56 protein-coding genes and 1 other RNA gene (2 of these 57 cut by a window edge) are annotated in these 54,563 nt (G+C 62.1%); 38 read left to right on the top strand and 19 right to left on the bottom strand.

Annotated features, from left to right (window positions below; translation table 11 throughout):
• The 3 genes in view from ACQ4WO_RS22070 to ACQ4WO_RS22060 are tightly spaced (at most 33 nt apart) and all read left to right on the top strand, a layout consistent with a single transcriptional unit that may run on beyond the window.
• On the top strand, positions 1-3,462 hold the 3' portion of the coding sequence (locus ACQ4WO_RS22070) for a tubulin-like doman-containing protein (protein ID WP_436483260.1). The gene continues 237 nt to the left of window position 1, outside the view; only the last 3,462 of its 3,699 coding nucleotides appear in the window; its start codon lies off the left edge, out of view; the stop codon is at positions 3,460-3,462.
• A 33-nt stretch (positions 3,463-3,495) separates the two neighbouring features.
• The gene (locus tag ACQ4WO_RS22065; RefSeq protein ID WP_436483259.1) at positions 3,496-4,737 is read left to right on the top strand and encodes a hypothetical protein; all 1,242 of its coding nucleotides are present in this window, start codon (positions 3,496-3,498) and stop codon (positions 4,735-4,737) included.
• Positions 4,738-4,754: 17 nt separating this feature from the next.
• Positions 4,755-5,501, top strand: a complete 747-nt coding sequence (locus ACQ4WO_RS22060; RefSeq protein WP_436483258.1) for a hypothetical protein — start codon at positions 4,755-4,757, stop codon at positions 5,499-5,501.
• Positions 5,502-5,643: 142 nt separating this feature from the next.
• On the opposite strand, the gene trmL is transcribed toward ACQ4WO_RS22060, so the two are convergent.
• Both trmL and ACQ4WO_RS22050 read right to left on the bottom strand, forming a co-directional pair.
• Positions 5,644-6,114: a tRNA (uridine(34)/cytosine(34)/5-carboxymethylaminomethyluridine(34)-2'-O)-methyltransferase TrmL gene (gene trmL, locus ACQ4WO_RS22055; protein WP_436483257.1), complete on the bottom strand. Its 471-nt coding sequence runs from the start codon at positions 6,112-6,114 to the stop codon at positions 5,644-5,646.
• Between the two features lie 24 nt (positions 6,115-6,138).
• The gene (locus ACQ4WO_RS22050) at positions 6,139-6,888 is read right to left on the bottom strand and encodes a phosphoribosyltransferase family protein (RefSeq protein WP_436483256.1); all 750 of its coding nucleotides are present in this window, start codon (positions 6,886-6,888) and stop codon (positions 6,139-6,141) included.
• Positions 6,889-6,972: 84 nt separating this feature from the next.
• Between ACQ4WO_RS22050 and ACQ4WO_RS22045 the strand changes: the two genes are divergently transcribed.
• On the top strand, positions 6,973-7,869 hold the full coding sequence (locus tag ACQ4WO_RS22045) for a methyltransferase domain-containing protein (protein ID WP_436483255.1): 897 nt from the start codon (positions 6,973-6,975) through the stop codon (positions 7,867-7,869).
• A 149-nt stretch (positions 7,870-8,018) separates the two neighbouring features.
• Here the strand turns inward: ACQ4WO_RS22045 and ACQ4WO_RS22040 are convergent, their stop codons facing one another.
• Positions 8,019-8,246 (bottom strand): hypothetical protein, encoded by a 228-nt coding sequence (locus ACQ4WO_RS22040; protein WP_128141319.1) that lies wholly within the window; start codon positions 8,244-8,246, stop codon positions 8,019-8,021.
• A gap of 79 nt (positions 8,247-8,325) precedes the next feature.
• Here ACQ4WO_RS22040 and coxB point away from each other — a divergent pair, with 79 nt between their 5' ends.
• The 6 genes from coxB to ACQ4WO_RS22010 are packed head-to-tail and all read left to right on the top strand — an operon-like array spanning position 8,326 to position 12,998.
• Positions 8,326-9,534 (top strand): cytochrome c oxidase subunit II, encoded by a 1,209-nt coding sequence (gene coxB, locus ACQ4WO_RS22035; RefSeq protein WP_436483254.1) that lies wholly within the window; start codon positions 8,326-8,328, stop codon positions 9,532-9,534.
• Positions 9,535-9,547: 13 nt separating this feature from the next.
• The gene (gene ctaD / locus ACQ4WO_RS22030) at positions 9,548-11,152 is read left to right on the top strand and encodes a cytochrome c oxidase subunit I (RefSeq protein WP_128141321.1); all 1,605 of its coding nucleotides are present in this window, start codon (positions 9,548-9,550) and stop codon (positions 11,150-11,152) included.
• A gap of 51 nt (positions 11,153-11,203) precedes the next feature.
• Positions 11,204-11,308 carry a cytochrome oxidase small assembly protein gene (locus ACQ4WO_RS22025; RefSeq protein WP_223278996.1) on the top strand — a complete coding sequence of 35 codons (105 nt, stop codon included), beginning with the start codon at positions 11,204-11,206 and terminating at the stop codon, positions 11,306-11,308.
• Position 11,309: 1 nt separating this feature from the next.
• Positions 11,310-11,882, top strand: coding sequence for a cytochrome c oxidase assembly protein (locus ACQ4WO_RS22020; protein ID WP_436483253.1), 573 nt, complete (start codon positions 11,310-11,312; stop codon positions 11,880-11,882).
• A 9-nt stretch (positions 11,883-11,891) separates the two neighbouring features.
• A complete protein-coding gene (locus ACQ4WO_RS22015) occupies positions 11,892-12,098 on the top strand; it encodes a DUF2970 domain-containing protein (protein ID WP_034749002.1) in 207 nt (68 codons plus the stop codon).
• 39 nt (positions 12,099-12,137) lie between these two features.
• The gene (locus tag ACQ4WO_RS22010; RefSeq protein ID WP_436483252.1) at positions 12,138-12,998 is read left to right on the top strand and encodes a cytochrome c oxidase subunit 3; all 861 of its coding nucleotides are present in this window, start codon (positions 12,138-12,140) and stop codon (positions 12,996-12,998) included.
• A 199-nt stretch (positions 12,999-13,197) separates the two neighbouring features.
• Here the strand turns inward: ACQ4WO_RS22010 and ACQ4WO_RS22005 are convergent, their stop codons facing one another.
• The gene (locus ACQ4WO_RS22005; protein WP_034748996.1) at positions 13,198-13,398 is read right to left on the bottom strand and encodes a twin transmembrane helix small protein; all 201 of its coding nucleotides are present in this window, start codon (positions 13,396-13,398) and stop codon (positions 13,198-13,200) included.
• 78 nt (positions 13,399-13,476) lie between these two features.
• Here ACQ4WO_RS22005 and ACQ4WO_RS22000 point away from each other — a divergent pair, with 78 nt between their 5' ends.
• From ACQ4WO_RS22000 to ACQ4WO_RS21975, 6 genes are read left to right on the top strand one after another with little or no spacing between them, the layout of a single operon-like run.
• Entirely contained in the window at positions 13,477-14,181 is a 705-nt protein-coding gene (locus ACQ4WO_RS22000; protein WP_436483251.1) for an SURF1 family protein, read from the top strand.
• Positions 14,162-14,791, top strand: coding sequence for an SCO family protein (locus ACQ4WO_RS21995; protein WP_072456869.1), 630 nt, complete (start codon positions 14,162-14,164; stop codon positions 14,789-14,791). Before ACQ4WO_RS22000 ends, ACQ4WO_RS21995 begins: the two co-directional genes overlap by 20 nt.
• Before the next feature lie 18 nt (positions 14,792-14,809).
• Positions 14,810-15,979: a COX15/CtaA family protein gene (locus ACQ4WO_RS21990; protein ID WP_436483364.1), complete on the top strand. Its 1,170-nt coding sequence runs from the start codon at positions 14,810-14,812 to the stop codon at positions 15,977-15,979.
• Positions 15,980-16,879: a heme o synthase gene (gene cyoE, locus ACQ4WO_RS21985; RefSeq protein ID WP_436483250.1), complete on the top strand. Its 900-nt coding sequence runs from the start codon at positions 15,980-15,982 to the stop codon at positions 16,877-16,879. It begins immediately after the preceding gene.
• Positions 16,876-17,469 carry an SCO family protein gene (locus tag ACQ4WO_RS21980; RefSeq protein WP_436483249.1) on the top strand — a complete coding sequence of 198 codons (594 nt, stop codon included), beginning with the start codon at positions 16,876-16,878 and terminating at the stop codon, positions 17,467-17,469. Before cyoE ends, ACQ4WO_RS21980 begins: the two co-directional genes overlap by 4 nt.
• Before the next feature lie 42 nt (positions 17,470-17,511).
• Positions 17,512-18,588 (top strand): AI-2E family transporter, encoded by a 1,077-nt coding sequence (locus ACQ4WO_RS21975; RefSeq protein ID WP_436483248.1) that lies wholly within the window; start codon positions 17,512-17,514, stop codon positions 18,586-18,588.
• Here ACQ4WO_RS21975 and ACQ4WO_RS21970 read toward each other — a convergent pair whose 3' ends face one another.
• The 4 genes from ACQ4WO_RS21970 to nhaR all read right to left on the bottom strand — a co-directional run bounded on the left by ACQ4WO_RS21970 (position 18,589) and on the right by nhaR (position 23,163).
• On the bottom strand, positions 18,589-19,929 hold the full coding sequence (locus ACQ4WO_RS21970; RefSeq protein WP_034749482.1) for a hemolysin family protein: 1,341 nt from the start codon (positions 19,927-19,929) through the stop codon (positions 18,589-18,591).
• A gap of 87 nt (positions 19,930-20,016) precedes the next feature.
• Entirely contained in the window at positions 20,017-20,694 is a 678-nt protein-coding gene (locus ACQ4WO_RS21965) for a suppressor of fused domain protein (RefSeq protein ID WP_436483247.1), read from the bottom strand.
• A gap of 86 nt (positions 20,695-20,780) precedes the next feature.
• Positions 20,781-22,124, bottom strand: coding sequence for an MFS transporter (locus ACQ4WO_RS21960; protein WP_436483246.1), 1,344 nt, complete (start codon positions 22,122-22,124; stop codon positions 20,781-20,783).
• A gap of 124 nt (positions 22,125-22,248) precedes the next feature.
• Entirely contained in the window at positions 22,249-23,163 is a 915-nt protein-coding gene (gene nhaR / locus ACQ4WO_RS21955) for a transcriptional activator NhaR (RefSeq protein WP_128141330.1), read from the bottom strand.
• 117 nt (positions 23,164-23,280) lie between these two features.
• On the opposite strand from nhaR, the gene ACQ4WO_RS21950 reads away from it, so the two are divergent.
• From ACQ4WO_RS21950 to ACQ4WO_RS21930, 5 genes are all read left to right on the top strand, one after another.
• Entirely contained in the window at positions 23,281-24,363 is a 1,083-nt protein-coding gene (locus ACQ4WO_RS21950; RefSeq protein WP_436483245.1) for a DUF475 domain-containing protein, read from the top strand.
• A gap of 148 nt (positions 24,364-24,511) precedes the next feature.
• The gene (locus ACQ4WO_RS21945; RefSeq protein WP_034748966.1) at positions 24,512-25,087 is read left to right on the top strand and encodes a TerD family protein; all 576 of its coding nucleotides are present in this window, start codon (positions 24,512-24,514) and stop codon (positions 25,085-25,087) included.
• A 191-nt stretch (positions 25,088-25,278) separates the two neighbouring features.
• Positions 25,279-25,974 carry a TIGR00266 family protein gene (locus tag ACQ4WO_RS21940; RefSeq protein ID WP_338680854.1) on the top strand — a complete coding sequence of 232 codons (696 nt, stop codon included), beginning with the start codon at positions 25,279-25,281 and terminating at the stop codon, positions 25,972-25,974.
• 34 nt (positions 25,975-26,008) lie between these two features.
• The gene (locus ACQ4WO_RS21935; RefSeq protein ID WP_034748960.1) at positions 26,009-26,590 is read left to right on the top strand and encodes a TerD family protein; all 582 of its coding nucleotides are present in this window, start codon (positions 26,009-26,011) and stop codon (positions 26,588-26,590) included.
• Between the two features lie 203 nt (positions 26,591-26,793).
• Positions 26,794-27,012 (top strand): hypothetical protein, encoded by a 219-nt coding sequence (locus ACQ4WO_RS21930; protein WP_034748958.1) that lies wholly within the window; start codon positions 26,794-26,796, stop codon positions 27,010-27,012.
• A gap of 70 nt (positions 27,013-27,082) precedes the next feature.
• Here the strand turns inward: ACQ4WO_RS21930 and ACQ4WO_RS21925 are convergent, their stop codons facing one another.
• The 4 genes from ACQ4WO_RS21925 to ACQ4WO_RS21910 all read right to left on the bottom strand — a co-directional run bounded on the left by ACQ4WO_RS21925 (position 27,083) and on the right by ACQ4WO_RS21910 (position 32,519).
• The gene (locus ACQ4WO_RS21925) at positions 27,083-28,735 is read right to left on the bottom strand and encodes a patatin-like phospholipase family protein (protein ID WP_436483244.1); all 1,653 of its coding nucleotides are present in this window, start codon (positions 28,733-28,735) and stop codon (positions 27,083-27,085) included.
• A 79-nt stretch (positions 28,736-28,814) separates the two neighbouring features.
• Positions 28,815-31,091, bottom strand: a complete 2,277-nt coding sequence (locus ACQ4WO_RS21920; RefSeq protein ID WP_436483243.1) for a CPBP family intramembrane glutamic endopeptidase — start codon at positions 31,089-31,091, stop codon at positions 28,815-28,817.
• Positions 31,088-31,819 carry an ABC transporter ATP-binding protein gene (locus ACQ4WO_RS21915; protein WP_436483242.1) on the bottom strand — a complete coding sequence of 244 codons (732 nt, stop codon included), beginning with the start codon at positions 31,817-31,819 and terminating at the stop codon, positions 31,088-31,090. The genes ACQ4WO_RS21920 and ACQ4WO_RS21915 overlap by 4 nt, the downstream gene beginning before the upstream one ends.
• Before the next feature lie 10 nt (positions 31,820-31,829).
• Positions 31,830-32,519, bottom strand: a complete 690-nt coding sequence (locus ACQ4WO_RS21910) for an ArsR/SmtB family transcription factor (protein WP_436483241.1) — start codon at positions 32,517-32,519, stop codon at positions 31,830-31,832.
• Between the two features lie 76 nt (positions 32,520-32,595).
• Between ACQ4WO_RS21910 and ACQ4WO_RS21905 the strand changes: the two genes are divergently transcribed.
• Positions 32,596-33,699 (top strand): cytochrome P450 family protein, encoded by a 1,104-nt coding sequence (locus tag ACQ4WO_RS21905; protein ID WP_436483240.1) that lies wholly within the window; start codon positions 32,596-32,598, stop codon positions 33,697-33,699.
• A complete protein-coding gene (locus ACQ4WO_RS21900; RefSeq protein ID WP_436483239.1) occupies positions 33,696-34,043 on the top strand; it encodes an antibiotic biosynthesis monooxygenase family protein in 348 nt (115 codons plus the stop codon). Before ACQ4WO_RS21905 ends, ACQ4WO_RS21900 begins: the two co-directional genes overlap by 4 nt.
• Positions 34,044-34,046: 3 nt before the next feature.
• On the opposite strand, the gene ACQ4WO_RS21895 is transcribed toward ACQ4WO_RS21900, so the two are convergent.
• Complete coding sequence (locus ACQ4WO_RS21895) at positions 34,047-34,499, bottom strand: hypothetical protein (RefSeq protein ID WP_436483238.1); 453 nt, start codon at positions 34,497-34,499, stop codon at positions 34,047-34,049.
• A gap of 178 nt (positions 34,500-34,677) precedes the next feature.
• On the opposite strand from ACQ4WO_RS21895, the gene ACQ4WO_RS21890 reads away from it, so the two are divergent.
• Positions 34,678-34,944, top strand: coding sequence for a hypothetical protein (locus ACQ4WO_RS21890; protein WP_034748940.1), 267 nt, complete (start codon positions 34,678-34,680; stop codon positions 34,942-34,944).
• A 90-nt stretch (positions 34,945-35,034) separates the two neighbouring features.
• Here the strand turns inward: ACQ4WO_RS21890 and rpoH are convergent, their stop codons facing one another.
• The 5 genes from rpoH to ACQ4WO_RS21865 all read right to left on the bottom strand — a co-directional run bounded on the left by rpoH (position 35,035) and on the right by ACQ4WO_RS21865 (position 40,156).
• The gene (rpoH, locus tag ACQ4WO_RS21885; RefSeq protein ID WP_034748938.1) at positions 35,035-35,928 is read right to left on the bottom strand and encodes an RNA polymerase sigma factor RpoH; all 894 of its coding nucleotides are present in this window, start codon (positions 35,926-35,928) and stop codon (positions 35,035-35,037) included.
• A 392-nt stretch (positions 35,929-36,320) separates the two neighbouring features.
• Entirely contained in the window at positions 36,321-37,241 is a 921-nt protein-coding gene (gene ftsX, locus ACQ4WO_RS21880) for a permease-like cell division protein FtsX (RefSeq protein WP_070222518.1), read from the bottom strand.
• Positions 37,238-37,981, bottom strand: a complete 744-nt coding sequence (locus ACQ4WO_RS21875) for a cell division ATP-binding protein FtsE (RefSeq protein WP_338680861.1) — start codon at positions 37,979-37,981, stop codon at positions 37,238-37,240. The genes ftsX and ACQ4WO_RS21875 overlap by 4 nt, the downstream gene beginning before the upstream one ends.
• A gap of 10 nt (positions 37,982-37,991) precedes the next feature.
• A complete protein-coding gene (gene ftsY, locus ACQ4WO_RS21870) occupies positions 37,992-39,050 on the bottom strand; it encodes a signal recognition particle-docking protein FtsY (RefSeq protein ID WP_436483237.1) in 1,059 nt (352 codons plus the stop codon).
• A gap of 164 nt (positions 39,051-39,214) precedes the next feature.
• Positions 39,215-40,156, bottom strand: coding sequence for a MerR family transcriptional regulator (locus ACQ4WO_RS21865; RefSeq protein ID WP_436483236.1), 942 nt, complete (start codon positions 40,154-40,156; stop codon positions 39,215-39,217).
• A gap of 203 nt (positions 40,157-40,359) precedes the next feature.
• Here ACQ4WO_RS21865 and ACQ4WO_RS21860 point away from each other — a divergent pair, with 203 nt between their 5' ends.
• The 10 genes from ACQ4WO_RS21860 to ACQ4WO_RS21815 all read left to right on the top strand — a co-directional run bounded on the left by ACQ4WO_RS21860 (position 40,360) and on the right by ACQ4WO_RS21815 (position 50,047).
• Positions 40,360-41,682 carry an NAD(P)/FAD-dependent oxidoreductase gene (locus tag ACQ4WO_RS21860; protein WP_436483235.1) on the top strand — a complete coding sequence of 441 codons (1,323 nt, stop codon included), beginning with the start codon at positions 40,360-40,362 and terminating at the stop codon, positions 41,680-41,682.
• Complete coding sequence (locus ACQ4WO_RS21855; protein WP_436483234.1) at positions 41,672-42,469, top strand: DUF1365 domain-containing protein; 798 nt, start codon at positions 41,672-41,674, stop codon at positions 42,467-42,469. The genes ACQ4WO_RS21860 and ACQ4WO_RS21855 overlap by 11 nt, the downstream gene beginning before the upstream one ends.
• Positions 42,466-43,713, top strand: coding sequence for a class I SAM-dependent methyltransferase (locus ACQ4WO_RS21850; RefSeq protein ID WP_436483233.1), 1,248 nt, complete (start codon positions 42,466-42,468; stop codon positions 43,711-43,713). The genes ACQ4WO_RS21855 and ACQ4WO_RS21850 overlap by 4 nt, the downstream gene beginning before the upstream one ends.
• A 2-nt stretch (positions 43,714-43,715) precedes the next feature.
• Entirely contained in the window at positions 43,716-44,264 is a 549-nt protein-coding gene (locus ACQ4WO_RS21845) for a chalcone isomerase family protein (RefSeq protein WP_436483232.1), read from the top strand.
• On the top strand, positions 44,261-45,541 hold the full coding sequence (locus ACQ4WO_RS21840; protein ID WP_436483231.1) for an MFS transporter: 1,281 nt from the start codon (positions 44,261-44,263) through the stop codon (positions 45,539-45,541). The genes ACQ4WO_RS21845 and ACQ4WO_RS21840 overlap by 4 nt, the downstream gene beginning before the upstream one ends.
• Positions 45,532-46,092: a DUF3833 domain-containing protein gene (locus ACQ4WO_RS21835; protein WP_436483230.1), complete on the top strand. Its 561-nt coding sequence runs from the start codon at positions 45,532-45,534 to the stop codon at positions 46,090-46,092. The genes ACQ4WO_RS21840 and ACQ4WO_RS21835 overlap by 10 nt, the downstream gene beginning before the upstream one ends.
• Positions 46,089-46,856, top strand: a complete 768-nt coding sequence (locus ACQ4WO_RS21830; RefSeq protein WP_436483229.1) for an SDR family NAD(P)-dependent oxidoreductase — start codon at positions 46,089-46,091, stop codon at positions 46,854-46,856. The genes ACQ4WO_RS21835 and ACQ4WO_RS21830 overlap by 4 nt, the downstream gene beginning before the upstream one ends.
• On the top strand, positions 46,853-47,314 hold the full coding sequence (locus ACQ4WO_RS21825; RefSeq protein WP_436483228.1) for a nuclear transport factor 2 family protein: 462 nt from the start codon (positions 46,853-46,855) through the stop codon (positions 47,312-47,314). Before ACQ4WO_RS21830 ends, ACQ4WO_RS21825 begins: the two co-directional genes overlap by 4 nt.
• 974 nt (positions 47,315-48,288) lie before the next feature.
• Complete coding sequence (locus tag ACQ4WO_RS21820; RefSeq protein ID WP_128141348.1) at positions 48,289-49,353, top strand: porin; 1,065 nt, start codon at positions 48,289-48,291, stop codon at positions 49,351-49,353.
• A gap of 151 nt (positions 49,354-49,504) precedes the next feature.
• Positions 49,505-50,047: a hypothetical protein gene (locus tag ACQ4WO_RS21815; RefSeq protein ID WP_436483227.1), complete on the top strand. Its 543-nt coding sequence runs from the start codon at positions 49,505-49,507 to the stop codon at positions 50,045-50,047.
• A 73-nt stretch (positions 50,048-50,120) separates the two neighbouring features.
• Here ACQ4WO_RS21815 and ACQ4WO_RS21810 read toward each other — a convergent pair whose 3' ends face one another.
• The gene (locus tag ACQ4WO_RS21810) at positions 50,121-51,824 is read right to left on the bottom strand and encodes a thiamine pyrophosphate-binding protein (protein ID WP_436483226.1); all 1,704 of its coding nucleotides are present in this window, start codon (positions 51,822-51,824) and stop codon (positions 50,121-50,123) included.
• 198 nt (positions 51,825-52,022) lie between these two features.
• Here ACQ4WO_RS21810 and rnpB point away from each other — a divergent pair.
• From rnpB to ftsL, 4 genes are all read left to right on the top strand, one after another.
• An RNA gene (gene rnpB, locus ACQ4WO_RS21805) (RNase P RNA component class A) lies at positions 52,023-52,362 on the top strand.
• Positions 52,363-53,024: 662 nt separating this feature from the next.
• Positions 53,025-53,453 carry a division/cell wall cluster transcriptional repressor MraZ gene (gene mraZ / locus ACQ4WO_RS21800; protein WP_034748899.1) on the top strand — a complete coding sequence of 143 codons (429 nt, stop codon included), beginning with the start codon at positions 53,025-53,027 and terminating at the stop codon, positions 53,451-53,453.
• A gap of 9 nt (positions 53,454-53,462) precedes the next feature.
• Positions 53,463-54,434, top strand: a complete 972-nt coding sequence (rsmH, locus tag ACQ4WO_RS21795; RefSeq protein ID WP_436483225.1) for a 16S rRNA (cytosine(1402)-N(4))-methyltransferase RsmH — start codon at positions 53,463-53,465, stop codon at positions 54,432-54,434.
• On the top strand, positions 54,431-54,563 hold the beginning of the coding sequence (gene ftsL / locus ACQ4WO_RS21790) for a cell division protein FtsL (RefSeq protein ID WP_034748894.1). 137 nt of this gene lie beyond the right edge of the window; 133 of the gene's 270 nt are visible here — the first part of the coding sequence; it begins with the start codon at positions 54,431-54,433; its stop codon lies off the right edge, out of view. The genes rsmH and ftsL overlap by 4 nt, the downstream gene beginning before the upstream one ends.

The following is a 54,563-nucleotide window of genomic DNA, read 5'->3' as shown; positions in this document are numbered from 1 at the left end:
GGCGCCGTGATCGAAAGCGGCGAGTCGCAGGCGAAGGACTTGCAATTCGACCAGGTGAAGTTCACGGACGATGACAAGGTGGTCGAATCGTTCGACATGGACAAGTACAGCCGTGATGAAGATTCCCTGGAAAAATATCCGCACATCAAGGAATGGCTGCCGTTGACGCCGCAGCGTATCCGCGAATTGCGTTTCGACATGAGCAGCGGTGCCGGCCAGATCCGCGCCGTGTCGCGCCTGTATTTCTTCGACAAGTACGCGAAGATCCGCGACAAGATCCGTTTAAAGTTGAAAGCCCTGAAGGCGGGCCTGTCGCACGAGCGCCAGCTGGCCGAGCTGGGCTTGCGCATGGAGACGAACCGTTTCCGTATCGTCATCGTCGGCTCCGTGGCGGGCGGCACGGGTTCCGGCTCCTTCCTCGACATGGGCTTGCTGGCGCGCTGGCTGGCGCGCAGCGAAGTGGGCGCGGCCGACGTCGAGCTGATGCTGTTCTTGCCGACCGGCTACACCAAGGCCAACAAGGACCGGGTCGAGGCCAACGGCTACGCGGCGCTGATGGAGCTGGAATCGGCCATGATGGGCAACAAGGGCTACGTGGGCCGCTGGGATGCGTACGACCGCCCGGAACTGACGCGCGAACCGTATAGCGAAGTCTACCTGATCGATTCGGGCAATCTTGCCCAGCAGCACACCAAGGATGTCAGCGACGTCTACCACATGGTGGCCGATTCGCTGTTCGAGGATTTCGCCTCGGCCGACTTCGCGCGCGCCAAGCGTTCGATCGCCGTCAACCAGGCGCAGCACAAGAACTCGCTGTACAACGCGCCCGTGCCGCAAGACCGTTTCGGCGACATGCGGCTGTATTTCTCGAAGCGCTTTTCCTCGTTCGGCATGGCCGTGCTCGACACGCGCCAGGAAGCGGCGCGCGACGAGCGGGCTCACCGCTGGGCCGGCGCCATGCTGCAGGCGTTCTTCGGCGTGGGCGGCACGGATGCGGGCGCCAACCGCGCGACGGATACGCAGCGCGATAATTTCCTTGCCGCCAATATGTTCCTGAAGGGCACGCCCTTCAGCGACTTCCCCGAGTTTTCCGACAAGAGCATCGAACTGAAGCGCTCCAGCGGCGACTTCATCGATTTCCGCGTCGTCGACGAATTGCTGGAAGACCGCCACGGCCACTTGCTGGCCGGCGTGGAAAACCGCGTCAATACGCGCATCAACGATATCCGCACGGGCTTTGACCGCAGCGAATGGCCGGCGCAAGTGCGCGACGCCATGAAGCATCTGGAACGCGACGCCGTGCGCGACCAGGATTCCACGGCCGACACGACGGAAGACCGCATCAGCAAGCGCCGCCGCGAAGTGCTGGAAGACGTCAAGAAAGTCGTGCGCGACCAGCTGTATGGCTACCTGGACAACAAGGAATTCGGCGGACTCGAATACGTGCTGTCGCTGGTGGAACAGATCAAGGACCGCATCGAGGCGCCGGGCAGCGGACTGACGGCGCAGATCGGCAACAATGCCGAGCGCTACCGCGAAATCAAGGAAGCCGTGCGTTCGCGCGAATACGAGCGCCTGCTGAACAACCTGGAGCAGACGCGCAGCACCTTCGGATTCCTCAGCAACGGCGAAAAGCAGGCGGGCGTGGTGATGGATCACTTGCGCACGGAAATGGCGAATGCGCTGAAATTCCATCTGCGCGCCAAGGCGGCGGACGAGTCCGTCATACTGCTGGGCGAACTGTCGCGCTGGCTGGGTAACCGGGTCGGCGTCGACGCGCAAGGCCGTGCGCAGTGGAATGGCTTGGTGGGCGAGCTGCAGACGGGCCGCGAAGGCGTGCTGGCCATGCTGGCGGAACTCAAAACGGCCAATACGATTTTGCAGAAGGATCTGGACAAGGAACACGCGACCCTGATCGTCATTCCCGTCACGGAAAAAGACATCGCGCTGCCGTCGGCGGCCACCTTGCGCCAGTGGGCCGATGAAGCGTTCAAGGACATGGGCGGCTCGAAAGCGCTGTTCCCCATGCTGGGCGAACCGGCGCAACGGGGCTTGATCCTGGCCAAAGTCACGCGCATGGCCGAGAACATGATCGCCACGACCAGCCTCGTGGAAGGCGCGACAAGCACGCCCGACCCCCTGTTCGAAGCGCTGGAACAGATGGATGTGTCCGAACGCCTGGACCGCTTCCGCAAGCTGCTGGCCTGCTCGATGCCGTGGATCGACGCCAATATGGCGGGCGATTTCACGGTCGTGTCGGACCAGTTCAAGTGCGTGATCGGCGTGGCCAACGCGGCCGCCTTCAAGGCGAAATTCGGCGCCGAGCTCGAGTCGTGCGTGCCGACCCAGGTGGGCATCACGGTGAGCCAGCTGGAAATCGTCGAGACGGGCATCCGCGGGCGCGCCGTCTGCTATTGCGAACTGGCCGGCGTGCCGATGACGGTGCTGCGCGGCCTGGAAGGCTGGCGCACCAGTTACCGCAAGGAAGGCGACAACGACAAGGCGCCGACCCACACGCACATCGATCCGACGCAATTCACGCACCCGATTGCGCCGAACACGGATGAGATGAAGCGCCTGGCGGAAGACTTCGGCGAATTCCTGCAAGCGATCATGCTGGGCGTACTGACGCGCCACACGGGCCGGGTCGTGCCGCCGGGCCAGTACCAGTTTGCCGTCGAGCCGGGCGACTTGCGCCGTATCGGCAACGAGCGGGCCATCCGCCAGAACGGCATGCCCGCCTCGTACGAGAAAAATATCGCCCTGCGCATCGAAGAAAAATTGACGGCGCTTGATGCCGTGCAGACGGCCGCCATGGCGGCGCTGGCAAAATACTATGAACGCACCGTGTATGCGCCCAAGCTGGTGGCGCAGGCCGATGGTTCGCAGCTGCCGTACGTCGGTTTTGGCAGCGCCATTTCCGCCGAAGTGGGCGCGCGCCTGCGCGAATCGGCGCGCCGCAAGGGCATGGCCAGCGATGAGCTCGACCGCACGGTGCAAACCTTGCTGGGTCGCCTGAAGGAATGGGCGAACGTCATCGGCGACTCCGACAGCGACGCCTACGACTGGGAAGTGCGCGAGCCGGAGGCGGACGGCCAGCCGCGCCTGAAATATGCGATCAAGGCGGAAATGCTGGAAGCGGGGCGCCTCGAACAATTGCTGCGCCCGGCCGGCGCGGCCGCTGCTCCGGCGGCAGCCGTGTTCGGCATGGCGCCGCCACCGCTGGGCGGCATGCCGCCGCCGCTGGTGGAATACCAGTATTTCCTGGGTATTAATGGCCAGCAGCAGGGACCGTTCACGGCCCAGCAGATCGTGCAATACGTGCAGGCGGGACAGGTAGCACCAGGCACCGCCAAGGTGTGGCGCGCGGGCTTGCCGGCCTGGGCCGACCTGGCCCAGTTCCCCGAACTGGCGCCCTTGTTCCTCAGCGCGCCGCCACCGTTGATGCCGCCGCCACTGTGAACGCTGGAATGACGTTGGAATGAAGGATTAGTTTTGGATATCTGTAACAAATGCAAGACGGGTCTGTGGACCGTTGTCAGCCATTGCCCGTACTGCGGTCATGCGGTGGCGGGCGCTGCCCGGCCAGCCGCGGCCGTGCCGCCGCCGCTGCCTGTGCCAGTGCCGCCGCCAGTAGCGGCCAAGCCGCCGCCCGTGCCGGTGGCGCAGGCGCCCGCACCGAAAGCGCCACCGAAACCGGCACCGAAACCGGCACCGGTGCCGCCGCCGGCGCCAGCGCCAGCGAAACAGGCCCAGCCGGCCCAGCCGAAAGCCGTGCCCAAGCCCGCGCCGGCAGCGCCGCCCGCATCAACCGAACGGCCATTACCGCCACGCAAGTGGCTGCGCTGGCTGGGCGGTATCGCCGTGCTGGCGGCCGTCATCGTCTACATGAATGGCAAGCCGGGCAGCAAGAATGAATCGGCTTGCAATGACGCCATCGACAGCGGCTTGAAACTGGTGGCGAATGGCAGCCTGGACGGTGCCCGCCAGAAGCTGGCGACGGCGAAGAATGTGTGTACGGGCAAGTCCAGCGCCAAGGCCGACGATTTGCAGGCGGCCATCGGCAAGGCCGGTGCCGCATCCAGCGCTTGCCAGCGCAGCGTGCGCGCCATCGAGCGCGCGATCGATGGTCATCAATTGCAAAGCGCGGCCAAGGGCATTGCCGCGCTCGACATCGATTGCGCGGGCGCAGCGAGCGTGGATTACTTGCGCAAGCAGCTGGCGCGTCAGCAGGCGGCAGCCGCGTCCGTGCTGGTGGGCGTGCGCCAGGCGCTCGATGGCAAGGATGCGGTGGCGACAGGCAATGGCATCGCCAGGCTGGAAGCGATCGACCGCGAAGCGGTGGAATTGCCGCAATTGAAGGCGGACGTGCAGGCGCTGTCGGCTGCCGCGGCGCCGGCGTCCGTTGCAGCTCCTGCTGCAGTCCCGGCGCCCGTGCCGACGCCGGCACAGCAGGAACCGGCGCCCGCGCGCACGGTCGAACGTTCAGCAGTGGCCGAACGCCGTCCGCTGGAAACGTCGCCTGTCGATAGCGGCGCAGCCATGCGCAACGAAATGGCGCAATCGTTCCTGCGCGATGCCGAGCGTTCATTGCTGGAAGGTAAGTTCGATGCGGCCAAAACGTATCTGGAAAGCGCGCGCCGCGTCGATCCGGGCAATGCGCGCATCGATAACCTGTCGCGCCGCATCCGCGAGCGCGAACGGCAAGTGCTGCAGACGGAAACAACGATCAATTAGCTATCTGGGGAGTCACCATGCTGAACCACACCACCTTGCGCGCGGCCGCTGCGCTGACCATCGCGGCCATGCTGGCCGGCTGCGCCACGGCGCCGATGAACCCGAATGGCGTGCGCCAGGACAGTTCCTATCCGCAAGGTGGCGCCCAGGCTGCCACGGATGAGGACCCGTGCAGCGTGGGCACGTCGGCCGCTGCCGGTGCGGCCGTGGGCGCGCTGCTGGGTGCGCTGGCGGGCGGCAAGAATGGCGCGCTGAAGGGGGCGGCCATTGGCGGCGGCCTGGCGGCAGCCGGTTGCCTGGCCATCAATGTCAATTCGCGCCAGACCAAGACGGCGGCGCAGGCGGACCGCGACTACATCCGCACACGGGGCGCGCTGCCGCGCGAGCCGCAAGTGGTGTCGTACACGCCGCAGCTGAGCGCGTCGACCGTCAAGCGCGGCCAGCCGTTCAAGGTGAATTCGGTGGTGGAACTGGTCAACGGCAGCGCGCAAAGCGTCAACGACGTGCGCGAAGAGCTGGTGGTGCTCGATCCGCAAGGCCAGCCGTTCAAGTCCGGCTCGAAAGCCCTGGCCAGCAACAACAAGTCGGGCGGGCGCTTTGAAAACTCGTTCGAGCTGACCTTGCCGGCCGGTGTGTCGCAAGGCGTGTACGGCGTCAAGACGAATCTGTACGTGAACGGCAAGCTGGCCGCCACGCGCGACTTGCGCACGCAACTGGTGATGCTGGACGACAATAGCGGCGCGGCGCGGCTGGCGCTGCAGTAAAGGGGTCTTGCAGGAGTATCAACGTCTCATCCAGTCGTAGCGAGCGGCGATGATTTGTGGCCGAGAAGCGCAGCGCTACTTTAGTAGCGTGAGCATCGCCGGCCGCAAAGCGCGCCGCGCAGTAGGCTGGGTGAGATGTCGGCTATGCTCCACCCTGGTACCCATGCTGGCGCCAGGCTTCGTAGACGACGACGGCCACCGTATTCGATAAATTCAAACTGCGGTTGTCCGGTCGCATCGGCAGGCGGATGCGTTGCTCGGCGGGAAAACCGTCGCGCAGGGCCGGGTCGAGGCCTTTTGTTTCGGAACCGAACACGAACACGTCGCCCGGCAGGAAGGCCACGTCGCCGAACGGGCGCGAGCCGCGCGTCGTCATGGCGAACATGCGGGATGGGTCGGGCCGGGTGTCGGCCAGGAACGCTGCCCAATTCTTGTGCACCTTCATGGTGGCGTAATCGTGGTAATCGAGGCCGGCGCGCTTCATCTTGGAATCGTCGAGCGGAAAGCCCAGCGGTTCGACCAGGTGCAGCTGCGCACCCGTATTCGCGCACAGGCGGATGACGTTGCCCGTATTGGGCGGGATTTCAGGTTCTACCAAAACAACGTGAAACAAAATGCTCTCCTTATATAAGTGATGCTAGCGTGGCGGCGTGCGCGCCACCACCAGTATGCTGACCCTGGCCGCTCCTTCGCTCTTGCAGGCGGCGGCCAGCGCGTTGACGGTATGGCCGCTGCTCATCACGTCGTCGACGATGCCGACATGGCATCCTTGCAATAACGGCGCGTGTTCGGGCGCGATGGCGAACGCGTGCGCCAGGTTGGCTTGCCGTTCCTGCGGCGCCACGCCGCTTTGCGCCCGGGTTTCGCGCACGCGCAGCGCCAGGCGGGGCTGTAAAGCTACGTCCAGCAGGCGCGCCAGCGGACGGGCAATTTCCAGGGCCTGGTTAAAGCCCCGCTCGGCCAGCCGGGCCGGGCCCAGCGGCACGGGGCACAGCAGCTGCGGTGCTTCCCACTCTGGTTGTTGCTGAATGGCAACGTGCAGCAGTTCTGCCAACAGGGGCGCCAGCGCCAGGCGCGCACCGAATTTCAGCTGCAGCAGCAACTGGTCGACGGGCGCCACATAATCAAACGCCGTGATCGTGGCGTCATACGCCGGCCGCTGGCGCAGGCAGCGTCCGCACAGTATTGCCACATCGTCGAGCGGATTGGCGCACTGGCGGCAGCGGGGCCGGATCTGTCCCAGGTACTGCGCGCGGCAGGGCGGGCACAGCACTTGCGGGCAGCCGATGCCGCACAACGCGCACTGGGCCGGCAACACCGTGGCGCCCAGCCACAGCCGCAGCGCCTGCCACGCGGCATCAAGGCGGTGCCGGGTGGCGGTTCGCATCGCGATGGCGTCGTTCCATGTACACTGCCGACATTATCTCACCTCACCCGATTTAACATGCCAGTTCCCACCAGTCCGCCCAAAATGAGTGCACCCATCGATGCGGTGCAAGTACGCGATTTCTTTTCCCGTCCGGCGCGCGTCGCGCCATCGGACTTCCTGCGCCGCGAAGTGTCGGCACGCATGCACGAGCGCCTGGAGCTGGTGAAAATCACGCCGCACCGTGTGCTCGACGCCGGCTGCGGCCCTGGCGCGGACCTGGCGCAGCTGCAAAAGGATTATCCCGCCGCGCAGATTATCGGTCTCGATGCAGCGCAAGCGATGATGCAGGCGGCGCGCGCGCCCGCGTCGAAACTGGCCAGTTTGAACCAGTTTCTCAGCAAACTCTTGCCGGCGAAGGCGGGCGTGGATCTGCTGTGCGGCGACCTCGGCGACCTGCCGCTGGCGCAGGGCAGTATCGACCTCGTGTGGTCCAACCTGGCGCTGCACTGGCATGCCCAGCCCGACCGCGTGTTTGCCGAATGGCGGCGCGCGCTGCGCCTCGATGGCTTGCTGATGTTTTCCTGTTTCGGTCCCGACACCTTCCGCGAAGTGCGCGATGCCTTTGCCGAAGCGGATTTATATCCGCACGCCTTGCCCTTTGTCGACATGCACGACTTTGGCGACATGCTCGTCGAGACGGGCTTTTCCACGCCCGTGCTGGATATGGAGATCATCACCGTCACCTACGACACGGCGGAAAAACTGCTGGCGGACGTGCGCGCCTTTGGCGGCAACCCGCTGACCACGCGCCGGCGCGGCCTGATGGGCAAGGCGGCATGGCAGCGCATGCTGGCCGCGCTGGAAAAAACGCGCCGTCCCGACGGCAAGCTGGGCCTGAGTTTCGAGGTGATCTATGGCCACGCCTTCCGTCCCGCACCGCGCGTGACGCGCAACGGCGAGGCGATCATCCGTTTCGATCTGCCGCGCAAACCCACATAAAAGCGTAAAGAAACCGACACTTGGTCGGCATCCGCGCGAGCAAGCGTTGCAAAGCGCGCGGTGGCCGGGAGAAGGGCGCGCACAAAGCCGATTATTGCTTGATGGATTCAAGTTTACTTGATTATAATCGTTGATTGTTTGTCAGCTTGTTAAGTAGAAAAAACAAGGGCTGCATACAAAATAAAAAAAACAAAGCGAGACGAATTCGAAGTTACTGCATTAGTATAGTAACCATCTTCCACACGAGGCCATTTCGATGTGGGGAAGAAAAACAGGGTTCCAGCATGGTTGCGCGCCGCCGTTTTTGCTGCGGCAGCCAGCATGGAATTCGCTGGTGCTTGACGCACATGGCCGCATTCTGGCCGTGTTGCTTTCATGGAGGAGCGGCAGCGGTCCAGTACGGAGAAGTCCGCAGCCGTTTAAAATATCATTATTTTTTGGGTGGTTGGGGAAAACATGACACATGCAAAGCGACTTCAATCGTTGCTGCTCGGGCTGTCTTTGACAGCGTTTGGCATCGGGCGATGGGCCACGGCGGCACCGGCTGCCGGCACCTATCCCGGCACCGGCGGTCCCGTGCCGTTCGAAATGAATCTGCAACCGCCGGCGACACAGATCGCCCATGAAATCTACGATTTGCACACCCTGATGATGATCATCTGTCTGGTGATCTTCGTGGCCGTGTTCGGCGTCATGTTTTATTCCATCTTCAAGCACCGCAAGTCCCTGGGCCACAAACCGGCCACTTTCCACGAAAGCACCACCGTCGAGATCGCCTGGACCGTCGTGCCTTTCCTGATCGTCATTGGCATGGCCCTGCCTGCCACGCGCACCGTCGTCGGCATGAAGGATACGTCGAACGCCGACATCACCATCAAGGCCACGGGCATGCAGTGGAAATGGGGCTATGACTACCTGAAAGGCGAGGGCGAAGGCATTTCCTTCCTCTCCAACCTGGCCACGCCGCGCTCGCAAGTGGGTGCGCCAGGCGCGCCGCCGACGGAAAAACGCGGTGAAAACTACCTGATCGAAGTCGATAACGAAGTCGTCGTGCCGGTCAACAAGAAGATCCGCGTGGTGCTGACGGCCAACGACGTCATCCACGCCTGGTCCGTGCCCGCCTTTGGCGTCAAGCAAGATGCGATTCCCGGCTTCGTGCGCGACACCTGGTTCAAGTCTGACCATATCGGTACCTTCCGCGGCAATTGCGCCGAGCTGTGCGGCAAGGAACACGCGTTCATGCCCATCGTCGTCAAGGTCGTATCAGCCGATGACTACAAGGCCTGGGTTGATGTAAAACAAAAGGAAATGGCGGCATTGGCTGATGATCCAAGCAAGGTGTGGACCATCGACGAATTGAAGGTCAAGGGCGAGAAAGTGTATGCGGCCAACTGCGTGGTCTGCCACCAGGCGACAGGCAAGGGCGTGCCAGGTGCGTTTGCGCCGCTGGACGGCTCGGCCATGGTGAACGGTCCGAAAGCGGATCAGATCCACGTTTTGCTGAACGGGCAAAAGAGCGGCAAGTATCCCGCTGAAATGCCGGCCTGGAAACAGCTGTCCGACACGGAAATTGCCGCAGTGATCACTTACACGCGCAATTCCTGGTCGAACAAGGCCGCAGAGAACATCGTTCAACCAGCCGAAATCGTGGCTGCACGCAAGTAATTAGGAGCCGCATATGAGTACTAGCACGAGCACTAGCACCTTGGACCACGCCGGTCACGATCACGACCATGCCCACGACCATCCCACAGGCTACCGCCGCTGGCTGTTTGCCACCAACCACAAGGATATCGGTACCCTGTACCTGTGGTTTTCGTTCATCATGCTGCTGTCGGGCGGCGTGCTGGCCCTGATGATCCGTACGGAACTGTTTCATCCAGGCCTGCAATTCTTTCACCCAGAATTTTTCAACCAGCTGACCACCATGCACGGCCTGGTGATGGTGTTTGGTGCCATCATGCCGGCCTTCGTCGGCTACGCCAACTGGATGATCCCGCTGCAAGTGGGTGCGTCCGACATGGCGTTTGCCCGCATGAACAACTTCTCGTTCTGGCTGCTGCCGCCGGCCGCGCTGCTGCTGGCCACGTCCTTCCTCGTGCCGGGCGGCGCCACGGCTGCCGGCTGGACCCTGTATGCGCCGTTGTCGACGCAGATGGGCCCCGGCATGGACATGGCGATTTTCGCCATGCACCTGATGGGGGCCTCGTCCATCATGGGCTCGATCAACATCATCGTTACCATCCTGAACATGCGCGCACCGGGCATGACCCTGATGAAAATGCCGATGTTCTGCTGGACCTGGCTCATTACCGCGTATCTGCTGATCGCCGTCATGCCCGTGCTGGCCGGCGCCATCACCATGACGCTGACGGACCGCCATTTCGGCACCTCGTTCTTTAACGCGGCGGGCGGCGGCGACCCCGTCATGTACCAGCACATCTTCTGGTTCTTCGGCCATCCCGAGGTCTACATCATGATTCTGCCGGCCTTCGGCATCGTCTCGCAGATCCTGCCCGCGTTTGCCCGCAAGCCCTTGTTCGGCTACGCGTCGATGGTGTACGCCACGGCCTCGATCGCGATCCTGTCCTTCATCGTCTGGGCGCACCACATGTTTACCACCGGCATGCCGGTGACGAGCCAGCTGTTCTTCATGTACGCGACCATGCTGATCGCCGTGCCGACGGGCGTGAAAGTGTTCAACTGGATCGCCACGATGTGGAAGGGCTCGATGACGTTCGAGACGCCGATGCTGTTCTCGGTCGGCTTCATCTTCGTGTTTACCATGGGCGGTTTCACGGGCCTGATCCTGGCCGTCACGCCGATCGACATCCAGCTGCAGGATACCTATTATGTGGTGGCCCATTTCCACTATGTGCTGGTGGCCGGTTCGCTGTTTGCCCTGTTCGCCGGCTTCTACTACTGGTCGCCGAAATGGACTGGCTATATGTACAACGAAACGCGCGGCAAGATCCACTTCTGGCTGTCCCTGATCACGTTCAACGTGACCTTCTTCCCGATGCACTTCCTGGGCCTGGCCGGCATGCCGCGCCGCTACGCCGACTATCCGGCGCAGTTCACGGACTTCAACATGATCGCCTCGATCGGCGGCTTCGGTTTCGGCCTGATGCAGGTGTACTTCCTGTTCTTCGTGGTCCTGCCGACCATCCGCGGCGGCAAGGCTGCGCCGGCGAAACCATGGGAAGGCGCGGAAGGCCTGGAATGGACCGTGCCGAGCCCGGCGCCTTTCCACACGTTTGAAACGCCGCCGACCGTGAAATGAGGTATCCCGGGCCGGCGTGTTGCGCGGCCCGTCTTGAATAAAGTGCCTGTCATGACCGAACGTAAAAAACCGAACAACCTGCGTACCGGACTGATACTGGGGGGCCTGGCGGCCTTCTTCTTCCTGTCCGTGTTCGTCAAGCGCATGTGGCTCTGACGTGACGACGCCAACCCAACAGGAAACACGCGGCCTGAACCGCAAGATGCTGGGCAAGCTGCTCGTCATTGCCGTGCTGATGTTCGGCTTCGGCTATGCCCTGATTCCCGTCTACAAGCAGATTTGCGAAGTGATGGGCATTAACGTGCTGACGCAAAAAGATGGCACGGTGGCCTACGACAACAATACGCAGGTCGACACGACGCGCAGCATCACCGTCGAATTCGACGGCAATGCGCAGGGACCATGGCGCTTCCGCCCGACGGTGTCGAGCATGCAGGTGCATCCGGGTGAACTGGTGACCGTCATGTATGAAGTGGTCAACACGCAAAACCGCGTCGTCAATGCGCAAGCCATCCCCAGCTATGCGCCGCAGAGCGCCACGCCGCATTTCAAGAAGGTCGAGTGCTTCTGCTTCAAGCAGCAGACCTTGAAAGCCAAGGAAGCGCGGCAGATGCCGGTGGTGTTCTTCCTCGATCCGGCCCTGCCGAAAGAGGTGAAGACCATCACCCTGTCGTACACGTTTTTCGAGATTGCCGGTCTGAGCCAGGCTCAGGCGCCGGCCGTCCAATAGGAGAGTGGCATGGGCGAATCCAAGCAGCCTGAAAAAGCGTCGTTCCTGTATTCGCTGCGGGCCGTCGTGTGGTCGTTCACGGGCTTGCGCCGCAAGAGCGATTTCGACACGGATTCGGCCAAGCTCAATCCCGTGCACATCGTCATCGCCGGCTTCCTGGTGGTGGCTTGCCTGATCGGCATCCTGATTTCAATTGTTAAATTCGTCGTTTTATAAATTATAAAAACCACCCTATAAGTTTTTGAGGAGATGATGATGAGTTCCAACCACGCCGCCGTACCCTATTATTTCGTGCCCGGCCCGTCGCGCTGGCCCATGCTGGGCGGCGCCAGCCTGCTGCTGACCATGATCGGCGCATCGGCCTGGGTCAACGACGTCTCCTGGGGCCCGTACGTCAATTACCTGGGCCTGGTCGGCATCCTGCTGGTGCTGTATTTCTGGTTCGGCGATGCCATCAGCGAATCGGAGCAGGGCCTGTACAGCGAGCGCATCGACCACTCGTTCCGCTGGAGCATGAGCTGGTTCATCTTTTCGGAAGTCATGTTCTTTGCCGCCTTCTTCGGCGCCCTGTTCTATGCGCGCAGCATCTCGATGCCATGGCTGGCCGACCTCGACCACAAGGTGATCTGGCCCGATTTCGCCGCTCAATGGGGCAATACGGGCCCGGCCGGCACGGTGCAGGAATTCACCACCATGACGCCGTTCTGGATTCCGACCATCAATACGGCCTTGCTGCTGCTGTCGGGCGTCACCCTGACCATCTCGCACCATGCGCTGCGCGCCGGCCACCGCGGCATGACGGCCCTGTTCCTGTTCGCCACGATCTTGCTGGGCGCCATCTTCATGGGCTTCCAGGTCTACGAATACATGCACGCCTACAGCGAACTGAACTTGAAATTGACGTCCGGCATCTACGGTGCCACCTTCTTCATGCTGACGGGCTTCCACGGCTTCCACGTGACCCTGGGCGCCATCATGCTGTCCGTCATCCTGTACCGCGTGCTGAAAGGCCACTTCACGCCGGAACACCACTTCGGCTTCGAAGGCGCCGCCTGGTACTGGCACTTTGTCGACGTCGTCTGGCTGGGCCTGTACGTAGTCGTGTATTGGTTATAATGGCGGGGCAGGGCGCGCGTCGTTGATGCGTGCGCCGGCACCATAAAAAAAGCCGTACCGGGACATCCTGGGTACGGCTTTTTTCTTAGTCTAAGAATTTTGCTAACCAAGCAACGTCGTTAGCACCGGGGTCAGCCCCTGCCGGGGGAATTCGCCCCAATGGGGCGGATTCCGATTCCGCAGGGACAGACCCCAGCATTTAATGTATCCCCGTGGGCTGGATATAGCCGAGCTTGTGCGCCAGCAGGATCAGCAGGAACAGGGTGATCGACAAGCCCACGCGCAGTGCCAGCGCTTGCACGGTGCGGTTGCTCTTGCCCTTGTCGCGCATGAGGAAGAACAGGGCCGAGCCCAGGCTGCCCAGGATCAGGATGAAGGCGATGGCAACGAGGATTTTCATGGATGGTAGCGCCAGGCTTGAGGAGGTTTCATTGTAATGCGTATCCGCTTCCATTTTAGATGGATTCCATTTGTTGTAATGCTGCTACTGGTGGCGCTGGGCGTGTCGCTGGCGCAATGGCAGCAGCGCCGTGGCGACGAGAAAGTCGCCCGCGCCGCCCGGCTGGAAGCGGGCAACCAGGCCGCGCCCCTGGGATTGACGGCCGCGCCGATGCTGCCGGCCGACGCGCAAGCGATCGAATACCGCAGGATCACCGTCACGGGCCATTTTATTCCGGCCTGGACGGTGTACCTGGACAACCGCCCCTACAAGGGCCAGGCCGGCTTTCATGTGCTCACGCCATTCCAGATCGACGGCTCCCAGATGCATGTGCTGGTGGCGCAGGGCTGGCTGCCGCGCAACAATGCCGAGCGCACGCGCATTCCCGACTACACGACACCGGCCGGCACCGTCACCATTAGCGGCATCGCGCGCCTGAACGCGGGCCATGTGATGGAGCTGGGCACGGCGCCGGCCCTGGCGCCGCGCGCCATCGTGCAAAATGCCGATATCGGCCAACTGGCCCAGGCCAGTGGCCTGGCCTTGCAGCCATTCATTCTCGAACAAACAGTCGACCCAGCAGCCGCGCCAGTATCCGGCCAGCTTCCCGTGCGCGACTGGTCGGCGCCGGACCTGGGCGCCGACAAGCACCGCGGCTATGCATTCCAGTGGTACGCACTGGCACTGATGGCTTTTCTATTTTTTGTCTTTACAGGATTTCGACGTGCAAACAAACAACCCTGAAGCAACGCAAGACAGCAGCAATAAACAGGCACAGAATACGGGACGCTGGAAACTGCTGGCCGTCGTGGCCGTATGCGCGTTTCCCATCATCGCCTCGTATTTCACGTATTACATCATCAAGCCCACGGGCCGCAACAATTACGGCGCCCTGATCGACCCGCGTTTGTACCCGATACCCGAGGCAGCGCTGCAGGTGACGGAACTGGACGGCAAGGCGTCGCCGCTGGCGCAGTTCAAGGGCAAGTGGGTGCTGCTGCAGACAGGGCCGTCCGATTGCCAGGAAGCATGCAAGAAGCAATTGTTTGACATGCAACAACTGCGCCTCATGCAAGGCAAGGAACGCGAACGCCTGGAACGGGTCTGGCTGGTGACGGATGCCCAGCCGCTCGACACTCTGGTGATGCGCGAATTCGACGGCACCAGCATGCTGCGCGTCAATAGCGACGCCTTGAAAGCGTGGCTGCCCGTGGAGCCGGGTGGCAAGACCAGCGACCATTTCTATTTGATTGATCCGCTGGGCAATCTGATGATGCGTTTCCCGAAAGACGCGGACCCGAACAAGATCAAGAAAGACATCGCCAAGCTGCTCAAAGCTTCGGCGATCGGTTGAGGAGTCTGCATGCCGACGATGCATCTCTCCGCGCTGGCCCAGCTGGGCTTGACGGGTCTGCTGGTGGCGCTGCTGCCCTTGACCATGGTCTGGGTGTCCGCGGACGCCAATAAATACCGCAAGCTCGTGTGGATCGCCGTCTTTTTGACGGTCGACCTGATCATGTTTGGCGGTTTTACGCGCCTGTCCGACTCGGGCCTCGGCTGCCCCGATTGGCCAGGCTGCTATGGCTCGGCCAATCCTTTCCTCGCGCACGAGCACATCGTGGCGGCGGAAACGCTGATGCCGACGGGCCCCGTGACGGTGGTCAAGGCCTGGATCGAAATGACCCACCGCTATCTGGCCATGGCCATTGGCGTCTTGATCGTGGCGATGACGGTGCAGGCGTGGCGCCAGTGGAGAAAGAGCAAACGTGCCGAGTTCGCGCCTGCGCTGCCCACGGCGCTGTTCCTGTTCGTCTGCCTGCAGGGCGCGTTCGGCGCCTGGACGGTAACATTGAAATTGCAGCCCGTGATCGTCACCATCCACTTGCTGCTGGGCATGGGCTTGCTGGCCATGCTCACTTGGCTGGGCGGGCGCCAGGATCATGCCGTCCAACCCTTGCTGCGTGCCGATGCGGACGCTGCCGTGCTGCGTCCCGTGCGCGCGCTGGCCATCTTTTCGCTCGTGCTGTTGACCGTGCAGATCGCGCTGGGCGGCTGGGTGAGTACCAACTACGCCACCCTGGCCTGCACGGATTTCCCCCTGTGCGGCGGCAAGGTCATTCCGGAAATGGATTTCGAGCATGGTTTTCATCTGTGGCGCGAGCTGGGCAAGACGGCCGCCGGCCATTACTTGCCGTTTTCCGCACTGACAGCCATCCACTGGGTGCACCGCAATTTCGCCTTCATCGTGCTGGCCGGCATCGGCTACACCGTGTTTCGCGCATGGAAGCTGCCGTCCTTGCGCGGCACGGCACGCTGGGTTGCGCTGGTGCTGGCTCTGCAGGCGGCAACGGGCCTGGCGACGATTTACCTGAGCTGGCCATTGTCGATTGCCGTCCTGCATAACGGCGGGGCGGCGCTGCTCGTGTTATTGCTGACCATGTTAAACTACAAGGCTAAATTCCAACTCGATGTAGCGCGGAAATCTGCTTCCGCCTCCGCGCCAGTGCCCTCGGCACCAGCCAGTCCTTCCCGTATCGCATAAATGACTACTCAGACCATCAGCCGTAAACCATCCCCCCGCATCGCCCAGTATTGGGCGCTGACCAAGCCCCGCGTGACGCAACTGGCCGTGTTTTGCGCCGTCATCGGCATGTTCCTGGCCAGCGAGGAGTTGCCCGACTGGCGCGCGGTGGTATTCGGCACCATCGGCATCTGGCTGCTGGCCGGCGCCGCGTTTGCCGTCAATTGCCTGGCCGAGCGCGAGATCGATGCGCGCATGGCCCGCACGGCGCGCCGTCCGATGGCCATGGGCGACATTACGGTGAAACAGACGGTGGTGTTCGCGCTGGTGATCGGCGGCCTGGGCATGGCAATTCTGTATCATTTGGTCAATCCGCTGACCATGTGGCTGACCTTTGTCACCTTTGTCGGCTATGCCCTGATCTACACCATGGTGCTGAAACCGGCCACGCCGCAAAACATCGTCATCGGCGGCCTGTCCGGCGCCATGCCGCCCGCGCTGGGCTGGGCGGCCGTCGCCAACGACGTGCCGATGCAGGCCTGGCTGCTGGTCCTGATCATTTTTGTGTGGACGCCGCCGCACTTCTGGGCCCTGGCCATGTACCGCCGCGACGATTACGCGCGCTCGGGCCTGCCCATGCTGCCCGTCACGCACGGCTTGAAGTTCACGCAATTTCACGTCTGGCTGTACTCGATCGCGCTGGCCGCCACCACCTTGCTGCCGTACGCCGTGCGCATGAGCGGCCTGATCTACCTGGCTTCGGCCGTGGTGCTCAACGCCGGCTTCCTGTACTACGCGTGGAAGATGTACCGCCATTACACGGACTTGATCGCGCGCAAGGCGTTTACGTTTTCCATCATTTACCTGGCCTTGCTGTTCGCGGCCCTGCTGGTCGACCACTACATTCCCCTCGGCACATGAAAAAAACCCTGACACTGTTGTTGGCGGCCGCGCTGGTCGCCGTCCTGGCCGGCTGCGGCAAGCCTGCCGCGACCAAGCTGGCCTTCAAGAATACGGACGTGACGGGCCTCGGCTATGCGCGCGAGTTCGCGCTGACGGACCACACTGGCCATCCGCGCACCCTGGCCGACTACAAGGGCAAGCTGGTGCTGGTGTTTTTCGGCTATACGCAATGCCCGGACGTGTGCCCCACCACCATGGCCGACATGGCCCAGGTGATGCGGGAAATGGGCCCGCAGGCGGACCAGGTGCAAGTGCTGTTCGTCACCGTTGACCCCGAGCGCGATACGCAAGCCTTGCTGGCCGAATATGTGCCCGCCTTCGACAAGCGTTTCGTGGGCCTGTATGGCGACGCGGCCGCGACGGCCAAGGTGGCCAAGGAATTCAAGGTGTATTACGCCAAGGTCGAGGGCGAGACGGACAGCAGCTATACGGTCGACCACACGGCCGGCACCTATGTGTTCGACCGCGAAGGCAAGATCCGCCTGTTCGTGCGCCACGGCGAAAAGCCGGCCGCCATCGCGCACGATCTTAAACTTCTGCTATCCTGATCCGGTCGCGCCGCTAGGCGCCATCTTCAGGACATGCAGTACATGGACAAACGTTTCGAGCCCCACGCCCGCCTGGCAGCCATCATCTTCCTGTTGATCGGCTGCTTTTTCGTCTTGCGGCCCTTCCTCGCCGCCATGCTGTTTGCCGCCTGCGTGGGCATTTCCAGCTGGCCTTTGTACCTGCTGCTGCTGGACCGCCTGAAAGGCCGGCGCAACTGGGCGGCCGCCATCATGACCCTGTCGCTGCTGCTCGTCATCGTGCTGCCGCTGGCCCTCGTCACCTACAACCTGGCCGACAACGTGTCGCGCATCTATGAGCAGTTGCGCGCCGCGCTGGAATCGGGTGGCCTGCATCCGCCGGCCTGGCTGGCCAGCATTCCCGTGGTGGGTGAAACCATCGCCGGCTACGTGGATCGCCTGCTCGCTGACCGCGAGGAATTACTGAATCTGGGCAAGACGATGCTGGAACCGGCGCGCCATTTCCTCGCTTCCGGCGGCATCCTGCTGGGTACGGGCCTTGCGCAGACCAGCTTGGCCGTATTCGTCAGCTTCTTCCTCTACCGCGACGGAGAGCAGCTGAGCCGCGCCCTGATGACGGGTGCCGGCCGCATCATCGGCGACAGCGCGCCCGGTGTGGGCCTGACCATCAGTCGCACCGTGCGCGGCGTCATGTATGGCTTGCTGGGCACGGCGCTGGCGCAGGCGCTGGTGGCCGTGGCGGGTTTTCTGATCGCCGGCGTGCCGGCCGTGGCCCTCTTGGGTGTGGCCACCTTTATCTTTTCGCTGATCCCCGTGGGACCGCCCTTGATCTGGGGCGGCGCCGCCATCTGGCTGTTCAATGACGGCCAGACGGGCTGGGGCATCTTCATGCTGGTGTGGGGCGGTTTGCTGATCAGCGGCGTGGATAACGTCGTGAAACCCATGCTGATCAGCCGCGGCAGCAGCCTGCCGTTTTTGCTTGTGCTGCTCGGCGTGCTGGGCGGTGTGCTGGCCTTCGGCTTCGTCGGCATCTTTATCGGGCCGACCCTGCTGGCCGTGCTGTACAGCTTGCTGCAAACATGGACGGTGGGCGAGACCACCGTGCCGCAGGGCAAAGATACCCTGACGAGCAAGAAGTAATTAATCTCTTAAATCCGCATCTAGGTCCCGCTCCTGCTTCGGGATCACTTTAATGAGCACGATGCGGGGCCCGTTCATCTTCTTGACGACGATGTCGAAGTCGACAAAGGTGATGCGCTGGCCCTGCTTCGGAATGTCACCGAGCTTGACCATGATCAAGCCGCCCACCGATTCCACGTCGTCCAGCCCCAGCTCCTCGTTTTCGATATCGATGCCGAGGATGCGTTCGAGCGAGAAGATGGGCAGGCTGGCCTTGCCGATCAGGGTGCCGTCGCTTTGCTTGAGCCAGTCGTTTTCATTGCGGCGGAATTCATCGCGGATTTCGCCGACCATGGCGCCGAGCAAGTTATCCAGGGTGATGAAACCCAGCGGGCGCTTGCCTTTTTCGCCGATCAGGGCGAAGTGCGGGGCGCCGTCGCGGAAGCGGCGGAACAGTTCCAGTGCCGGCGTGCGTGCGGAAATGATGTCCACGGGACGCAGGAACGGCGTGAGCGAGGTGATCGGCTTGCCCGCCTGCTGGGCAAAGAACAGGTCTTTCAAGTGCACCACGCCCAGCACGTCGTCTTCATTCGTGTCGAAATACGGGTAGCGGCTGAAGCGGTTGCGCAGCACCGTGTCGAGGTTTTCTTCCAGGGTGTTCGAGGCGTGCAGGGCGATCACTTCATTGATCGGGCGCATCAGGTCCGACACCGTCATCTGTTCGAAATCGAGCGACTGCGCCAGGATGTTGCGCTCGTCGCGCGTAAATTTCTCGCCGGGCTGGCTGGTGCGCAGGATCAGTTTCAGTTCTTCGGACGAGTAATGGGCGTCGTGGCCACCCTTGCCGGACAGGCCCGCCAGGCGCAGCACCCAGTTGGCGCTGGCGTTGAGCAGGTAGATGGCCGGATACATGGTCCAGTAAAAGCCGTACAGGGGAATCGCGCTCCACAGGCCGACGGCTTCCGGGTTGCGGATGGCCATCGATTTGGGCGCCAGTTCGCCCACGACGATGTGCAGGAAGGAAATCACGCTGAAGGCGACGACGAAGGAGACGCCATGGATCAGCTCTTGCGACGTGACGCCGATGGCGCCGAACAGCGGCTCGAGCAGGCCGGCGAACGCCGGTTCGCCGACCCAGCCCAGGCCCAGCGACGCCAGGGTGATGCCCAGCTGGCAGGCGGACAGATAGGCGTCCAGCTGGCCATGCACCTTGGCCAGGATGCGGCCCCGCAGTCCCTGTGTCTTGGCGATGGCGCGGATGCGCGTGCGCCGCAATGTGACGATGCCAAACTCGGCGGCAACAAAAAAACCGTTCAGCGCGACCAGGAAGAGGGCGAGCAGGACTAGCAAGACATTGTGCATGGGGGCGCTGAAGATGGGCTGGTAAAACGTCATCTTAAACGACGAAGGGCGCAGTATCCTAATTTCCGGCAAATCGGCCCTGCGGTTTTACACGATGCTGCGGCGCGCGGCGTCGACCAGCGGCGCGGCGCCCCGTTCTCCCAGCGTCTGCAACAAGTCCTCGAAGTCGTGCGCGCGGCCATGCGCCAGCTCGGCAGCGCTGAGACCGATAATCTGCAGGAAGGTAAATTTTCCCGAGACCAGTGCATATTCGTCCGGGTAATGTTCGCTGGGCACCATGATGATGGCGCTCAGTGCGGACTGCTGGCCATCGATGGGGCCGCCAACCGACATGCGGTCCCAGGCGTCCAGCGGTTCCTGGTCACCGAAGCGGCCTGCCGCCAGCAGCATTTGATAAGCGGCGAACCTGCGCACCAGCGCCAGCGCCCATGGCGACTGCTGCGGGCATTCCAGCAGCAGTTCGCGGCCCAGTCCCGTCCACTCTTCCTCCGCATCGGGTTCGTCGTCCCACGGATTGGACAGACCGGACGACACGTAGACCCAGTGCGGCCGCGCGGGTGTCGGCGGGCATTCGAACACGCCGATATGCAGCCAGCGCGGGTCGACTTGCGTACAGTTGAACATCTGTTCGAACAGGGACAGGTCGAGCGGGTAGATGCCCGGTCCCAGGTCCCCGAACAGGGCTGTGTAGAGCGTTTCTTCGCGCTGGGTCCAGGCTGCTTCCAGAAGGCTGCTTGCGGCGCCGTCATTGCTAATGTTGGTCATGTCGGTTCACTGAAATGGATGAGCATTTGAGTATAAAACGTGCAACTTTATGACGGCGTACTGTTCAACCGGCCAATGCACCGGCCTCAGGCGGCTGCCTTGGCGGGGGCCGTTTGCGGCCCGCCGCGCATGGCAAAGACCATGACGGCCGAGACGATGGCGGGGATGGCGACGACGAGGAAGATCGTGCTGTTGGGCCAGTTCAGGCGGATCAGCTCGCCACCGAGCACGGGGCCGATGATGGAGCCGATGCGCCCGATGCCCAGGCTCCAGCCGATGCCCGTCGAGCGCAGGGTGGTCGGATAGTAGCTGGCCGCCAGGGCGTTGACGGCAGGCTGGCCGCCCACCACGCAAAAGCCGGCGATGAAAATCGTGATGAACAGGAAGGCCAGCGACACGTCCGGACGGCCGATCAGGGCAATGGCCACGGCGGCGACCAGGAAGCACGGCAGCAGGATGCGGCGGAAGCTGGAGCGGTCGATCAGCTGGCCCATGACGAGGGTGCCGATGGTGCCGCCCACTTGCAGGGCAGTGCCGGCCAGCACGGCGTTGGCCGTTGACAGGCCCGCTTCCTTGGCGATGGTCGGCAGCCAGTTCGACAGGAAATACAAGTTCAGCAAGTTCATGAAGTTGATGACCCACAGCAATATCGTCATCTTGGCGCGGCCGCCCGTAAACAATTGCAGCACGGGCGCGCCCTTGTGTTCCTTCTCATGCACGAGGTATTGCGTGTCGGCCGTGATGGTCACCGTCGGGTCGATGCGTTTGAGCCATTTGGCGACTTTATCCAGCTTGCGTTTCTTGAGCACGAGAAATTGCATCGATTCCGGCAGCAGGAAGAACATCAGCACGCCGATGATCAACGGCACGACGCCGCCCACGTAAAACACGGATTGCCAGCCGAAGGCGGGAATCAGCGCGGCGGACAATAGCCCGCCCAGCACGGCGCCCAGGGTAAAACCGCACGAGACCAGCATCATCAGGGTGACTTTCTTGCGCAGAGGGCTGTATTCGCCGGCCAGCGCCATGGCGTTCGGCATCACGGCGCCCAGGCCCAGTCCCGTGATGAAACGGATCAGCTGCAATTGCTCGATGGTCGTTGCCAGCGGCGTGACCAGCATGCACAGCGAAAAGAAGATGGTCGAGCCGATCAGCACCGGGCGGCGGCCGAATTTGTCGGCCGTGATGCTGAACACGAGCGAGCCGACCAGCATGCCCAGCAGGCCCGCGCCAAACACGGGGCCCAGGTTGGCCTTGCTGACATGCCAGTCGGCAATGATGGCCGGGGCCACATAGCCCATCGCCTGCACGTCGAAGCCATCCATGATGACGCACAGCCCGCACAGGATCAGCATGCCGATCTGGAAGGAGCCGATCTTGTTGTTATTGATGAGATCTGGAATATCGATCGTCTTGCCTGCCGTGGACATGGTGCCGCTCCTGTTTTTTTATGGTGATCGCGCCCTTCCGGCGAGGGCTGGGCGCGTGTTTGTCTCAGGCTTTATTACAATCGCTTTTGATTGATTATTCAAACGTTATTTTCGAATGGATTTATCAGGTTTCCTTGTGAATCTTCGGGTGACCCTGGATGGCCGCCAGGATCACGTCGAGCGCCGGGTGCATGATCTTGCGCTCGTTCGAGATGACGTAAAACTGTTCGCGCAGGGATGAAGCGTCGCCGACCAGCACGGCGCCGAATTGCTCTTCGATATCGGCCGCCAGGCTGGCGGACGCGAAGAACAGGCCCAGGCCCTTGCGGCCAAACGCATTGAGCATGGCGTTGTCCTCGAATTCGCCGACCACATCGGGGCGCACGCCTTGCTGCACCATCCATTCGTCGATGCGTCCGCGCAAGGCGTTATTGCGCGCGGGTAGCAGGAACGGGGCCCCGTGCAGGCTGTGCGGGAAATTGTCGCGGTATTGTTCCGCCAGCGCGGGGATGCCGAACAGCTTCATGGCGCTCTCGCCCCACAGGTGGCTGGAGACGCGCAGGCTGGCGCCGGCCGGCACGGCGCGGTCCGTCAGCACCAGGTCCAGCTTGTGCAGGGCCAGGTCGGCCAGCAGGGACTCGAATTCGTCTTCCAGGCACACGAGTTTGATGGGCTGGTCCAGGCTGCGCGTGGCGTCGAGCATGCGATACGCCATCAGTTTCGGCAGCGAATCGGAAATGCCCACCGTCAGGCGCATCTTTTCCGCGTCCGCATCGGCCAGTGCGTCCTGCATCTGCTCGCCCAGCAGGAAAATCTGGTCCGCATAGCCGAGCGCCAGGCGGCCCGCTTCCGTCGGCACCAAGCGCCGTCCCTGCGGCTGCAGCAGGGATTTGCCCAGCTCCTTTTCCAGCAGGGCCAGCTGCGTGCTGATGGTTTGCACGGCCAGTCCCAGCCGTTCAGCCGCCCGCGTCACGCCGCCTTCCTTGGCGACCACCCAAAAGAAATACAAATGGCGGTAATTGAAGCCCGTGGTTTTCATCGCTGCACCCTCTATCTTCTGTTTTTACGAAGTAATACTTCCATTATCTTCTATTTTTAAATGTGTCACACGTCCCTATACTACGTTCCATTGAATTTGGATAAAGGGGAACTATCGATGAAACATTTCAGAGTGTCATTTCTAGTGACATTTATCTGCCTGGGCATTTCCGCCTGGTGGGGTTACACGCACGGTGGCGTGCAGACGATGCTGGCGGCGCTCGGTATCGCGGTGATCCTGGGCGTGATGGAAGTCTCGCTGTCGTTCGACAACGCGGTGGTCAACGCCTCGGTGCTGAAGAACTGGGACAAGTTCTGGCAGGGCCTGTTTCTGGGCGTCGGCATCATCATCGCCGTCTTCGGCATGCGTTTGCTGTTCCCGCTGGTCATCGTGGCGCAAGCGGCGGACCTGGGCTTGATGGAAGTCTGGAATCTGGCACTGAGCAATCCTGAACAGTACTCGATGCACCTGACGAACCACCATGCGGAAGTGGCGGCCTTCGGCGGCATCTTCCTGCTGCTGGTCTTCCTGAACTTCCTGCTGGACGACGAAAAAGAAACGCACTGGCTGGGCCGTATTGAAGAAAAACTGGGCGCGCTGGGCAAGGTATCGTCGATTTCCGTGATGATCGCGCTGGGCACACTGATGGCCAGCCTGTCGATGATCGAAGAAGGCCAGAAACTGGTGGTCCTGACGGCCGGCCTGTGGGGTATCCTGACCTACGTGGGCGTCGATGTGATCAGCGGCTTGCTGGAAGGCGATAACGGCGACGGCAACATGGGCGACATCGTCAAGCGCGGCGGTATTGGCGGCTTCCTGTACCTGGAAGTGCTCGATGCTTCGTTCAGCTTTGACGGCGTGATCGGCGCGTTTGCCATCACCAAGGATGTCGTGATCATCATGCTGGGCCTGGCTATCGGCGCGATGTTCGTGCGGTCGATGACGGTGTTCCTGGTGCGCAAGGGTACGCTCGACGAGTTTGTTTATCTGGAGCACGGCGCGCACTATGCGATCGGTATCCTGGCCGTGATCATGTTGGTCAGCATGAAGTTCCACATTCCCGAGATCTTCACGGGTCTGATCGGCGTGGCCTTCATTCTCGCTTCGCTGTGGTCGTCGATCCGTTACAAGCGACGCATGGCCTTGCTGGAAGGCACGGAAGATAAACAGCCTGCGCTGGAAGCAGCAGCCAAGGCGTAAGAGATACGCGGCAAACGTCTACACCCGTTTGCCAGCGTGATGCAGCAAGCGCCGCCGCCGGCCTGGGGAGTCGGGCCGGTGGAGGGCGCCAGGTGTTTTGCAAGTTAATTATTCGCTGGACTTTTATTTCACATAGGAGAAATACATCATGGCAATCAGTCTGCAAAAAGGCGGCAACGTCAACCTGAGCAAAGAAGCTCCTGGCATCTCGAAGATGATCATCGGCCTGGGCTGGGACGCCCGCGCCACCGATGGCGCCGCGTTCGACATCGACGGTTCCGTGTTCCTGTTGAAGGCGGACGGCAAGGTACGCGCCGACGTCGACATGATTTTCTACAACAACCTGAAATCGAGCGACGGTTCCGTCACCCACTCGGGCGACAACACCACGGGCGCCGGCGATGGCGATGATGAAACCGTCATGGTCGACCTGGCCACGGTGCCAGCCGAGATCGACAAGATCGCCGTCTGCGTCACGATTCACGATGCCGAAGCGCGCAAGCAAAACTTTGGTATGGTATCGAAAGCGTACGTGCGCTGCGTGAACGCCAACGGCAACACGGAAATCGCCCGCTTCGACTTGTCGGAAGATGGCTCGGCCGAAACGGCCATGGTCTTCGGCGAAATCTACCGCAATGGCGCCGATTGGAAATTCAAGGCCATCGGCCAAGGCTACAAAGGCGGTCTGGGCCCACTGGCTGCATCGTTCGGCGTCGGCGTGTAAGGTCGCCACACCAAACCTACTGCGCGGTGCGCTTTGCGGCCGGCGATGCTCACCGTACTAAAGTACGGTTGCGCTTCTCGGCCACAAATCACATCCGCTCGCTACGGTTTTGTGCGGCACCGTTACTCTGCAATAAAGGCGGTCTACTGTGTGGAGCGTCCCATCATTATCTAGTTGAGGAAGGAACAGGTATGCCAGTTTTCAATATTACCGGGGACGTCGACCCGTTCCTGCATGTGTCGCTTGCCAAGGGCGAGAAGATTTATTGCGAATCCAATGCAATGGTGATGATGGAAACCAATCTTGAGCTGAAAGGCAAGATGACTGGCGGCATAGGCGCCGCGCTGATGCGCACCTTTGCCAACGGGGAATCGTTCTTTCAGCAGCATATCGAAGCCATGCGGGGCGACGGCGACTGTCTGTTGTCGCCCACCTTGCCTGGCGCGATGCGGGTGCTCGAGGTGGGCGCCCAACAATACATGATCAGCGACGGCGCCTTCGTGGCGGCCAGTTCTGGCGTGGAATTGAAGGTGCGCACGCAGAGCCTTGGCAACGCGCTGTTTGCCCAGAGCGGTGGTTTTTTCATTACCGAGACGGCAGGCAGCGGCCAGTTGGCGGTGTCCGGTTTTGGCGCGATGTCGATACTGGAAGTGACGCCTGGCAAGGACGTGGTGATCGATAACTCGCACGTCGTGTGCTGGGACAACCGCCTGCAATACGAAATTTCCATGACGACCGGCAGCAGCGGCGGCTTTCTGGGTAACCTGATCAATAGTCAGACCAGCGGGGAGGGCATGGTACTGAAGTTTTCAGGCACGGGAAAAATCCTCGTGTGCTCGCGCAACCGCGCGGCCTTCCTCGCCTGGACCCAAAGCAAGCCGGCGTAATCAAGCAGTAACCAACCTAACAGGAGCTATGCGTATGTCTGTCAATTTGAGCAAAGGCCAGAAGATTTCTCTGGACAAAGAAGCTGGTACCACCCTGACCCGTATCACCATGGGCCTGGGCTGGGATGCGGCCAAGACCAAGGGTTTCCTCGGTTTCGGTTCGAAGACGGAAGCCGTCGACCTGGACGCGTCGTGCGTCATGTTCGATGAAAACAAGAGCACGTCCGACATCGTCTGGTTCCGCCAGCTGAAAAGCAAGGACGGCAGCATTGTCCACACGGGCGACAACCGTACGGGCGCGGGCGATGGTGACGACGAACAGATCAATGTCGATCTGTCGAAAGTGCCGGCACACGTGAAAAGCCTGGTCTTCACCGTCAATAGCTTTACTGGCCAGAACTTCTCGCAGGTGGAAAACGCCTATTGCCGCATCTTGAATGCCAGCAATAACCAGGAAGTCGCGCGTTTCAACCTGTCTGTGCAAGGTACCCACACGGCACAGATCATGGCCAAGCTGTACCGCCATAACGGCGAATGGAAGATGCACGCCATCGGCGAAAACGGCAACGGTCGCACGTTTGACGATTTAATGCCGCAGATAGCCGTGCATCTATAAAGGTCAGGCCAAATCTGCTGCGCGCCGCGATTTGCGGCCTGTGATGCTCACTGTGCATTCGCACAGCTGCGCTTCTCGGCCACAACTCGCATTCGCTCGCGACGATTTTGCCAGACTTTATTAAGGAGCAGTACGCAGCGGGCGGGGGACGGACCGGATACCGGCCCTTGTCCGTTGCTCTATATTTAGGAGAGTATGTCGTGATGCGATTGCTGATAGCCTTGCTACTTCCGTGTCTCACGTTTTTCATGCTGGGGCGCCCGCTGGCCGGTGCCGCCGCCTTGATCTTGCAGTGCACTGTGATCGGCTGGGTGCCGGCGGCCCTGTGGGCCCTGTACACGGTGAACCAGCATAAATCGGAGCAGGAACTGGAAGGTGCGTTAAGCCGCAGCTACATGCGCAGGCGTAGTCGGCTGATCTAAATCAGCCGGGCGCTTGGAATCCTTGCGCTAAAGCCCGCACGAGCGATCGTGCGGGCTTTTTTGTGCGCGCTCACTTCTTGCAGCGTATCGGCACGTTCACGGAATTGCCGTCCGAACTCAGGTTGCGGTACTGCAAATCTTCGCTTTCGATGGCAAAGCGGGGCACGGCGTGCACATAGCGCTGCTTGCAGACGGTGTCGTCATTGATCAGCTGGCCCGCCAGCATGTAGTCGCACAGGGCGAAGCGCGATTCCTCGTCGTCGAGGATCAGCACGCGCGCCGCGCTGTACAGGGCCGATTGCAGCACTTCCGGGCTGCAATTTTCCGGGCCCGTCAGCTTCAGATGGGTTTTTGTCTGCGTGGCCAGGCGTTGCAGCTTGACGAGGGCGGCGCGCTCTTCCTTGCGGGCACCGTCGACTTGCGCATCGCCGCTGGCCAGGCGCAGCGCCAGCGAGGCGATCTGGTCGATGGAAATATGCCAGGCGAAGCCTTCCAGCCGCGTGCGGATCTGGCCCGGCAAGGGATCGGCCGCATCGACTTCGCAGCGGTACTGGCCCAGATGGGGACGGCACAGCACGGGGATGGCAAAGGCCGAGGTGCGCTTGCCCTTGACGAATTTCTGGCTCAGGTCGCCAAAATTTTCATGCGTGATGGTATCGAAGCGGGCTTGCCCAAAGCCCATCTTGACGAGGTTTTCCTTGCGCTGGCGCGAAAACAGGGCGTCGACGGCGTCATAGATATTCTTGTTGAAGATGCGGTCCAGCGGCTGGCGCTCGTCCGACATCTTTTCGAAGACGGCGCTGGAATTGGGCGCGTTGGCATCGATGGAAATGAGGATGAAGGGCTTGCTGTTCAGGCGCGGCGGCACGACGGCCATGTCGTTGCCGTACAGCTGCGTCAGTGCCACATCCCACAGGGTTTCCACGCCCAGGTTGTCGGCCGCGCCGCCATCGAACAGGTGCACGTACGACGGCGATTCGCGCGACTCGGAACCGAGCTCCGGCACGAAGGTGTTTTTCGGGCGGAAACGCTCGAAAGTGACGGAATCGAACACGCCGGGAAAGGCGGCCGAGGTGGCCACGGCCGTGGCCAGGCGGATATCCTGGATCGGCGAATGCAGGGTGCCGTAAAAATACTCATAGGAAAACACTACGCGCTTGCCGCCATCGGTGGCGTCCGTCGCGTTGGCCAGGAAGATGGGGCCGTCGTGCGGCAAGTCCTCGTAGGTTTTCTTGTCATACAGCACATCGTCAAACACATCGGACAGGAACGAGGTACGCGTCTTGTTCGTCAACAACATCGTCGTCAGGTTGGCCGGTTTCAAAATGGTCTGGCCGAAGAAATCCGTTTTCAGCTTGCTGCGCAGCAAGGGCCAATCCGTCTGCTTGCCATGCAGCGCATAGTAGCCGCCCGCGATGGCGCCGCCCGACACGCCGGAGATGGCCGAGGCGCCGCTGACGAGGCCGAACTGTTCCAGCTGCTCCAGCGAGGCGGCCGAGAAATTGGCTGCGCGGCTGCCCCCGCCGGACAGCGCGATGCCGATGAAGTGGTCGTTGGGCACGGGATTCTGGATGCGCGCCTTGGGTGCGTCGATGCGCAGGCGCGGAGCTTCCTGCACGGTGAACATGCGGTTTTCGACGCCGCTGTTGGGGCGCAGGGCGAGTACCGTGCAGCCGCTCAGCAGCGCAGCGAGGATACATGGTGCAAACAAGCGTGGATTCATGCGTGATCTGTGCGTAGTCATTGGTTGGGATACGGACGGAAATCGTGTGCGATTCTAGCAAACTTGTCTGTGCCTGTATCTATCCTTGCAACTGGTACGCGAGGAGGGCCGCGTTGTAACCGGCATGCATCAGCATGGGTGCCAGCAGCGCGCCGCTGCGCTCGTAGGCATAGCCCGTGCACAGGCCCAGTACGAAGGCGGGCAGCATGGCGGCGGGCGGATGCAAGACGGCAAACAGCGCGGCGGCGATAGTGACCGCCTGCCAGGCCGGCAGCGAGCGGCGCAAGCCGCCCTGCAGCAAGCCGCGGAAGATGAATTCCTCGCACAGGGGCGCGGCCAGCACGCCCAGGACGAGCAGCCACAACCAGTGTCCACCGGCCGGTGGAAACGTGCCAGGCCGCAACAGGGCCGCGTAGCCGATGCCGAACAGCGCCGCGGCACAGGCGCCGACGACTCCCCAGCGCCCCGGCTGGCGGCCCTGTGCGATGCGCGGCACACCGGCCGTCCCGGCGCGCCAATACACGAGGCGCAGCAGCACATACGTGAGCGGCGCCGCCACCTGGTCCTTGAGCAGGATCAACAGCAAGGTTTGCAGAATGAAAAACAGCATGACGGCGATCAGGCCGTCGGCCGCCGTGATTCTCGCCGGCGGCGAGGCGGCGGGATCGAGCAGGTAGGGCAGCGCATCGCGCGCCTTTTGCCACAGGGCAACGGCCAGCGCGCCCATGAGCACGGCAAACACCAGTTGCTGCGCAGGGTTGCCGGCGGCCAGCGCGGCAATGTACAGGCCGGTGAGCAGCAAATACAGATACGTGTAGGTGGGGCGCACCTTGGCCGTGGTTTCCGTGGCCAGCGGATCGCTGGCAAACACACCCAGCGCCACGGCGATCATCGAGTACAAAGGGATGCCGGCCAGGGCCAGCAGCATCAGGCCCGCCGTCTGCCACGACCAGGTGGGCAGCCTGGCCAGCGCCGTACCGAACAGTATCAATGGATACAGCAGGGCCAGCGCGGCCCACAGCTGGGCCTTTTGCCGCAGTGCCTGCTCGACGGAGACGGGAAACGTGTACAGCAGCCACAGCGCGCCGCCTTCCTTGTTGAGGGTCTGGAAGGCCGACATCAGCAGCACATAAGTGCCGAGAAAAAAGCCCGTCGAGGCCAGCAGGACGGGATTGTCCAGCAGCGCGTGCAGGTCGCGCGCCTGGCCCGTAAACAGGGCCTGGCCGCCGAGGATCAGCAAGGGCATCAGCAGGGTCTGCACGAGAAAATTGCGGTCGCGCAAAAGCAACGTCAGCTCGCGCCGCTGGATCGCCGTGCCGATGCGCGGGCGCCACCGGTGTGTGGGCAATGGCGCCGCTGCCGGCTTGCGCGCTCCTTCGCGTTGTCCCTCGCCCACGACGCCGTGGCGCAACTGGCGGCGCAGGATGGCCATGCCCAGCAGCATCAACAGCAGCGTTTGCGCCAGCAGCAGAGCGGCGGGCAGCAAGGCGGCCATACCCTCGGCATTGAGCAGGCGCAACAGCAGGCCCGGCGGCGTCCAGCTGCTCCAGGCGGGCATGGCGGCCGCCCACGCATACGCGAAGCCGCCCGTGCCCATGCCGAACGACATGCCCATATACATGGGCAACAGGCCCGCCAGAGAAATTACCGCCTGCAGATTGCCCAGCCGGGATGGCGTGAGCGACAGGCGCAAACCCGTGTCGACCAGGGTGCGCAGCATGGCGGCCAGGGCCAGCAGGACGAGGCTGGCGAGCAGGCCGGACAAAGGGGACATCCAGCCCTGGCCCGAATACCAGGCGATCACGGTCGTGCTGGGCCACAGGGCCAGCAAGCCCGCCGGATTGACGAGCGTGCGTTCGAGCACGCGCGCCCACAGCAAGGTGCTTTTCTCGACGGGCAGGGTGACCAGCCATTCCAGGTCCCAGTCCGGCTTCGACAGTTCTCCCATGCCCAGCGGCAGCAGGACGCTGACCAGCCACAGCAGCGCCAACTGCAGGGTCAGCCCGCCGATCAGCGCCGCGCTGAAGGGCGTGACCATCAATTGCGCAATGACGGGATCAAGCAGGTGGCTGCCCGTGTACAGGCTGCCGCGCGCCTGGCAGGCGGCGACCTGGTCCAGCAGGCAATGCATGTTCAGTACGCTATGGCGGGCGATGCTGCCGAAGGAAAACAGCATGGGCGCGAGCAGCAATGCGCCGAGCAGCCAGCGTCCGCCACGCTTGCCCGGCGTGGCGCGACGGCTGTTATTATTTTTCTTGAAGGAAAAGCCCCGGCCACTGACGTTGAACAGGCGCTGCAGGCGCAAGCGGGTCAGCAGCCAGACGGCGCGCCAGGCGGTGGGCGGCAGCGGCGTCACGCAGAGGCCGCTTCGTCGGTCAGTTGCAGGAAGAGCTCTTCCAGGCTGCCATCGCTGGACAGCTGCTGGCGGATATCGTCGAGGCTACCCGTGGCGACCAGGGCACCCCGGTGGATGATGGCAACGCGGCTGCACAGCTTTTGCGCCATATCGAGCAAATGCGTGGACACAAAGATGGTGGTGCCGGCGGCGGCGCGGCGCAGCAAGCGTTCCTGCACGTCGCGCGAAGCACGCGGGTCGAGGCCGTTGATCGGTTCATCGAGGATCAGCACGGCCGGATCGTGTATCAGCGCGCAGGCCAGACCCAGTTTTTTCTTCATGCCCAGCGAGTAATTGACGGCGAAATCCTCGCTCGCCTCGTCAAGCCCGAATTCCGCTAGCAGGCGCGCGGCGCGGGTGGCCGCTTCCGTGCGCGAAAAACCATGCATTTCGGCCACGAATTGCAGGATTTCGCGGCCCCGCAAATAATCGTAAAAGATGGGGTTGTCGGGCAGGTAGCCCACCTTGCGCTTGACGGCGGCGCCGTCGCGGTGGCAATCGAGGCCATCGACCAGCACGCGCCCGTTGCTGGGCACGAGGATGCCCATCAGCATGCGGATGGTGGTGGTCTTTCCCGCCCCGTTCGGGCCCAGGAAACCGAAGACTTCTCCTCTGCCCACTTGCAAGGTCAGCGGCTTGACGGCCTCGAAGCTGCCGTACTGTTTGGCCAGGCCCTGGAATGCGATCATCGTGCGCCCTTCAACCGCCGAAGGCGGCCAGCAAACGACGCTCGCCGGCCGGCGTGATGCGCAGGGCGCGGCTGTCGAGTTCGCGCTCGGCCCAGCGCTGGTGCAGGGCCAGTTGCAGCAGGGCGGCTCCCAGCGCGCCGCCCAGGTGGGCGCGCCGTTCGCTCCAGTCCAGGCAGGCACAGGCGAAGCGGCGGCGCTGGCGCTGCAATTGCGGCACGTCAATGCCCAAGGCCGCCATGCCGGCCGCGCCCGCTTCCGACAGACGATATTCGCCGCCGTCGTCGAGCAGCCAGCCTTGCGCGTGCAACTGGTCGTGCATGGCGACGGCGACGGTGCCGGCCATGTGGTCGTAACAGGTGCGCGCATGGCGCAGGCGGTCCGGTGTCGAGGGCGTAAACGGCGTTGCCGGCACGCCGGCCACCACCAGCAGCGCTTCGAGCGCCCGCGCCACCTCCGTACTGGCCAGCCGGTAATAGCGGTGCTTGCCCTGCGCCACCATGGACAGCAAGCCGTCGTCGCGCAGCCGGCTCAAATGGGCGCTGGCCGTCGAGGCGCCCACTTCGGCCAGCGTCGACAATTCCGTGGCTGTGCGCGCATGGCCATCGAGCAGGCTGCACAGCATGCGCGCGCGGGCCGGTTCGGCGATGGCGCCGGCCAGTTGCGCCAGGCCCATGTCGGCCGAGGGAAGTTTGTCATCCATGATTCGTTCGCTGGCGAAGTGTTGTGGTGGAAGGACCAGCATACTCGTGTCCCTACTTCACTGCAATGGAATGCGCATGCATCTCGCCGACCCCGCCGACCCTTTTTCAGCCGTCACCCACGCGGTGCCGTATGACTACTATCGCCGCCTGGCGGACGGTCCGCCGCTGCGTTTCGATGCCTCACTCGATTGCTGGCTGGCGACGGGCGCGGCCGGCGTGCGCGCCGTGCTTGAGCATCCTGCTTGCCGCGTGCGCCCTGCCGGCCAGCCGGTGCCAGACACTCTGGCAGGCACGCCGTGCGGCGCGATTTTTGGCGAACTGGTACGCATGAACGATGGCGAACGGCATGTCGTGCCGAAACAGGTGCTGGCGCGCGCGCTGGGCCAGGTGGACGTGGTTCGCCTGCACGAGCAGGTGATGCATATGGCCAGCGACCGCGTGCCCGCCAGCGCCATCCAGCTCAACGAGGCGATTTTTCAACTGCCCCTGTTCGCCATGGCCCACTTGTTGGGCTTTGCGCCAGCGCAATGGCCGGCGCTGGCCGCCTGGACGCGTGATTTCGTCGCCTGCCTGTCGCCGCTGAGTAATGGTGAACAGCTGGCTGGCGCGCAGGAAGCGGCCGATTCCCTGCTGCAAGGCTTTGGCCACTTGCTGTGCGAGGGCAACGCGAGGCCGGGCAGCCTGCTGGCCAGTATCATGGCAGAGACCGATGCCATGGGGCGCGGCTTGCTGGCCAACCTCGTTGGCTTGCTGTCGCAGACGTGCGACGCCACGGCCGGCTTGCTGGGCAATGCCGTCGTGGCCTTGCGCACGCAGCCGGAGTTACTGCCGCAACTGCGCGCATCGCCTGAGCGGTGGCCGGCCATGCTGCGCGAAGTCAGCCGGCATGATCCCTCGATCCACAATACGCGCCGCTACACGGCGGACGCTGTGGCATTCGATGGCGTGCGCGTACCCGTTGGGCAGATGATCGTCGTCGTGCTGGCCAGCGCCGGCCATGCGGCGTTGGGCTTTGGCCATGGGCGCCACGTCTGCCCGGGCCAGTCCATCGCGCACGCCATCGCCGCAGCTTGTTTGCAGGCGTGGGCCGACAGGCTGGAAGATTTGCCGCTGGCGTGGCGCTATCAAGCGTCGCTGAACGCCCGCATCCCCGTGTTTACGCAAGGAGCCAGCGCATGATCGCCGTGATTTTTGAAGTCTGGCCCAGTGCAGAAGGGCGCCAGCAGTATCTGGATCTGGCCGCCGCGCTGCGTCCCTTGCTTGATGAAGTCGATGGTTTCATTTCCATCGAGCGCTTCAGCAGCCTCAGCGATCCAGACAAATTGCTCTCGCTGTCTTTCTTTCGCGACGAGGCGGCGCTGGCGCAGTGGCGGCAGCTGGAAGCGCACCGCGCGGCGCAATTGGCTGGCCGGCAGGGCGTGTTTGACGATTACCGCTTGCGCATCGCCGCCGTCGTGCGCGATTACGGCATGCTGGAGCGGCAACAGGCGCCGACCGACAGCCGCCAGCGCCACGATGCCTAGCGCTTAGCGGGGCAGCGCGCCCTGCGTGATCTTGACCTTGACCCGGTAGCTCGGCTGTTCCGCGTTCAGGGCGGGTGGCGTGGCCGGGTCGACGTCGAGCAAAGTGAACGTCAGGTGGTTGACGGTGACGGAACTGGAAGCGCCCGGCATGGAATCGGACAGCACGATGTCGGTGCTGCCTGCGCTGTTGAGCAAACTGAAACTGTAGCTGACGTAGCCTTTCCATACGCACACGGCGCCTTTGCGGCAGCGGCTGTCGTTGACGCGCTCGAGTTTCAGGGTATCGGTGGCCGTGATGGCGACCTGTTCGCCCGGCGAGAGCACGTGGGTGACGCTGCGCGGCGTGTTTTCCGCGTCGCCGGCGCTGCCGGCCGCGCCGCAGCCGGCCAGCACGGCCAGACAGACGATGAGCAGGGGAAGCAGCACGGTGCGGTAAGAGCGGGTCAGGTAATGCATGTTTTTCCTTTCAGGTAGAGCGTCCCGGGCGTGCTTGTTCACGCGTGGGATAAAATGATAGTAGCAAAATGATATTTTTCTGGCGCACTATTGGCGTGCTGCCGATGAATTCACGCGCCGGCCACGCGGCGCGCCGATTACTGCGTAAAATGGCTGTTTTGAAAATCAGGAAACAACCATGAAAAAAACCGACCTGGCCAAAAGCGATGCCAAGAAACTGATGGGAAAGATGAATGTTCCCGGCGCCGGTGCATTCGGTAAGGAAGCGGTGGTCGTCGACCGCCGCGAGCAGCGCAAGCGCGATCAGGCCCTGGGCCTGGTGCCATTCGCCGTCAAGCTGAACAGCGATCTGGTCTTGCAATTGCAGACCCTGGCCAAGGAGCGCGGCGCGGATCTGAATGAATTGGTCGCCGAAGTCCTCGTCAAGGGCTTGGCCGCAGCTTAATGGGCTGCCATGTTTATCTGTTGATAAACATCAACTTGTAAAACTAAAAGGCGCCTTGCGGCGCCTTTTGCATTGCGGCATTGCTTGCGATTACACCCAGGCGGCCAGGGCGCCCTTCATTTTTTTCAGCGCCGCCACTTCGATCTGGCGGATGCGTTCGGCCGATACGCCGAACTCTTCTGCCAGTGCGTGCAGGGTAGCGCCCGAACCGTCGTCGTTGGCCAGCCAGCGCGCTTCGATGATGCGGCGCGAACGGGCGTCGAGCTTGCTCAAGGCCGTTTCCAGGCCTTCCGATTGCAGGCGCGTCACTTGTTCCGCTTCCAGCACCTTGGTCGGCTCGCTTTGCTCCGACGACAGGTAGGCGATCGGCGAAAACTTGTCGTCTTCATCGTCGGTCGGCGATTCCAGCGCGATGTCGCGGCCGCTCAAGCGCGTTTCCATCTCGATCACTTCTTCGCGCTTCACGTCGAGCAGCTTGGCCAGCGCATCGATCTGCTTCGGCGTCATCGCGTCCAGGCCCGTCTTGTGGCTGCGCAGGTTGAAGAACAGCTTGCGCTGTGCCTTCGTCGTCGCGACCTTGACCAGGCGCCAGTTTTTCAGGATGTACTCATGCATCTCGGCTTTCACCCAGTGCATGGCGTACGACACCAGGCGCACGCCCTGGTCCGGATCGAAACGTTTCACCGCTTTCATCAAGCCGATATTGCCTTCCTGAATCAGGTCGGCATGCGGCAAGCCATAGCCCAGATAGCCGCGGGCAATCGAGACCACCAGGCGCAGGTGCGACAGCACCAGCTCTTGCGCGGCGGCCAGGTCATTTTTTTCGCGCAGGCGTTTCGCCAGCGAAATTTCTTCGTCGTGGGTCAACATGGGCAGGCGGTTCACGGCCGAAATATAGGCATCGATATTGCCCAGATTGCCAGTGAAACCGAGGCCCAGCGCATTACTTTTGGTCGGAACCAATGCGGACGTTGCAGACATCATAGTCATGTTTTCTCCCTCGTAGTCTTGCTTTGTTCCAGTTGGCCACGTCACGCGACGCGGTCCTCTTGTCTGTTCGTTTTTGTGTATTCGGTCTTGCACTTTGCAGAGCGCGGCACCATCTTCATCTGGCGTCCATGGCGCTTCTGCCTTTGGTATGTCCCTATATTAGCACTCTCTGCATGAGAGTGCCAATCAGCACATTTAATCGTCCTGATAGCCTAAATGCTATGATGATTTAATGCTTGATATATATCCAGATAGCGCTTTAGGACAACGTGGTTAGTCTACGGCCTTTGGCTGAAGCGAGCCTTAAGAATACTTGCTTAATATCAAGATAACAGCAGTATGGGGGACGCATGGCGGCAGCGAAGGCGCCGCCATGGAAGTGACAATCAGTTCAGGCGTGCCAGGTGGCGCTGTACGCAGAGGAAGGCCCCGATCAGGCCCAGGCCGGCGCTGACGGCCAGCAGGCCCGCCATCGGCAGTGGCGCCAGCGGCACCAGCTGGAATTCGGACGCATACAGGCGGGCAAATTCGGCAATCGCGGTATTCAGCGGTTGCAAGGCCAGCGCCACGGCGCCCAGGGCCAGCGCGCCGGCGCACAGGCCCAGCAGGGCACCCGTGTAATAGAAGGGGCGGTGGATGAAGGTGTCCGTGGCGCCGATCAGTTTCGAGATGCTGATTTCATCGCGCTGCTGCATCACCTGCAGGCGGATGGTATTGAAGACCACGGCGATCACGGCCACGCCCAGGGTAATGGCCAGCAGCAGCAGCACCAGGCGCAGCACGCCCAGCAGGGCCGCCAGGCGCTTGACCCAGGCCGAATCGACTTGCGCCGATTCCACGCCGGGCAAATGGCGCAGCTGTTCCGCGACGGCATCGACATCCTGTGCTTCGCTGGCGCTGCTGAAGGCATCGAGCTTCAGCACATAGCTGTCGGGCAAGGGATTGTCGCCCAGAGTGCTCAGCACATCGGCCAGGCCATTCTTGTTTTTCAGGGTGTCGAGCGCCTGTTCGCGCGGAATGAAGACGATTTTCGCCTTCTGCTCGCCCACGATCTTGCGCATGGCGCTGGCCAGGGCCACGGCTTGCTCGCGCGGCGTGTCGATCTTCAGGAAGACGCTGATTTCCGGATCGACCGACATCTGTTCCGACATCGGGCGCACGTTGTCGAGCATGGTCAAGCCGGCGAACGGCAGCGACAGGGCAATGGCGACGACGAGCACGTTCAACAGGAAGCCGCCCGGCGACTTGCGTAAATGAATCAGCGCCGAGCCCAGGGCGAAGCGGTGTTGACGGAACCAGCCTCTCATGGTTGTTCTCCCTGCGCGTCGTCCAGGCCGGGGGACGGCGCAAAATCGGGATCGGGCGGGGCGAAGACGGGCGCTTGCGTGGCCTTGTCGATGGCGACCAGCTGGCCGTTTTTCAGGTGGATCACGCGGGCGGCGGCGTCAAGCATCTGTTCGTCATGGCTGGAAATGAGGCAGGTTACGCCCACGGAATGGAATGCTTTCAGGGCGTCGAGCACCTTGTTGGCGCTGGCGCGGTCCAGGTTGGCCGTCGGCTCGTCGGCCAGGATGATCTGCGGCCGGTTGACGATGGCGCGCGCGATCGACACGCGCTGCTGCTCGCCGCCCGACAACGACAGCGGACGCGCCATGGCGCGGTCCAGCAATCCCACCTTGTCGAGTGCGGCGCGCGCGCGCTGCTCGGCGGCTGCCTTGTGCGCGCCGACGACGAGCAGCGGCAGCATGACGTTGGCCAGGATGGAGCGGTCGTTCAATAACTTTTGCTGCTGGAAGATCAGGCCCATGTTGCGGCGCAGGAAGGGCACGCCGGCCGGCTTGATCTTTGCCATGTCCTGGCCATTGACGATCAGCTTGCCCGACGTGGGGCGTTCCATGGCAGCGATCATTTTCAGCAGGGTGGATTTGCCGGCGCCGGACGGGCCGGCCAGAAACACCAGCTCGCCCTTGGCAATACTGAGCGAAATGTCGCTGAGCGCCACGGCATCGGGGGAGTATTGCTTGGAGACGTGCTGAAATTCAATCATGTAGGTAGGCTTATCCGAGCAGCGCTTCGACAAATTCGGCAGCCACGAAAGGCTGCAAGTCTTCAATTTTCTCACCGATGCCGATGAAATACACGGGTACGGGACGTACGCGGGCAATTGCCGCCAGCACGCCGCCCTTGGCGGTACCGTCCAGCTTGGTGATCACCAGGCCGCTCAACTGCAGGGCATCATCGAAGGCCTTCACTTGCGTGAGGGCGTTCTGGCCCGTGTTACCGTCGATGACGAGCAGGGTTTCATGCGGCGCGCCATCCATGCCCTTGCCGATCACGCGCTTGATTTTCTTCAATTCTTCCATCAGGTGCAACTGCGTCGGCAAGCGTCCGGCCGTGTCGACCATGACCACGTCGATGCCGCGCGCCTTCGCCGATTGCACGGAGTCGTAGGCCACGGCTGCCGGGTCGCCCGATTCCTGCGAAATCACGGTAACGTTGTTGCGCTCGCCCCAGACCATCAACTGTTCGCGCGCGGCGGCGCGGAAGGTGTCGCCGGCGGCCAGCAGCACGGACTGGTTGTTCGACTGCATGTGCTTGGCCAGCTTGCCGATGGTGGTGGTCTTGCCGGCGCCATTCACGCCGGAAATCATCATCACGAGCGGCTTGTGGCGGCCCAGCTCGAAGCGCTTTTCCAGCGGCGAGAGCAGCTCGATCAGCAGCACTTTCAAGGCGGCCTTGACGGCGGCGGCGTCGAGCAGCTTGTCTTCCTTGACCTTTTTCTTCAATTCCGTGAGCAGGAATTCCGTGGCGTCGATGCCGGCGTCCGACATCAGCAGCGCCGCTTCCAGCTCTTCGTACAGGGCGTCGTCGATCTTCGCGCCGACGAACAGCACGGACAAGGTGTTCGAGGTTTTCGACAGGCCGGCCTTCAGGCGCGTCATCCACGATTTTTTCTCGGGTTCGGCGGCCACGATCACGGGTACGAGCTCGGCCGGCGCGCCGCTCAGGGGCGTAGCGGCAGGCTGCGGTGCAGGCGGCGTGGCGGCGGGAAGGACGAGGGGCTCGGCTGGCGCAGCCTCGGGAGCGATGGGTTTTTTCTTGAAGAAACTAAACATGGATGTGTGGTGGCGGGTGCTGACCTAAGGCCCGGCGGCGCCGGACACTGTGTTACGGGCTATTCTACCAGAGCGCGCCCGGCCCTTCATGCTTTACTGTTCGATTGGCAACATTGCGCGGCTATCCACGGAGATCGCCGCAGTTGCCGCGCTTTCCAGCCGGTTCAGTGGGTTTGCAGGGCCAGCGCCTGATGGCGGCGGCGCCAGTCGGCGATGCTTTCCTCGACTTGCCGCAAGTCCAGCACGTGCAAAAAGGCTGGCGGCTGCTTGTACAGCACGGGACTGCGTCCGCCGGCCCACAATTCCATCTCTGGCGGCAAGCTTGCATGCAACTGCTGCAGGCTGTCGCGCGTCTGCCGTTGCTTGCTGGCGCTGGAAAACGATAGCGCCACGATGTCGGCCCGCTGCGCGCGGGCGGCCGCGACGATGTCCGTCAGCGGCGTTTCCACCCCCAGCGACATGCAGTGGGCGCCGGCCGCCGCGCACAGCGCCTCGGCCATCAGCAGCCCCAGGCCATGACGCTCCTGCGGCAAGGTGCTGAGGACGATGCGCGGCGTGCGCGTGGACGGGCTGCTTGCTTGCGGAAGGGAAAAGATGGCGTGGCGCATCACCGTTTGCAAGGTTTCGCTATACAGATGCTCTTCATACACGGCCAGGTCGCCGCAAGCCCACGCTTCTCCCACCATGCCCGTGAGGGGGGCGATCACGTCGATGGTGAACGCTTTCAAGCCCAGCACGGCCAGCGCCTGGCGCAGGGCATCGCCCAGTTCCGTCATTTGGTGGCCACGGCACAGCGACAGGTAGTGTTCGAGCTGGGGGGCCGGCGTTGGCGGCGCCGCGCTGCCGGCGCTGACCAGCTGCTGCAGTTGCACGGTGCTGTGCTGCATGATTTTGCCCGGACGAAATCCAAGGTCCAGCAGGCGCTTGACCATGCGCAACTTCTGCACTTGCTCGGCCGGATAGCTGCGCTCGCCAAATGCGTCGCGCTGGGGCTGGGGAAAGGCGTAGCGGCGCTCCCACACACGCAAGGTTTCCTTGGCCAGCCCGGTATCGCGCTCGACATCGCTGATGCTGAAGGCGGAAGTAGGTTGCAGGTCAGTATCCATACCAGGGGGCTTGCTCGCATGCAAAAAGAACGTGGAGTGCATTTTACGCCTTCCGCCACCCCGGACCAAATAGCTGAATCCGATTGAAAATTGCCTACGTATAAGTTTCTGAACGGCTGAGAGCGCTCATTGACATAAATCAATATTTCATCGATTATCCAAGAGGCTTATTTGTCCAGGACAAACTTAATACAGGTGCACTCATGAAAATTGCCGTCGTCGGAGCAGGAATCGCAGGATTGTCGTGTGCCTATCGCTTGGCGCAGGCGGGCCAGGACGTTTCCTTGTACGAGGCGGGCGACTATTTTGGCGGCCACAGCCATACGGTGGACGTCACGCTCGATGGCGTCACGCATGGCGTCGACACGGGTTTTCTCGTGTTTAACCACGCCACCTACCCGAACCTGGTGCAACTGTTTGACGAACTCGGTGTCGAGGCGGCCGACAGCGACATGTCGTTCTCCGTCAAAATGCCGCTGGGTACGGCATCCGATGCGCGCGTGCTGGAATGGGCAGGCGCGAATTTCGATACCGTGTTTACCCAGCGCAGCAACCTGCTGCGCCCCGCCTTCCTGCGCATGCTGCGCGATATCGTGCGCTTCAACCGCCAGGCCAGCGCCCTGGCCCTGGCCACGGCCACGGCCAGCGTGCCGGCGCCGGCCATGTCGCTGGGCGAATACCTTGACCTGCATAACTATGGCGACGAGTTCCGCCACTGGTATCTGCTGCCGATGGCCGCCTGCATCTGGTCGTGCCCGGCGCGCCAGATGCTGGCCTTTCCCTTGGCCACGTTCATCCGTTTCTGCCACAACCATGGCTTGCTGCAAGTGAGCGACCGTCCGCAATGGCGCACGGTGCGGGGCGGATCGCGCGTGTACGTGGAAAAATTGCTGGCGGGCATCCCGCAGCAGCGCCTCGCTTGCCCCGTGCTGGCCGTGCGCCGCCAGCCGCACGATGGCGCGCGCATGGTCGAGCTGCACACGGCCGCCGGCGTCGAGCATGTCGATCACGTCGTGCTCGCTTGCCACAGCGACCAGTCGCTGTCCCTGCTGGGAGATATCCGCGACGACGAGCGCTCCGTGCTCGAAGCCGTGCGTTACCAGCCCAACCGCGCCGTGCTGCATACGGATGCGTCTTGCCTGCCGCAGCGCCGCAAGGCCTGGTCGGCCTGGAATTACCAGGGCAGGCCGGCCGCGCACGGCGATGCGCCGCAAGTGTGCGTGCATTATTTGCTGAACCAGCTGCAACCCTTGCCCTTTACCACGCCCGTCATCGTGTCGCTCAATCCGCTCGACGAGCCTGCTCCATCGACCATCATCGACGAATTTTCGTATGCCCATCCCGTGTTCGATGGCGCGGCCATTGCCGCCCAGGCGCGCCTGGCCGGTTTCCAAGGCGCGCAGCACACGTGGTTCGCGGGCGCCTGGACGGGCTATGGTTTCCATGAGGACGGCTTGAAGTCGGGCCTGGCCGTGGCGCAAATACTCAATGGCATGGCGGCGGCGGAGCTTGGCCATGCCGCGTGATCCATCGCCGCCCGTGGCACCACAGCCCCAGCTGTGCCTGGGACGGGTGCGCCATGCGCGGCTGCGCCCGCGCGCGCATGCTTTTGCTTACGGCATGTTTTATCTGCGTCTGCCCTTGCGCAGCATGGGGGCGCGCGATTTTCCTGCCCGTTTGATGTCGCGCAACGGCGCCAATGTGCTGTCCTTCCGCGACAGCGACCATGGCGATGGCGCGACGCCGCTGCTGGACTGGATCGATGGCTTGCTGCGTGAACATGGCGTGCTGGACGCGGGCGGTGAAATCTGGCTGCAAACCATGCCGCGCATGTTCGGCTATGTCTTCAACCCCGTCAGCTTCTGGTTTTGCCACCGCCCGGATGGCGCGCTGCGCGCCGTGGTTTGCGACGTGCGCAATACCTTCGGCGAGCGCCACCTGTACCTGCTCGAGCAGGGCGGCGCCATCGCGTATGGCAGCGAGTTGCGCGCCAAAAAAATTTTCCACGTCTCGCCATTTTGCAAGGTGGAAGGAAATTATCGTTTCCATTTCCTGCGCAACGGCGAGCAGGGGCGTGAGCGCCACCTGGCCAAGGTCGATTACGACGACCTCGACGGTCCGCTGCTGCAGACGAGCTTGTCCGGCACGGCGCAGCCGCTGCGCGATGGCGCCATCGCCTGGGCTCTGCTGTGCTATCCCCTGATGACGTTTGGCGTGATGGCGCGCATCCATTGGCAAGCCTTGCGCCTGTGGCTGCGCCGCGTGCCGTTTTTCAGCAAACCCCTTCCACCACAAGAAAAGGTGTCCCGATGAGCTCCGATTCCCTGCCGACCAGCCTGCAGGCGCGCGCCTGCGTCCGTCCCGACCACACGGCCGATCACACGCACCTGGACGTGCCCGCTTCCGGACGCGTGATCTTGCGCTTGCTGGAAAAATTGCAGCATGGCGCCCTGCGCCTGCGCACGCCTGACGGCAGCATCTTGCTGTACGGCGACGGCAGCCACCCCGTTACCCTGGATCTGCAGAACTGGCGCTTGTGCTCGGCCGTCCTGCGCTCGGGCGACATCGGTTTTGCGGAAACGTTTATTGCCGGCGACTGGCGCACGGACAATTTGCCGGGCTTGATCGAGCTGATGATACGCAACCGCGCGCAGATTGAATCGCTGATCTATGGCAACTGGTGGGGCAACCTCGTCTACAAACTGCGGCATTTTCTCAACCGCAATTCGCGGGCAGGCAGCAAGAAGAATATTCACGCCCATTACGACATCGGCAACGCCTTTTATCAGTTGTGGCTCGATCCGTCGATGACGTATTCGAGCGCGCTATTCACCGAAGGCGCCAGCCTGGAGCAGGCGCAAGAAGCCAAATACCGGCGCATCGCCGATCAGCTGCAACTGCAGCCGGGCGCCAGGGTGCTGGAAATCGGTTGCGGCTGGGGTGGCTTTGCGGAAACGGCCGCGCGCAGCTACGGCGCCCACGTGACGGGCCTCACCTTGTCGACCGAACAGCTCGCTTATGCGCGCCAGCGCCTGCAGGAGGCGGGGCTGGCGCAGCAGGCTGATTTGCAACTGTGCGATTACCGTGACAGCGCCGGCCAGTACGACGCCATCGCGTCGATCGAAATGTTCGAAGCCGTGGGGCAAAGCTACTGGCCCGGCTATTTCGAATGCGTGGCGCGCAACCTGAAGCAGGGCGGACGCGCCTGCATCCAGACCATCGTCATTGCCGATGACTTGTTCGAGCGCTACAGCAAGAGCACGGATTTTATTCAACAGTACATTTTCCCGGGCGGCATGCTGCCTTCGCCGGCCGAGTTTCGCCGCGCCGCCGAGGCGCAGGGCTTGCGCGTGGAAGACGCCTTCAGCTTTGGCCTCGATTACGCGGGAACCTTGCGCCAGTGGCGCGCCAGCTTCCTGGCCCAGCGCACGGCGCTGGAAAAGCAGGGTTTCGATGGCCGCTTCCTGCTGACCTGGGAGTTTTACCTCGCGTATTGCGAGGCCGCCTTCCAGGCGCACAACACGGATGTGATGCAATTTACCCTGATCAAGGACTGACCATGCGCCGCCTGCTTGCCACTATTGTGCTGTCATTGACCGTGTTGGGTGCCGCGGCTGCTCCGCCGGCCTTTATCGCTGCCGACGTGCCTGAAGCCCGGCTGGCGGGCGGGGGCGAATACACGTGGTTCGGCATGCGTATTTATCGGGCGCAACTGTGGGTGGGCCCGCAAGGCTACCAGGGCGCGGCGTCCGAAACGGCGCCGTTTGTGCTGGAATTGCGCTATGCGCGTGCGCTCGACGGCAAGAAGATCGCCGAAGCCAGTCATGAGCAGATGCAAAAGTTGGGCGTGGGCACGGAAGCGCAGCGCCTGGCCTGGCTGTCCACCATGCAGCGCATCTTTCCTGACGTTAAGGAAGACCAGCGCATCGCGGGCGTCTACCGGGCCGGCATCGCGCCCGGCGTGCGCTTTTACCTTGATGGCAAGGTGCTGGCTGACGTGACGGACGGCGACTTCGCGCGTGCCTTCTTTGCCATCTGGCTGTCGCCATCGACGACGGCACCGAAGCTGCGCGCGGCCTTGCTGCAGAGTGCGGCCCCGCTGCCATGAATGCCGTGGGCAGCGCCTTGAACTTGCCTGCCTTGTTCAGTTATGGCCTGTTCGGCCTGCCGCTGTCCATGCTGGCGCTACCCATCTATATATATGTGGCGCCGTTTTATGCGCAGCGCAGCAGCCTGGATCTGGCGCAGATCGGCGCCGTGCTGCTGGCGGCCCGCATCGCCGCCGCCTTCATCGATCCGGCCCTCGGTGCCTGGATGGCGCGTGGCGGGCGCAGCTATGCCGTATATGTCGGCGCCTCTTTGCCCTTGCTGCTGCTGGGCTTTGGCGCCCTGTTCCATCCCCCCGCCATGCAGGAAACGGCGACTCTGGCCTGGTTCCTGGCTGCCTTGCTGCTCGTCTACACCGCGTATGGCCTGGCCGGCATCGCGCATCAGAGCTGGGGCGCGGCTCTGAGCCAGCTGCGCGCGCAGCGGGCGCGCGTGACGGCCGTGCGCGAAGGCTGCGGCTTGTTCGGCGTGATCCTGGCGGCGGGGCTCACTTCCGTGTTCGGCTATGACGGCTTGTCGCTGGCCTTTGCCGTCTGCCTGCTGGCCGCGGGCGCGCTGCTGCTGGCGCGTGCACCGCGTCCCGCCTTGCGCAGCGCCGCAGAAGCGGTTTCCGGCAATGGCTGGAAGCTGCCGTTTCGCCAGCGCGCGTTTCGCTGGCTGTTTGCCGTTTTGCTCGTCAATGGCGTGGCGGCCGCCATCCCCGCCACGCTGTTCCTGTTCTTTGCCACCGACTACCTGCGCCTGGGCCATTACGCTGGGCCGTTTCTGATCGTCTACTTTTGTGCGGCAGCCGCCTCGATGCCCGCATGGGTGGCCCTGGCGCGCCGCTTTGGCGAGGCGAGCGCCTGGGGCGGCGCCATGCTGCTGGCCGCGACCGTGTTTGTCTGGGCGTATGGCCTGGGCGCGGGCGCCGCCTGGGGTTTTGCCACGATCTGCCTGCTGTCGGGCCTGGCGCTGGGTGCCGACCTGGCCCTGCCGCCGGCTCTGCTGGCAGGGTTGATCGGCGCGGCTGGCCATGCCGGGCGGCATGAAGCGGCATATTTCGGCTGGTGGAACTGGGGCGTGCAGATGAGCCTGGCGCTGGCGGCCGGCATCGCCTTGCCCCTGCTGGCCTGGCTCGGCTATGTGCCTGGCAACAGCGGCGGCGGCTTGCCGGCCCTGGCTGCCGCCTATGCCTTGCTGCCCTGCGCCCTGAAACTGCTGGCGGCGCTGCTGCTGTGGCGCGCGCCTCTACAACATATATATAGTGAAACCGGGGAGTATCGACCATGCATCTGATGAAATATTGCCGGCGCGGAATGACGGCGGCCGCCTTGCTGCTGGCGCTGACCGCCTGTTCCACGCCGCTCACGCCGGCCATGTACGCGCAGGAAACACCCAAGCTGGATTTGCAGCAGTACTTCAACGGCACGCTCGACGCCCATGGCATCCTCCAGGACCGCTCCGGCAAGGTGGTCAAGCGCTTCACCGTCGTGATGCGGGCCAGCTGGGCGGGCGAGATTGGCACCCTGGACGAGGATTTCACGTATTCGGACGGCAGCAGACAACGGCGCGTGTGGACTTTGCGCAAGACGGCGCCCGGGCGCTTCATCGGCACGGCGCCCGACGTGATCGGCGAAGCCGTCGGCGAAGTGGCGGGCAATGCGCTGCGCTGGCAATACGTGCTGGCGCTGCCCGTCGACGGCACGGTCTACCACGTTGACTTCGAGGACTGGATGTTCCTGATGGATGACAAGGTCATGCTGAACCGCGCCGCCATGAGCAAGTTCGGCTTCAGCCTGGGCGCCGTCACCTTGTCGTTCAGCAAGCGTCCGCAGGCGGCCCCATGAATCGCAAGATCACGAGCTGGGCAGGCAAGCATGTGTGGATCATCGGCGCTTCCAGCGGCATCGGCGCCGCGTGCGCCACCTTGCTGCTGGAACAGGGCGCGAGCGTAGCCTTGTCAGCGCGCCATCGCGCCAGCCTTGAGCGGCTGTGCGAGGGGCAGCCTCTGGCGCAGGCATTGCCGCTCGATATCACCGAGCACGCGCAGCTGCGCGCCGTCAGCGCGCAATTGCAGCAGCAGTGGATGCATATCGACTTGATACTGGTGGTCGCTGGCGGCTATCAGGCCATGCGCGCCGATAGCTTCGACCTCGAGGCGGCCCAGGATTTGCTGGCCCTGAATGTGGGCGGCGTCTTCAATTGCCTGGAGCAAGCCTTGCCGTGGTTGTTGCGTCAGGGCAGTGGCGGCATCGGCATCGTCGCCTCGGTGGCCGGTTACGGCGGTTTGCCCAAGGCGCTCGCGTATGGCGCCAGCAAGGCGGCGCTGATCAACCTGACGGAGTCGCTGTATCTGGACCTGCATCCACGCGGGATTGATGTGTATCAAATCAACCCCGGTTTTGTCGCCACGCCCTTGACGGCGGACAACGATTTCACGATGCCGGCCCTGATGACGGCGCAGGACGCGGCCGCCGCCATGCTCGACGGCATCGAGCGGGGCCAGTTCCACATCCACTTTCCCAAACGCTTTACCAACACCCTGCGGCTGGCGCGGCTGTTGCCGTACCGCGCCTATTTCTGGTTGATTCGCAAGGTGACGGGCGTATGAGCGCAAGTATGCCTGACACGGCAACGGAACGCGTGGCAGCGGCGCTGGCGCGCCTGGTGGCGTTTTACGAGCACCTGAGCCTGGAAGGCCTGGCTCAGCGGGGTGCCGTGTATGCGCCAGACGCCCACTTCAAGGACCCGTTCAACGAGGTGGTGGGGCATGCTGCCATCCTGGCCATCTTCGAGCACATGTTCGTGCAAGTCGATGCGCCCCGGTTTGTCGTGCTGGAAAGCCTGGGGCAGGGGCAGCAAGCTTTCCTGACGTGGGAGTTTCGCTTTCGCATGAAACGGTTGGTATCTGGCGAACAGTGCATTCGTGGTGCAACCCATGTGCGCTTTGATGCGCAGGGAAGGGTGGTCGTGCACCGTGACTATTGGGATGCGGCGGAAGAATTGTATGAAAAACTGCCCTTGCTGGGCGGTTTCATGCGCCTGCTGCGGCGCGCAAGCCAGCGCTAATGGAGTTTCTTGATGCTTTTAAGAAAAAACTGCAAAAAAGAAGAAGTAAATAGTGTGGAATCGGGCCGCTGAAAACTTGATTTCGGTCAAAATGTCGTTTTTTAGACACAAATATGCCAAAATATTGAGAAGGCAACATTGTAAGAAATTGTTTCAAGTGATGTGCAATTTGCAAGCAAGAGTCGACCTCATCCGTCCCAATCGACGTGTGGAAGCATTATCTGGAAAACATGGAAAACATTTCTATGTGAGCAATTTAAATTACCGGAAAGTCAGTAATTCTGTTAATACTTTGCCTATTTTTTTGACGCGCGCGCCGACGTCGAAAATGGCGCCTACGCCCCTGAATAATGCGGCAACGCACCAAAAACGGGCGCATCAATTCCCGTTTTTGTGCGTTCGGCAGCAAAGATTGGCGATGCCGTGTATGCTTCGTTCCGTTTATCCATTATCACCTGACAAATTGTGCGCTTTGTCGCGTAAATCTTGGACGGCAAATGACGGGTAAAGCATGTTGACGTTTTAATCACTCGCCTGATACTGTTGCACTAATACAACGGATGTCGACAAGGCATGCGCTATGATGGAATGGTCAATCAGGCCAATGCATTGGTTGGCAAGGGGCACTGGCTCTGTCGCGTAGTACGGTTGGCGATGGTCGGGATGCCTGAAAAAGCCCTCGGCCTGGTACCGGAAGTAACATGTTGGAACTTGATGGAATGTGAAACGGTCGTTATAGTGCCGCTTCCGGTGCCGTTTGAGCACCGAACCGGCGCACGAATGACGGTCGTTATGCAGCCTTCAAGCTTATCGGTGCAATAGCGTGCCGATACCGATATGAATGTTCCCCTGACCGGAACAGCAATGTGGCAGGTGGAGACCTTGCCCTCACTCATAAAAAGCGCTCTGTTAGAGCGCAGCTCGAGATGCATAGGCTGTATTACTTTTTGCTTCAAAAATTAAAGGAAATCGCAATGAAAAAAACTCTGATCACCCTGGCAGTTCTGGCAGCAGCCACTGGCGTAGCCCAAGCTCAATCGAGCGTTGTCATCTACGGTACCGTTGACGCTGGTTTCGTCAGCGAGCGCGGCGGTGTTAACGGCAACGTTAACAAACTGGACAGCGGCGTTGCTTCGGCTTCCCGTATCGGCTTCAAAGGCACCGAAGATCTGGGCAGCGGCCTGTCGGCACTGTTCGTTCTGGAATCGGGTTTCGGCGTTGACAACGGTCAACAAGACGTTGCTGGTACCTTGTTCAATCGTCAAGCTTACGTTGGTCTGAGCAGCAAAACGACCGGTACCCTGACCCTGGGTCGTCAATACACCCCTTGGTACAACACCCTGTCGAAAGTTGCTGATCCATTCGCAGCTGGCTACGCTGGTTCCGCTAAAAACTTGTTCCCAGCGAACACCCGCACCAGCAACACCGTGCTGTACACCTCGCCAAACTTCAACGGCTTTGACGCTGACGTGGCTTACACCTTCGGCGAAAACGCTGAGTCGAACAAAATCGGCCGCAAAATCGGCGCGTCGGCTGGCTACTCGAACGGTCCTCTGAACGCTCGTATCGCTTACAACAACACCAGCAACGACACCGCGCTGACCGAAACCGGTAGCGGCCGTAACTGGTTGGCTGCAGCTAACTACGACTTCGCAGTTGCTAAAGCTTACGTCGCATACGGCGTGAACAAAGGCCAAAACAGCGCCATCCGCAACAACGGCAACGTTAACGCGTTTGACTACACTTCGGCTGGCTTCAGCACCGACAGCACCACCGCTCTGATCGGCGCAACGGTACCAGTTGGTCCAGCAGGCACCGTGATGGCTTCGATCATCCACGTGAACGACAAAAACAGCGCGAACGCCGATGCTAACCAGTTCTCGCTGGGCTACTCGTACGCTCTGTCGAAGCGCACCAGCACCTACGCTTCGTACGCTAAAATCTCGAACAAAAACAACGCTGGCTACACCGTTGGTAACAACAGCAATGTTGGTACGGGCGACAAAGCCTTCAACGTTGGCGTTCGTCACTCGTTCTAATCTTCGCGCAAGCGAAGCTTAGTACCGCTGCCAGCATCCCTTTGGGGATGCTGATAAGCAAGGAAACGCGTCTCCAGGCTAGTCCTGGCGGCGCGTTTTTGCATTGGCGGCGCCAGTTATAATGGCGCCGTTACTCAAGTAAAGGAATGCCATGTATTCATACACATCGCCGCGCCTGGCCGCCATGCTGGCCGCGCTGCTGCTCGCTGGCGCCACGGGTGCCGCTGTCGCGGCCGTCAAGGGCAAGAAGCCGGCCGGACTGGAGCGCTACGGCGTGGCCGTCTACTCCGACCTGTGCCTGCAAAAGGATAGCGGCGAAATCGGCGGCCAGCGCGTCACCCTGCACCGCTTTGCCGAGGCCGATTCCGTCATCTATGAATTCACGGCAGGCGCGCTGAGCTGGCCCATCGTGGCCAACGACGTCAACCTGGACGCCGCCACAGGCGCCTTCGACTTCACCATCGCCGGTGCCGACAGCGAAGAGCGCACCATCGTCGGCAAGTTTTCCAAGGATGGGCAGACCCTGACCCTGGAAGGCGATTACTGCGGCGGCAACGTGCGCATGCCGATGAAACTGAGCCGCGTGCGTGATTTTGGCCGTCCCCTGAAGCATTGCACCCCATGTCCACCGATGCCGGAAGCGCCGGCCGAGTCAGTGCCTGCCGAGGAAAGCGCGCCAGTGCCCGCTGCCTGAGCGATTGCAGCTGTCAAAAAGAAAAAGGCCCGGTATCGACCGGGCCTTTGTTATTTGCAGCGTTGCAAGGAGCTTATTTGGCCGCCTGCACTTTTTCCGCCGTGGCGCGGATGGTGGCCAAGGTCGCGTTCGGCGTGATCAGGTTGCCGTCGTAGCGCAGTTCGATCAGGGCCGGCAAGTTGTGCGCTTTGGCGTGCGCCAGCGCCCGTTGCAGGGCAGGGGCGAACTCTTCTGTCGTATTTACCACTTCGCCATGCGCGCCGTACGCTTGCGCCAGCGCCGCGAAATCCGGGTTGTGCAGGGTCGTGCCCGACACGCGGCCCGGGTAGTCGCGCTCCTGGTGCATGCGGATGGTGCCGAACATTTGGTTATTGAAGACGATGATGACCACGCCCGCCTGGTATTGCACGGCCGTGGCCAGTTCCTGGCCATTCATCATGTATTCGCCGTCGCCGGCAAAGGTGATCACGGTGCGTTCCGGATGCACGATCTTGGCCGCCACGCCCGACGGCACGCCGTAGCCCATGGCGCCGTTGGTTGGCGCCAGCTGCGTGCGCAGGCCGCCGTAGCGGTAGAAGCGGTGGGCCCACGAAGCGTAGTTGCCGGCGCCGTTCGTCAGGATGGTGTCGGACGGCACTTGCGCCATGATCTCCTGCGTCACTTGCCACAGGTCCAGCGGCGCCTGGCCATCCTGGAAGATGGGCGGGCGCTCCTGGTAGGCGGTCAGCTCGGCCTTGGCTTCGGCCGCAGTATGTTTCCATACGGAAGCATCGACGGGGGCCATGGCGGCCAGCATGGCGCACACTTGCGGCATGCCGCTGTTAATCATCAGCTCGGCCTGGTAGACGCTGCCCAGTTCTTCGGCATCCGTATGGATGTGCACGAGGCGCTGGCGCGGCACGGGCGAGTCGAACAGGGTGTAGCCGCCCGTCGTCATTTCACCCAGGCGCGGGCCGATGGCGATCACCAGGTCGGCATTTTTCACGCGCGCGGCCAGTTTCGGATTGATGCCGATGCCGACGTCGCCGATGTAGTTCGGGTGTGCATTGTCGAGCAAGTCCTGGAAACGGAAGGCGCAGGCGACGGGCAGGTGGTTGCTTTCCGCGAACTGCTGCAGGTCGGCGCACGCTTGCGGCGTCCAGGTGGTGCCGCCCAGCAAGACCAGCGGCTGCTTCGCGGTGGCCAGCATGCCGCGCAGCTGCTGCAATTGGGCGTCGGACGGTGCCGCTTGTACCGGTTGATAGGCGCGCGTGTCGGCGACGGTTGCCAGGGAGATCAGCATGTCTTCCGGCAGGGCCAGCACGACGGGGCCGGGGCGCCCGCTGGTGGCCACCTGGAAGGCGCGCGCCAGGTATTCGGGAATGCGCTCGGCGCGGTCGATCTGCGCCACCCACTTGGCCATCTGGCCATACATGCGGCGGTAGTCGATTTCCTGGAACGCTTCGCGGTCGACGAAATCGTTGCCCACCTGGCCGATGAACAGGATCATCGGGGTGGAATCCTGGTAGGCCGTGTGCACGCCGATCGAGGCGTTGGTGGCGCCCGGTCCGCGCGTGACGAAGCAGATGCCCGGCTTGCCCGTCAGCTTGCCGTAGGCTTCGGCCATGAAGGCGGCGCCGCCTTCCTGGCGGTTGATGATGAAGCGGATGCCCGAGTCGTGCAGGGCGTCGAGCACGTCCAGGTAGCTTTCGCCAGGCACGCCAAAAGCGGTGTCGACACCGTGGATCTGCAGGGCATCGACCAGGATCTGGCCGCCGGTACGGGGTTGTTGCGTCATGTTCGGCTCTTTATATTCTAGTGGGTGGCAAAGTAGTGGGGCAAGCGGTGCGCATGCGCCTGCATGCAAGCAGCTTGCCTCATTCTATGTGAGCCGATTTGGCCCGGCTTTTGAAATGGCGACACCGAATTACACAATCCCCCGGCTGGTGCGGCGCGCTTTTGCAGAAATCTGCTGCGGCGCGGTACAATGGCGGGTGAAGCAGGCCAGACAGTCGCTGGCCGGCGCAGCAATGCGCTGGCGGGAGGAAGGTCCGGACTCCATAGAGCGGGGTGACGGTTAACGGCCGTCCGCTGAAAGCCGCAAGGTATAAGGCGAGGAATAGGGCCACAGAGACGAGCGTATTAAGTTACGGTGAAACGCGGTAACCTCCACCTGGTGCAATTTCAAATAGGCACGCGATGATGCTGCTCGCGGAGCGTGCGGGTAGAAAGCTTGAGCGCCCGAGTAATCTGGCGCCTAGAGGAATGACTGTCATAGCGCCGACCTGCAAGGGAAGGCGCCGTAACAAAATCCGGCCTATCGGCCTGCTTCACTTGAATTTCCGCTCTCTGGTTTGCCAGGGAGCATCTCGGTCGCGGCGCTTTGATCGCTGCGCGCCGCCAAAAAGCCCCCGCAACGGGGCTTTTTTTGTTTCTAAAAATAGAGCGGCGGAGATAAAGTTGTATATACAATTTAAAATGAACAATTGGTTAAAGTTTCTTGGTTTTAATTAATTGCTGCATTGCAAAAATAGTTTTCCCTCGTTAGGTCAGCCCCGGAAAGCTGGGCCGCTACGCGCCACGGACGATTATTTTTTTCTTTAAACCAAGTCTTTTGCGGTGCTTGATTGCTGTTGTGCCTGGATGACGAAATTATTGTCATGTGTTAACTAACTGTAAAAAATTCAATTTTTCGATTTCGTTTTTTTCGATGTTTACGGTAGGAAAACACATGTGTGCAGATGAGGTACCACATTCACTATCTTTCATAAGTATCTAATTTATCGATATATTTTTATTTGAGACTCCTTCAACGATATGCGCTAAGTCCTTAATTTCATTAATAAAATTCCTGTTTTACCAATCGGAAACCGCTTGACCACTATCTTTGCTTCCTCTAAAGTGGGCAACTGTGTGAAAAAGTGTGTTTTTGTGGGAAATTTTCCCTTTTCATCGCGATGCGCAAGCGTCGCAACCCAAGCTCAAAAAAAGGTCTTTCGTGTTTCAAGGCGCGTCCGCAATCAATCTCGATGCCAAAGGCAGGATGTCTATCCCTGCCAAGCACCGTGACGCGCTGGCGATTCAATGCGAAGGCCGTTTGACCCTGACCAAACACCCCGATGGCTGCCTGCTGTTTTTCCCCCGTCCCGTGTGGGAAAGCCACCGCCAGCAAATCGCCGCCTGGCCCATGTCGGCGCGCGCCTGGCAGCGCATCTTCCTCGGCAACGCCGTCGACGTCGAGCTGGACTCGGCCGGCCGCGTGCTGATCTCGCCCGAATTGCGCAACGCCGTCGGGCTGGCGCGCGAAGTCATGATGATCGGCATGGGCAGCCACTTTGAAATATGGGATGCCGCCAAATTGGCCGACAAAGAACAGCAGGCGATCGATGCCGGCACCCCCGATGTACTTTCCAATTTTTCTTTCTAAGGCTCCGTAATGACACAACTCACGGTGCCGGAATTTCAGCATCGCACGGTGCTGCTCGATGAAGCGGTCGATGCCCTCGACCTGACGGGCGACCGTGCGCACGGCGTTTACGTCGATGGTACGTTTGGCCGCGGCGGCCATAGCCGCTTGATTTTGTCGCACCTGGCCGATGACGCGCGCCTGATCGGCTTCGACAAGGATTTGCAAGCGATTGCCACGGCCGAACAGATCGCCGACCCCCGTTTCCAGATCGTCCATGACAGCTTTGCCACCATGACGGCCAGTCTGGCCGAACGCGGCGTGCAGCAGGTGGACGGCATTTTGCTCGACCTGGGCATCTCGTCGCCGCAGGTCGACGACGCGGCGCGCGGTTTCAGCTTCCGCAACGACGGACCGCTGGACATGCGCATGGATACCACGCGCGGCATCTCGGCGGCCGAATGGCTGGCCGTGGAAACCGAGCAGAATTTAGAGAAAGTGATACGCGATTATGGGGAAGAACGGTTTGCTTTTCAGATTGCAAAGGCGATTGTTGCTGGCCGGGCAGTCCAGCCAATTTCAAGCACACGACAGCTTGCCGGCATCGTGGCAGGCGCCGTCAAGACCCGCGAGAAGGGTAAGGACCCCGCTACCCGCACCTTTCAGGCCATACGCATTTTCATTAACAAAGAGCTCGAGGATCTCGAGATCGGTCTAAGCCAGGCGTATGCCTGCCTGGCGCCCGGCGCGCGCATGGCCGTGATCAGTTTTCATTCGCTGGAAGACCGCATGGTCAAGCGCTTCTTCGCCTCGAAGGCGAACGTGGAGCAGCCTGACCGCCGCCTGCCGATCCGCGCGGTCGACTTGCCGCAGCCGGAAATGAAGCTGATTTCGAAAATGAAGCCGTCCGACGCCGAGATCGAGGGCAATCCCCGTTCGCGTTCGGCCGTGATGCGCGTGGCGCAGCGTTTGCCCATTCCAGTTAGTGGCGGCGCCCGATGACTGGCAAGCTGTGTGTCGTGCTGTCGGCCCTGCTGGTGTGCTGCGGCCTGTCGCTGGTGAACGCGCAGTATCAGTCGCGCCACCTGCTGATCGACCTGGAACGCGCGCAAGCGCTGTCGCGCCAGCTCG

The sequence above is a fragment of the Janthinobacterium aestuarii genome (assembly GCF_051380835.1).
GTDB classification, from domain to species: domain Bacteria; phylum Pseudomonadota; class Gammaproteobacteria; order Burkholderiales; family Burkholderiaceae_D; genus Janthinobacterium; species Janthinobacterium aestuarii.
This window is presented reverse-complemented; position numbering and strand designations above follow the sequence as displayed.

What these genes read in the sequence shown, in the direction of transcription:
- ACQ4WO_RS22060 (WP_436483258.1), top strand. Translation starts at nt 4,755, where the DNA reads ATGCTGAACCACACCACCTTGCGCGCGGCCGCTGCGCTGACCATCGCG.
- ACQ4WO_RS22050 (WP_436483256.1), bottom strand. Translation starts at nt 6,888, where the DNA reads ATGCGAACCGCCACCCGGCACCGCCTTGATGCCGCGTGGCAGGCGCTG.
- ACQ4WO_RS22045 (WP_436483255.1), top strand. Translation starts at nt 6,973, where the DNA reads ATGAGTGCACCCATCGATGCGGTGCAAGTACGCGATTTCTTTTCCCGT.
- ACQ4WO_RS22040 (WP_128141319.1), bottom strand. Translation starts at nt 8,246, where the DNA reads ATGAAAGCAACACGGCCAGAATGCGGCCATGTGCGTCAAGCACCAGCG.
- coxB (WP_436483254.1), top strand. Translation starts at nt 8,326, where the DNA reads ATGACACATGCAAAGCGACTTCAATCGTTGCTGCTCGGGCTGTCTTTG.
- ctaD (WP_128141321.1), top strand. Translation starts at nt 9,548, where the DNA reads ATGAGTACTAGCACGAGCACTAGCACCTTGGACCACGCCGGTCACGAT.
- ACQ4WO_RS22025 (WP_223278996.1), top strand. Translation starts at nt 11,204, where the DNA reads ATGACCGAACGTAAAAAACCGAACAACCTGCGTACCGGACTGATACTG.
- ACQ4WO_RS22015 (WP_034749002.1), top strand. Translation starts at nt 11,892, where the DNA reads ATGGGCGAATCCAAGCAGCCTGAAAAAGCGTCGTTCCTGTATTCGCTG.
- ACQ4WO_RS22010 (WP_436483252.1), top strand. Translation starts at nt 12,138, where the DNA reads ATGAGTTCCAACCACGCCGCCGTACCCTATTATTTCGTGCCCGGCCCG.
- ACQ4WO_RS22005 (WP_034748996.1), bottom strand. Translation starts at nt 13,398, where the DNA reads ATGAAAATCCTCGTTGCCATCGCCTTCATCCTGATCCTGGGCAGCCTG.
- ACQ4WO_RS22000 (WP_436483251.1), top strand. Translation starts at nt 13,477, where the DNA reads ATGCTGCTACTGGTGGCGCTGGGCGTGTCGCTGGCGCAATGGCAGCAG.
- ACQ4WO_RS21990 (WP_436483364.1), top strand. Translation starts at nt 14,810, where the DNA reads ATGCATCTCTCCGCGCTGGCCCAGCTGGGCTTGACGGGTCTGCTGGTG.
- cyoE (WP_436483250.1), top strand. Translation starts at nt 15,980, where the DNA reads ATGACTACTCAGACCATCAGCCGTAAACCATCCCCCCGCATCGCCCAG.
- ACQ4WO_RS21980 (WP_436483249.1), top strand. Translation starts at nt 16,876, where the DNA reads ATGAAAAAAACCCTGACACTGTTGTTGGCGGCCGCGCTGGTCGCCGTC.
- ACQ4WO_RS21975 (WP_436483248.1), top strand. Translation starts at nt 17,512, where the DNA reads ATGGACAAACGTTTCGAGCCCCACGCCCGCCTGGCAGCCATCATCTTC.
- ACQ4WO_RS21970 (WP_034749482.1), bottom strand. Translation starts at nt 19,929, where the DNA reads ATGCACAATGTCTTGCTAGTCCTGCTCGCCCTCTTCCTGGTCGCGCTG.
- ACQ4WO_RS21965 (WP_436483247.1), bottom strand. Translation starts at nt 20,694, where the DNA reads ATGACCAACATTAGCAATGACGGCGCCGCAAGCAGCCTTCTGGAAGCA.
- ACQ4WO_RS21960 (WP_436483246.1), bottom strand. Translation starts at nt 22,124, where the DNA reads ATGTCCACGGCAGGCAAGACGATCGATATTCCAGATCTCATCAATAAC.
- nhaR (WP_128141330.1), bottom strand. Translation starts at nt 23,163, where the DNA reads ATGAAAACCACGGGCTTCAATTACCGCCATTTGTATTTCTTTTGGGTG.
- ACQ4WO_RS21950 (WP_436483245.1), top strand. Translation starts at nt 23,281, where the DNA reads ATGAAACATTTCAGAGTGTCATTTCTAGTGACATTTATCTGCCTGGGC.
- ACQ4WO_RS21945 (WP_034748966.1), top strand. Translation starts at nt 24,512, where the DNA reads ATGGCAATCAGTCTGCAAAAAGGCGGCAACGTCAACCTGAGCAAAGAA.
- ACQ4WO_RS21940 (WP_338680854.1), top strand. Translation starts at nt 25,279, where the DNA reads ATGCCAGTTTTCAATATTACCGGGGACGTCGACCCGTTCCTGCATGTG.
- ACQ4WO_RS21935 (WP_034748960.1), top strand. Translation starts at nt 26,009, where the DNA reads ATGTCTGTCAATTTGAGCAAAGGCCAGAAGATTTCTCTGGACAAAGAA.
- ACQ4WO_RS21930 (WP_034748958.1), top strand. Translation starts at nt 26,794, where the DNA reads ATGCGATTGCTGATAGCCTTGCTACTTCCGTGTCTCACGTTTTTCATG.
- ACQ4WO_RS21925 (WP_436483244.1), bottom strand. Translation starts at nt 28,735, where the DNA reads ATGAATCCACGCTTGTTTGCACCATGTATCCTCGCTGCGCTGCTGAGC.
- ACQ4WO_RS21915 (WP_436483242.1), bottom strand. Translation starts at nt 31,819, where the DNA reads ATGATCGCATTCCAGGGCCTGGCCAAACAGTACGGCAGCTTCGAGGCC.
- ACQ4WO_RS21910 (WP_436483241.1), bottom strand. Translation starts at nt 32,519, where the DNA reads ATGGATGACAAACTTCCCTCGGCCGACATGGGCCTGGCGCAACTGGCC.
- ACQ4WO_RS21905 (WP_436483240.1), top strand. Translation starts at nt 32,596, where the DNA reads ATGCATCTCGCCGACCCCGCCGACCCTTTTTCAGCCGTCACCCACGCG.
- ACQ4WO_RS21900 (WP_436483239.1), top strand. Translation starts at nt 33,696, where the DNA reads ATGATCGCCGTGATTTTTGAAGTCTGGCCCAGTGCAGAAGGGCGCCAG.
- ACQ4WO_RS21895 (WP_436483238.1), bottom strand. Translation starts at nt 34,499, where the DNA reads ATGCATTACCTGACCCGCTCTTACCGCACCGTGCTGCTTCCCCTGCTC.
- ACQ4WO_RS21890 (WP_034748940.1), top strand. Translation starts at nt 34,678, where the DNA reads ATGAAAAAAACCGACCTGGCCAAAAGCGATGCCAAGAAACTGATGGGA.
- rpoH (WP_034748938.1), bottom strand. Translation starts at nt 35,928, where the DNA reads ATGATGTCTGCAACGTCCGCATTGGTTCCGACCAAAAGTAATGCGCTG.
- ftsX (WP_070222518.1), bottom strand. Translation starts at nt 37,241, where the DNA reads ATGAGAGGCTGGTTCCGTCAACACCGCTTCGCCCTGGGCTCGGCGCTG.
- ACQ4WO_RS21875 (WP_338680861.1), bottom strand. Translation starts at nt 37,981, where the DNA reads ATGATTGAATTTCAGCACGTCTCCAAGCAATACTCCCCCGATGCCGTG.
- ftsY (WP_436483237.1), bottom strand. Translation starts at nt 39,050, where the DNA reads ATGTTTAGTTTCTTCAAGAAAAAACCCATCGCTCCCGAGGCTGCGCCA.
- ACQ4WO_RS21865 (WP_436483236.1), bottom strand. Translation starts at nt 40,156, where the DNA reads ATGGATACTGACCTGCAACCTACTTCCGCCTTCAGCATCAGCGATGTC.
- ACQ4WO_RS21860 (WP_436483235.1), top strand. Translation starts at nt 40,360, where the DNA reads ATGAAAATTGCCGTCGTCGGAGCAGGAATCGCAGGATTGTCGTGTGCC.
- ACQ4WO_RS21855 (WP_436483234.1), top strand. Translation starts at nt 41,672, where the DNA reads ATGCCGCGTGATCCATCGCCGCCCGTGGCACCACAGCCCCAGCTGTGC.
- ACQ4WO_RS21850 (WP_436483233.1), top strand. Translation starts at nt 42,466, where the DNA reads ATGAGCTCCGATTCCCTGCCGACCAGCCTGCAGGCGCGCGCCTGCGTC.
- ACQ4WO_RS21845 (WP_436483232.1), top strand. Translation starts at nt 43,716, where the DNA reads ATGCGCCGCCTGCTTGCCACTATTGTGCTGTCATTGACCGTGTTGGGT.
- ACQ4WO_RS21840 (WP_436483231.1), top strand. Translation starts at nt 44,261, where the DNA reads ATGAATGCCGTGGGCAGCGCCTTGAACTTGCCTGCCTTGTTCAGTTAT.
- ACQ4WO_RS21835 (WP_436483230.1), top strand. Translation starts at nt 45,532, where the DNA reads ATGCATCTGATGAAATATTGCCGGCGCGGAATGACGGCGGCCGCCTTG.
- ACQ4WO_RS21830 (WP_436483229.1), top strand. Translation starts at nt 46,089, where the DNA reads ATGAATCGCAAGATCACGAGCTGGGCAGGCAAGCATGTGTGGATCATC.
- ACQ4WO_RS21825 (WP_436483228.1), top strand. Translation starts at nt 46,853, where the DNA reads ATGAGCGCAAGTATGCCTGACACGGCAACGGAACGCGTGGCAGCGGCG.
- ACQ4WO_RS21820 (WP_128141348.1), top strand. Translation starts at nt 48,289, where the DNA reads ATGAAAAAAACTCTGATCACCCTGGCAGTTCTGGCAGCAGCCACTGGC.
- ACQ4WO_RS21815 (WP_436483227.1), top strand. Translation starts at nt 49,505, where the DNA reads ATGTATTCATACACATCGCCGCGCCTGGCCGCCATGCTGGCCGCGCTG.
- ACQ4WO_RS21810 (WP_436483226.1), bottom strand. Translation starts at nt 51,824, where the DNA reads ATGACGCAACAACCCCGTACCGGCGGCCAGATCCTGGTCGATGCCCTG.
- rsmH (WP_436483225.1), top strand. Translation starts at nt 53,463, where the DNA reads ATGACACAACTCACGGTGCCGGAATTTCAGCATCGCACGGTGCTGCTC.